Here is a 57,671-nt window from a genome sequence, read left to right as displayed (position 1 = left end):
CGCCAAGCTGATAGCAGCACAACTAGGTCTTACGGGGGTTTGGGACTGGGATTGGCGATCGTCCGTCACTTGGTGGAACTTCACGGCGGTAAGGTTACCGCCGTGAATAATCCGGGCGAGGGTGCGAAATTTACGGTCTCTCTGCCATTTGCTGAGCGGAACGGGCAAGGTGCTCTTGACGATCGGTCTATCGTCAATGAGGCGACAGAGGAGCTCCCAACTCTTGCTAATTTGCAGTTGCTGGTGGTGGATGATGATGATGACACGCGGGAGTTTTTAGTTACTTTACTGGAACAGGAAGGAGCTATGGTGCGATCGGCGACATCGGTGGCTGGGGCTCTAGCTGCACTGGAGAGTTATTGGCCGGATGTGCTGCTGAGCGACATTGGAATGCCGCAAGCAGACGGCTATGAGTTGATCGCGCGGGTGAGAGAAATGGAAGTGCTGCGGGGTGGAAAGATGCCTGCGATCGCCCTGACGGCCTACGCGAGCGAGTCCGAGCGCCTGCAAGCGCTGGAAGCTGGCTTCCAGATGCACTTATCTAAACCTGTTGAGATAACTCAGTTAATTGCAGGAGTTGCTAACCTCGCAGGAATCATCAGAAATCCCGCTCCAACTCACATCTTGCACGATGCTCAAGAACAGGCATCTTGCCTGTTCCACAAAGATTAGATTTTATTGTGGGGAGTAGGCGTTGAGCAGGAGAGCCGGCCCGTGAAGGCTTATTGACAATGGTGCTCTTCGGTGATTTCCAAGGGACTCGGCGGTTTCAACCGCTTTGTCGATCCCCCAATCCCGTGCCGATTACTGAGAAAAATATTAAGCTAGCTTAAAGGACAAGCGATCGACAGCTCGGACAAGACAGTCGTTTTGGCCCCAAAAGCCGGATATTTGCCGTTTATTGCTTCAACCTACCGTCAAATTACAAAATTACCTGACAGTCCATACATGAATATTTTTAGCAGTCTGCTTTCTGGGCCAACTAAACAACCCCAAGTCACAAAACAGCGTCGAGGCATTGAAATTAAGTCGGAACGCGAAATCGAAATAATGCGGCAGGCGTCGAAAATTGTCGCAACGGTACTCAAAGAAATTTCCCAAATTGTGAAACCGGGAATGACTACTGCTGATTTGGATGTTTATGCCGAAAGACGCATCCGCGAAATGGGTGCAACTCCCAGTTTTAAAGGCTATCACGGTTTCACGGGATCGATTTGCTCTAGCATTAATAACGAAGCTGTTCACGGCATCCCCAGCCGCAAAAAAGTAATTCGTGCCGGAGATGTTCTGAAAGTAGATACGGGGGCATATTACCAAGGTTTTCACGGCGATTCTTGCATTACGATCGCAGTGGTGGAGGTGACACCGGAATCTGCAAAATTAATTAGAGTTGCAGAAGAAGCTCTCTATAAAGGCATCGAACAAGTGAAAGCGGGAGCTTATTTGCTCGATCTGGCTGGTGCGATCGAAGATCATGTCAAAAGCAACGGTTTTAGCATCGTTGAGGAGTTTACCGGCCACGGTGTCGGGCGAAATTTGCACGAGGAACCGTCGGTTTTCAATTTCCGCACCCGGGAAATGCCGAACGTGAAATTGCGATCGGGTATGACATTGGCGATCGAACCGATTCTGAATGCGGGTTCTAAGTACACTCGGACGCTTTCTGACAAGTGGACTGCTGTAACGGTTGACAATGCTATGTCGGCTCAGTTTGAGCATACTGTGTTGGTGACGGAAACTGGCTATGAAATTTTGACCGATCGTTCAAAAGTTTAAGTCCAAGGGTTCAAGAATAATTTTGAGTTTTGAGTTTTGAGTTTTGAATTAAAGATTTAATCAGTTTTTAATGGTTCAATCAAAACACAACTCAAAACTCTTGAGTGGAACAACATTTTTTTAAGTTCCTTCGATAGATGGAGTGACAATAAGAGTTAAATTCAGCTAAATTTAAACATAGTGGTAAAGCGTAAGGGTAACAGATATGTCAGCACGATTATTATTGGTAGATGATGAACCGGGCTTGCGGGAAGCGGTACAAGCTTATTTGGAAGATAGCAATTTTGCGGTTGAGGTTGCCAGTAATGCTCGCGACGGGTGGGAACTCTTGCAGCAGACTAATCCCGATTTGGTGATTTCAGATATTATGATGCCGCAGGTGGACGGTTATCAATTTCTGAAGCAAGTGCGGGAAGATCCTCGCTACAAGGCTTTACCCGTGGTGTTTTTGACGGCTAAGGGCATGACGGGCGATCGCATTCAAGGCTATCAAGCAGGTTGCGATGCTTATCTTTCTAAGCCTTTCGATCCCGATGAGTTGGTGGCAATTGTCACAAATTTGCTGGCCCGCCGCGCGGCTGCTAAGGAACTCGGCGAAAATGCTGAAAGTCCCGATATTGCTGCTTTAGCAAGCCAAATGGCGAGAATTGAGTCTTTGCTGAGCGGGCGGAGTTCGATCGCCCAAAGTCCTTCGCCGATTAAAATTGATTTGACTCCCCGAGAACAAAGTGTTTTGGATTTGGTTGCTCAAGGTTTGATGAATAAAGAAATTGCCCGCCGCTTGGAAACTAGCGTGCGGAATGTGGAAAAATACGTCAGCCGTTTGTTTAGCAAGACGGGTACTAACAGCCGTACTGAGTTGGTTCGCTTCGCTCTCGAACACGGCTTGACTAAGTAGGAGCCCTCTCGACTTTGCTGGAGGCTCTTCCTCGCCGATCTGCGTTACCGGGTTCTTCCTGGTAACGAGAATTATGCAAAAAATTAAAAATGTTAAGATAAAAGTATTGACAGATATCCGGTGACTGTGGTATGGCACATCAGCTTTCTGGCAGCGCGGGAGTGCGAAAACTAATGCGCGATCGAACTTCTGGGCGCTTTGGGTCTGAGATGGACACTCGCAAAAGCTGGGGAATTACTTAACGGAAATACCTGACGGTTTAAGAGTTTTCACGTAGTAAAGAGAAAGGAAAACAGTTGGCCGGATACCCTCCGTCAAGCAAAGTTGCCGCTAAGTGTCACAGATAGGGTTATATTTTGTCAGGAAAGAAACCACTATCAATTAATGACTCTGCTCAAAAACGGATACAAGCCCGCAACAGGAGTCGCAAGCAGCCCAAAATTTTAGACCAAAGTTCAACTTCTCAGATTCATCTGTGGAGTAAATCTAAAATCTAAAATCTAAAATCTAAAATCGGCTGACAGCGCTCTAAAGTAGTTGCGTATGTTGAATTTATAGCAGCACCAAAGTTGAGTTTATATCAGGAGGATAGGATGAGGAAAATCAGGGCGCTACAAAGGATAAGTGCCATAGTAGCACTGCCGATCGTACTAATGGCAAATACAGCTCAAGCTTTTGCCGCCGATACCGATCAGAAAATAGAGCCAATTAAGAAAGTTTCGGATTTCGGCGATGAGCTTGATTTTGATATGCCCACACCAACAACAATCAGCATTGAAGAAAGCGAGGATTGGGATGAACCTGATTTTGCAGCTACTAATTTAGATATGGAGATTAGTAAATTTATGACAAACAATCTTCAAGCTGTAATTGATGAGCCACCGCCCGTAGTTTATCTCAGCGCGGCAAGGGGTCAGTCAACCAAGGAATGCCGGATTTCAGCAATCTGCGAATAACTGAATGAGATTTGTGCGATTTGTGCGATGGCTCTTTTTCTCGGTACAATTCTCGGTGTGCGACGGTAAAAATTTCAGTAAAATCCAGTAGATTTTGCTGGAAATATGCGAATAACAGAGTATGTATTTTTTCGGGTATGCTTTAATGCGATCGGCTAAAACAATCGGACAGTTTCAGGGCCCAAGCATGGGGGCGAGAAACCCGGTTTCTACGAATTTTGGGTTGAGTAACGAGAAATATACAAAGAAACCGGGTTTCTGAGGTCACTAACTAACTGTAGGTGCTTAGCGTAGGGAAAATATTGAGTCTCTGGTTGCTGCCACATTCAGCCCGAATTGCACCCTACAATAACTATCCGTTACAGCCGTTAAATCCGTTTCACAATCCGTTGCCAAACTTCTTCCTACAGCATCAATTCTGAGAAGAATTTTCCAATATTAATTATGATTAATTCGCACTGCCACCAAGACACCGCAGCACAGCAAAACAAAAGTTCGCTGCAAACTCTCTCCCGGACTTTGAGAATGTCTCAGGGGCAATTTTCTCTGATTTTGGTTCGATGTAATTACAGTGCGATGAGAGAAGAAACTGTACGGCAATTACGGGAAGATTCTGGTATCGAGATTCGAGAAATTGTCCTCCCGACATCTGTTAAAACTCTTTACACGACGATAGAAACCGAACTTACCGACAGCCAGCCACCAGCTTTAATGGTGTTTGGATTGGAATCGGTAAGCGCGATCGATCGACTGCTGACTTCTACCAACTACGTGAGGGAAGAATTTAGGAATAATTTTCCCTTCCCGGTGGTGCTGTGGGTGACAGACAAAATTTTAAAAAAACTGATTCGGTTAGTAACAGATATCGAGACTTGGACGACAACTGTTGAATTTGTGCTCGGCCCAGACGACTTGGTGGATTTCCTGGGCAAAAGTGCCGATCGCATTTTTTCCAACATTTTAGAAAACGGCAATTGGCGTTTAAGTAATTCTGCCATTATCGGAGCCAATTCTTTGACTGAATTAGAGTCGGCCAGCCAAGACTTGCAAAGTTGCAACATCAGGTTAGAACCAGCTATTGAAGCGAGTTTGCAATTTATTCGCGGTCGGCACGAATATGCTTGTCACCGCATCCCGACTGCTCTTGCATTGTATCAAAAAAGTCTCAACTTTTGGAAGTATCAAGTACCATTTATTGGAGCTAAAACAGAATTTAGCGATTTGTTATTTACCGTTCATCCTGCCCCGGTGTTAGAGGGAATTATGCTATTCCACATCGGTCTTTGCTACCGCTTTCAAGCAGAACAACACCGCAGCGATAACCGTCCTTACTGGACGGAAGCTAAGAATTATTTTCAGGAATGTATTGATGTTTTAGAACGCGCGGGGCGGTCGGATGCCGTTGGTATATTCATCAATCAACTCGGCGAAGTATTGCAGCATTTAGAAGATTGGGATGCACTCTGGAATTTAGCTATCAAAGCTCGGAGGTTACATCAAAACATGGAAAATTCAGCAGTGAATTTGGCTCAAGATTACGGCTTTTTGGCTAGAGGAGCCTTAGAGCAGAAGAACTGGCAAGGGGCGAAAGAATGGGCTTTAGTCGCTCTTGAGGTTCTCAACTCAAATTTAGAAGCGACGGGACAGGGAACGCCTGTAAAGTCGCAGCATCAAGGCTTGTATCTGTTAATTTTAGCAGAGGCCCAGAGCCAGTTGGGTGAGATCGAGGAGGCGATCGCGCATTTAGAGCTTGCTCGATCGGAAACCGAAGCTTGCTACAACCCGCAACTGTATTTGCGGGTTTTAGAAATGCTGCGATCGCTCTATTTTCAGCGAGGAGAATATCTCGAAGCATTTCAAATTAAGCAAGATTATCGAGCGGTAGAACACACGTATCGGTTCCGAGCTTTTATTGGAGCCGGAAAGTTGCAGCCGCACAGAGAAGCGGTTAATCCCGCCGCCGAAACTGTTGCCACCTCTGCTACTATTGCTGACGAAATTACTGCTTCGGGCCGAGAAGAAGACCTCAACCGCTTGATATATAGGATGAACAATACCCCTGACAAACTGACAGTAATTTACGGTCAGTCTGGAGTTGGCAAAAGTTCAATTGTCACCGGGGGATTAGTACCGGCTCTCAAACAAAAAAAAATAGAAATGCGGACTGTTTTGCCCGTAGTCCTGCAAGTTTACAACAACTGGCCGCGGGAATTGACCAGACAGTTATCTGCTGGTAAAGCTGAAATATTCGAGCGGGAAATTTCCGAAGCATTACCGGGAGCGGAGGAGGTAGATTTTCTAGTAGAAGCAGGCGCAGTCAAGGGAAATCTTATTTCGGGATTTAACGGCGGCTCTGCTGGGAAAAATGAGGATAAAATTGAGCAGTCACAGCCTGTAGAATTAATCTTAGAAAAACAGGCTATCGAATACGAAAAAATTATCAAGGAACTGCAAACAAATTCAGAACATCTAGTGACTGTTCTGATCTTTGACCAATTTGAAGAATTCTTTTTTGTGTGGAAAGAGCCAGCGGCAAGGCAGATATTTTTTGATTTTTTGCGGAAATGCTTGAAAATCAAATATTTAAAAGTCGTCCTGTCTTTGCGGGAAGATTACCTGCACTATTTGCTGGAATTTTCCCGACCGAAAAATCAAGCACAATTTATCAAAAATGATATTTTGGCGGACATTCTCAGCAAAGATATTCTGTTTTATTTGGGAAATTTTTCGCTGGGCGATGCGCGATCGGTAATTCGCACTTTAACTGAACGATCGCAGTTTTACTTAGAACCGGAGCTGATCGAAGAATTAGTCAAAGATTTAGCTGGAGAATTGGGAGAAGTCCGCCCGATCGAACTGCAACTTGTCGGCGCTCAACTGCAACAAGAGGACATTAGAACTTTAACTCACTATCAGGAACTAGGCAACAATCCGCGACAAAAATTAGTGGAAAGATTTCTCGAAGAAGTCATCAAAGATTGCGGCCCGGAAAATGAAGTAGCGGCGCGCCGAGTTTTGTATTTGCTAACAGATGAAGATGAGATACGTCCCCTAAAAACCCGCGCCGAATTAGCCTCGGATTTAGCGACATTTGCAGAGGCTGACAAATTAGATTTAGTCTTAGAACTGTTAGTAAAATCCGGTTTAGTTTTTCGGTGGACGGAACTACCGGCAGAGCTTTACCAGCTCGTTCACGACTATCTAGTTAGTTTCATCCGCCAGCAGCAGGAATTAGATAAAAAGGCAGAATTCGACGAACTGCGAAAGCAAAACCAAATTAACCGAGATGAAATTGACCAAATTCGCAAAGACAGAGAGCGAGATGCTTTGCTGTCGGAATCTAGAGACAAACAGCGTCAAGCTAGAGACAAACAGCACGAAGCAGAAGCTCAACTTTACCAAACTCGGAGATGGCAATTGCGGGCGGCAGTTCTAGGAGTGCTTGTACTCGGAGGTGTTTCGGGGCTGGCATTCGAGCAAGCAAAATTAGCAGAAATCGCGCGGCAAGAAGCAGAAAAAAGTCGGACTGATGCCCTAAATTCGGCGTCCGAAGCTTTGATTCTTTCTAATGAAAAAAATCAATTAGGAGTGTTGGGAAATAGTATCAAAATCGGCCGTGATTCTCAGAAAAGTACAGCGCTGCCTGTGGATACTAAAAATCAAATTGCTGAAAGACTCAGACAAGCAGTTTCCGGGGTGCAAGAACGCAACCGTTTCGAGCAGCACAGCAAGTTTGTTTTGGATGTGAGTGTCAGTCCAGACGGCAATTCAGTTGCTTCGGCAAGTGCTGACAAAACTGTTAAATTGTGGAGCAAAGAAGGTAAGTTATTAAAGACTTTCAATCACCCAGATAGCGTGACGAGTGTTAGTTTTAGCCCGGATGGGAAAACGATCGCAACTGGTTGTGCCGATCGTAAAATCCGAATTTGGCAAGTAGATAACGACAAAAGTGCGGTCGCAACTTTAGAAGACCACAAAGATATCGTCACCAGCGTTAGTTTCAGCCCCGATGGCAAAACCCTCGCTTCCGCGAGTCACGACAAGACTGTCAAAATCTGGAACATTACCAGCAAAAAATTGCTGCAAACTTTGAACGGACACAAAGATTGGGTACTCGGTGTCAAATTCAGTCCCGACGGCAAAACAATTGCCTCAGCAAGTGCTGACAAAACTGTCAAACTTTGGAACCGAGAAGGTAAAACTCAAAAATTTCAAATTAATCCCAAAACTTTAAACAAGCATTCTGACATCGTTTACAGCGTAAGTTTCAGTCCGAACAATCAAGAAATCGTCACCGCAAGTGCCGATACTACAGTCAAAATCTGGAACCGAAAAGGTGAGGAAATTAGAACTCTCAAAGGACACAACGATGAAGTTGTCAGTGCTAGTTTCAGTCGCGACGGCGAAAAAATTGTCACGGGTAGTGCAGATGATACGGTGAAAGTTTGGAACCGCAGCGGCACTTTGTTGAACACTTTTCGAGGACACCAAGATGATGTGAGGGCCGTAACTTTCAGCCGCGATGGGACTATTGCTTCGGCAAGCAAAGACAAAATGGTGAAAATTTGGAATCCTGACAGCACTCCTTTGAATAAGATTTTATCGGGACACGGTGACTGGGTTTATAAAGTCAGTTTTAGTGCGGATGGCAAAACAATTGCTTCTGCTAGCGGGGACAAAACGGTGAGACTTTGGCGCGCTGACGGCAGTTTATTCAAAACCTTGGCAGGTCACAAGGATTCTGTTACCTGGGTGAGCATTTCGCCTGATGATAAAACTGTTGCTTCGGCCAGCGATGACAAAACGGTGAAAGTCTGGAGTTTAGACGGGAAGCTGTTAGATACTCTGAACCACAGCGGCATTGTTAGAAGCGTCAGTTTTAGTCCAGACGGCAAGACTATTGCTGCCGCAAGTGCCGATCGCAAATTGTACCTCTGGCGCTGGAACGGTTCTAAAGCAACAATGCTTGCCAAACTCGATCGCAGCAACCCGGTAATTAGTGTTAGTTTCAGCCCAGACGGCAAAACTATCGCTGTGGCTACGGCTACTGACGATCAATCAACTGCGAACAAAAATGCTTTTGAAAGTGCGGGAGCAAATAAGGTTTACCTGTGGCAATTTAATGGTTCCGAGGCGAAAATTCTAAAAACTCTCGCTCACCCAGATAGTGTTAAAGATGTGAGTTTCAGTCCTGACGGTAAGACAATTGCTACTGCTTGTGCTGACAAAAAAGTTTACTTGTGGCGGTTTGATGGAAAAGGCGCAACAATAGCGGAAAAACTCGACCACAGCGATACTGTGGAAAGCGTGAGTTTCAGTCCTGACGGCAAGTTGATTGCGGCGGCGAGTGGGGGAAATACTGTTAAGCTGTGGAATTTTGACGGTCAGAAGGCGATTCTATCTAAGACTTTGGAATCGAGCGATCGGGTGTTGAGTGTTAGTTTTAGTTCTGACAGCAAAACTCTGGCTTTTGCTAGTAGGGATAGGAATGTAATTCTCTGGCCTTTGGAGAATTTGGAACTGAATAATATTATTGCTCGGAGTTGCGAATGGGTGAAAGATTATTTGCAGAATGACCCGAATGTCGCTGAGGGCGATCGAATGCTTTGTCTTGGGTTTGGGAAGCAGGCGTTAAATAAGGGGAAGCGGTGAAATTGACAGCGGTAAGTTGCGGGCTGCGCCCCCTACATAATTATATTTTACTAATTCTCATCAACATAATTTTATGGAAAAATTCTGTATATGTCTCGGCGGTGCGCTACTCGCTGACAAATTAAAGTTTTTGTCGGTGCATCAACTGTGAGTCCAATACGGTAGTCACCAACACGAATTTTATATTTATCTGGATAACCTTTCATTTTTTCCAGATATCCTAATGCAAAGGGATTGTCTGATTCTAAGAATTGAAAAACTATAGGTTCTATCCTACTTCTAATTTCAGCAGGTAAAGCAGCTAGTTCTTTGAGGAACCGATTTGTATATTCAACTTGCCACATTATTTTGTTTGATTGAGTTATAATACTTTAGTGCTTGTTCTTTTGATAATCTATCATCACCTTCAGTTTCTTCTATAAGTTTAGCCAGACCGTAGTTTTCCAAAATCTCCTCGATTTTCTCAAATTGTTCAAGGGGGATTTGAACAGCAATCGGCTGCTGATTTTCGTCGATTACATAACTTTTATGTAGTTCTAGCATTTTGTAGTATTTATATCTGAGTATATGAATTATTATAATAGATACATTTGTTTTGTCAATAGGCGATCGCGTCTGCCTGTCGAGTTGCTCAACCGATCGGTTAAACAAATCTATCTACTGGCTAATGGTGTTGGCAGTAAAATTGCGATAAAATTCGACTGACAAGCTTAACCTTTTTGGCAATTACCCACCGAATTAACCAGCAATCAAAACCCGAGGTAAACTCTATGGACGCCAACTCCCAAAATGTCCAACCAATCCCGCCATTCAACGAGACAAACGAGGAAACACCAGAGATAGGTGGCGGTTTGCCCGTAATTGAGTTTTGGGCAAAGCATACATTGTCCCCGGAAGGCCCGAAACTTTGGAAAACTTTGCTGCACAAAAGTGCTTGTTTGTCCTGTTCTTGGGGCACTGGCGGGCAGAAAGGAGGTTTTACCAATGAAGAGGGCGAAAAACTTCAGCGCTGCATGAAAAGCGTTGAAGCAATCTCCGCTGAAATCAAGCCGGCTATCTCAACTCAATTTTTTGAACAGCAGAGTATTGCACAACTTCAGCAATTAACTTCAATGGAAGCCGATAGGTTGGGAAGGCTGAGTTTTCCGATGATTTTGCGGGCGGGGAAGTCTCATTACGATCGCATTTCTTGGCAAGAAGTTTATCAGATTGCCGAAGCTGCGTTTCGCAAAACCCCCGAACGAGTGGCATCCTACAGTTCCGGCCGCTCTTCCAACGAAGCGGCTTTTCTGCTGCAATTGATGATGCGGGCGATCGGCTCTAACAACTTAGCAGATTGTTCGGATCTCTGCCACGCTCCCTCGACAACCGGGTTAAGCGAAATGTTCGCCACCCGCACCTCGGTAGTGAGTCTAGAAAACTTGAAGCAAGCAGATTGCGTCGTACTCGCGGGCAGCAATTCTTCCTACAACCATCCCCGCTTGATGAACGAATTGATTAAAATTCGCGACAAAGGCGGTAAAATAATTGTAATTAACCCGGTCATGGAAATCGGGTTAGTCAAGTTTGGTTCTCCCGCATTTCCCGTCAAGTCGCTCATCCCCGGTTCCGATATTTCCTCCCTATACTTGCAACCAATTCCCGGCAGCGATACGGCGCTATTTGTCGGCATTCAAAAGTCTGTAATCGAACAAGGATTGCTGGACGAAAAATACTTGCAAGCTTATACAGAAGGCTGGGAAGCAGCAGTCCAACACGCCCGCGAAACTTCTTGGGAAACTATTACTGAAACCTGCGGAGTTTCCCGCGCAGAAATTGAGGCAGCAGCCAAAAATCGGCACTTCAAAGCGGGTTGTATTCGGTTGGGCGATGGGAATTACCCAACACGATAACGGCGTAGATAATGTTTTTAGCATTGCCAACACTGCTTTGATGACGGGAAATGTCGGCAAAGAAGGGGCGGGATTAATGCCCGTGAGAGGACACTCAAACGTCCAAGGATTCGGCTCTATGGGCGTGACTGTGAAGCTGAAAAAAGAAATTCAACAAGCTTTAGAAAAGTTATTGAATCGTCCCCTCAGCCGCGTTAAGGGTTACGAAACTCGATCGCTCATTGAAGCAGCAGATGCAGGCAAAGTCGATACCCTGATTTGTCTGGGCGGCAACTTGTACGGGGCGAATCCAGATTCAACTGAGGCAAAACGCGCTTTAGGCAAGATTGAAACTATTATATACCTCGCAACCAAACCGAATTTAGGGCATTTTCACGGATTGGCAAAGCACAATACAATTGTGATTCCCGTCCTGAATCGCTTTGAAAACCCCCACAAAACAACCGTGGAATCTGGGAATAATTTTGTGCGTTTCAATGATGAGGGCGAAACTCATCTCAAAGATTCTGATTTAATTTCAGAAGTGCATTTTTTGACAGAATTGGCTAGCCGAATTCACGGTACTTATCCGGTAGATTGGCGTCAACTTCAAGATACCAGGTACGTTCGGCAATTGATTGCTCAAACGATTCCAGGTTATGAAAAAATCGGAACAATTGATGAGACACAAGAGGAATTTACCATCGGCGGGCGGATTTTTACAGAACCTAAATTCCCGACTGATTCCGGGAAAGCAAAGATGTTTGTCACGCCTTTGCCCGTGCTGAAACTACCGGAAATCAAAGATTTTGGTGCATCGGAATCGGTGCGGGGTTTAGTTGTGGCCTTGATGACGGGACGCAGCTATTCCCAGCACAATACTGTGGTTTACAAAATTGATGACAAGTACCGGGGAATGCCGCACCGCAACTGCATTTTGATGAATCGGGCGGATGCAGAAAGCGCTGGTATGCAAGAACATCAGCGGGTTACGGTGCAGGGAAATGCGGGGAAAATGGAAAATGTCGAGGTGATTTACGGGGCGGTTCGTGAGGGTGCTGCTTTGATGTTTTATCCGGAAGTTAATGTGATTTTTCACCCGGAAATTGAAAGGCGATCGGGCACGCCTGCTTACAAGCGCGTACCTGCTTTTGTTTATGCGGAAAGGTAAAAACAGAATACTATTGATTGCCTCATCGCAATTACGCGCACTGACTCAACGGCGGAAATTCCCATTTTCCCGAATATAAAGTAGATGGCAGCTTTAAACAATAAGCAGCAGGAATTACCTCGATCAGCCACCAATTAAACATATCTCGTCTGGCTTCAGTAAAACCAGAAATGGCATCACCGGTAATTGCATCATACAGAATGTCCAAGATGGCATTATAAGCTGTTTTGGTGTTGAGTGTTTGCAACAACCCGTAGAAAATATTATAAGCTTCGTTACTAGCTTGATATTTTCCAAGTTGGTTGATATTAGGAAACAAGGTATCTGCCCAAGTTTCGGGGATTTCACCACCATCCTTCAGCCAACAAGAGATAATTCCTTCAACGATATCAGCCTTGTGTTCTTCAGGAAAGTAATGTTTAATCGTCGGTTTAGCTGCTAATGCTATTCCATAGGCCATATAGACATACCGCTGATGGGATATTGCATCATTCGGCATTCCAAAGGCCGTCATTACTTCTACAAAAGCTTCTTCTACATCGCTGTTTCCGCCTCTTTCGTATAAATCGTCATATTTTCTGTCCCAAACCGTGCGAAGTGTTTGCTGTAATCGATCGGGAAGATCGGAGTTGCTAGGCAATTTAAAATCGGTGTAGTGGCCTATGTCAAACTTGAGCATTGACTTTCCCTCCTTATATTTTTCATTTAAGCGGAGACTAAGATAAAGCTTGTTTTAAGCTTCATATCACTTCCATTCTACCTTGCCCAGAGAAGCCAGTAAAGCCTTGCTTGGCTCTACTGGCTTTTTATCCTATAGCGGTTCTCAGAAAGATGAGGTACGTAGTTGGGCTTCAGCCCTCTTAGTGTAGTGGTTATGTAAGCTGTCAGTCATACCTCATCTTTTTGAGAAAGGCTATATATTTCTACGGATATGGCTCCTTGTAGAAGATAATCACTTCAATGTTCGGGAACAATCTACCAAAGTCTTCATCGCAAGTAGTGTTACATCCAGAACACATCTGCATCTCAGTGTAGAGGTAAAGCCTTCCTGTCGCATCCGAAGGTACACTATCTCCTTCCAAGTCTTCTGCAAGTGCATTGAAGAGCTTGTACTCGGCGTGTTCTTTGTTGTAATTATTATTGAGTGATGCTCTGTCAATCCTTGGGAAAAATAGCAACTGTGGTCCATTTTTTTCGCCGGGAATATTGATAGGCTTTTTCTTGCTAGTAGCTTCTTTTCTATAAACTCTACCCGTTGCGAGTTCTAGTTTGGCAACAGCAACATTACCAGAACTGGCTTTTTTAATATGAGTCGATCGAACATCTTGAGCCTTAGTCCGCAATTCCTCTACGATATCCGCATAGGACTCAGGTATATCTTGGGGATACTCGTAATGAAGTGTGTTTCTATAGGGGTTTCCTGTAGTTAAGTTGTTTGTCATGCGATTAATTTTAATTTTGCAAATAATTTTTTATATAACCTGAATAAGACATAAGCTTAAAGCCTCGTCTTACTCAGGTATTTTGATTCTACTGTACTATATAGAACTTGTCAAAATCTCAGTTGTTAGCCAATTGTTCAAATTCGCGATCGCTCTGGGATATCTCGAAATGCGATCGCTACAATTTCTATTAGACCTCTTGCAAAAATAACTAGGACGGGCAAGATGCCCATCCCACAAAATTTTTTTCTTGTGGAATGGGCCGGAGAGCCCGTTCCAGAATTTGATTAAAAGGATTTTTGCAAGAGGTCTATTAAGTATTCGGATTTTGCAAAGTTCTACCGCGCCAAGTCCATCCCCAACCAGTTTCGGTTTTAATCGCAGAGGCGATCGCAATCGCCGCCACTAACGCACCTCCCACACCTCCCAACCACCAGTATTTCGTCGGACATTCAGAAATCTCGGCACCCAAGCGGCGCAAATTGTAATGCTGCAAAATTACGATTACGGATAAACAGATCGTTAACAAGGTAATTGGTAATTGGTAATTGGTAATTATGTTTGCAAAGTCGCCATTTGCCAGCAAAATAGCTAATGCCAACCAGGGCATAGAATAAAGAAATAACATAATTGCAGCCATGTAAACCATCAACCCCCAACTGCGGTTAGCGCCGAGATACAGATTCTTTGTCCAGCCTTCCCACAATGTGTTCCAAGACCGATACATCCGCACGGATGCCAAATTTGACCCGGCATAAAGTCCGAGCTTTAAACCCGCACGTTTGATGCGTCTAGCTAATTCCACATCTTCCACAATTTCACCAGCAACTGCTTCGTGACCGCCGATTTTTTCGTAGGCCGATCGCCTAAATAGCATAAACGGGCCGCCGGCAAAAGCGCTGTCGGTTGTCGGATCGTTGACTGCGGTGAAGTCGTAGCAAACTGCTAGGTGACTGAACATTATCGGCTGCACCAACCACTCGGCAAAACACTCGCAAACGAGTGCTGGCATACAGGTGAACAAGTCTATTTTCTCGGTTTCTGCTGTGGCGATAGCGGTTTCGATCGCCCCGGGTTTGAGCCGCACGTCGGCATCGATAAATAATAAGAAGTCTCCGGTTGCTATTTGAACAGCTTGGGCGCAGGCCCAGTTTTTGCCCGCCCAATATTGGTTGGCAGGTCGCGGCTGACCTGCTAATATTTTTAGGCGGGGGTCGCCCGGCTGCTGTTGCAGGGTTTGAGCGATCGCCAGCGTGTCGTCTGTCGAGCGATCGTCTACAATCAAAACCTCTAGGTTGTCCTCCGTCAGCGGTGTACTCTCCAAAATGGCGATCGCGCAATCCCGAATATTCTCGGCTTCGTTGTATGCTGGTACGATTACCGAAACTTTTGGCATCCGAGAGGGCTCCGGCCGCGCGGAACTTCTGTCGGTTCGAGGCGCATTTTCGACCGATCGGCGCAAATTCTTAGTGTAAGCTCTACTTACTATGAGAGAAAAAATTAGCAGGGTTAACAATATCAAAGCGAACTGACCTCAAAATTTAGGTGCACAATTTGTCTCCTTAAATATTAAAAAATATTAAAACAAAAAGCTAGTCGATCGCCCGAAAAGTTATTTTGACCGCCTCAAGCGCTATAATTTGTGAGCATCTTTCGGCTCGATCGCAGCAAGGGGCAAGACCCCTCACCCGGTCAGCGACCGAAAAGCCGAGGATAGATATCAGTCAAGAGAGGAGATTGCAATGGGCGAATTTTTTACACTCGATGTGTTGGCGAACACGATAGCGGCACTCGGCGCTTTGGGTTTTTTCTTTTTGGGATATCAAGCTTTGCAGATGTTGAAAAGATAAAGTATGTCAGAACTGAGATGTTGCACCATTGTCAAGAACGGGCAAGATGCCCGTTCCACAAAGAATGAGTTTTCTTGTGGAACAGGCATCTTGCCTGTTCCTAAACAAGTAATTGAGAATGGTGCAATATCTCAGTCAGAAGTCAGAAGTCAGAAGTCAGAAGGGAAGAAGTCAGAAGGGAAGAAGTCCGATGGAAGTCGTCCGATGGAAGTCGTCCGATGGAAGTCGGAAGAAGGAAAGAAAGAAGAAGGAAAGAAACAACTATTCCGAATACCAAATGCCCTGTTTGGCAAATGCCCAGAAACACCTAATTTACCTGAAAAAGGCTATACAACTGACTCAACAGTGAAACTGTTTCTTGCGAAAATCAACCAAAAAAAGGCTGCGTTATTATCATGGTGAGCCAACTTTTAGATGGACGCTATCAAATCATTGAAGTCATAGAAACAGGAGAATTTGGGCAAACCTATCTGGCCAAAGATATTCGCCGTCCGGGAGAACCGCAGTGCTTTGTCAAGCACCTGCGTCCCGGTACCGCCGAACCAAAATTAATCAATACTACGCGCCGTCTTTTCCAAAAAGAAGCAGAAGTTCTAGAAAAGCTCGGTCAACACGACCAAATTCCTCAGCTATTCGCTTATTTTGAAGAAAACGAAGAATTTTTCTTAGTTGAATCCTTTGTTGCCGGTCACTCGCTATCAACCGAGATTGTACCGGGGAAACCCGTAACCGAAGAAAAAATGATTCCTTTGCTAAAGGAACTGTTAGAAATTTTAGTATTTGTACACGGACATGGAGTAATTCACCGAGATATTAAACCAGCGAATTTAATCCGCCGCTATTCAGACAACAAGTTAGTTTTGATCGACTTTGGCTCGGTGAAAGAAATTCACATCGCTCAAAGACAAGCGCCGGTAACTGTGCGGATTGGAACGCTGGAATATATGCCGATCGAACAATTTCAATACAACCCGCAACTCAACAGCGATATCTACGCTTTGGGAATGATTGGCATCCAAGCAATGACGGGTTTGCCGGCTTACGATTTGCCTAAACTGCGGGATTTGAAAAATTCTAATAAAGGCGAAATTGTTTGGCGTCATTTAGCCGCGTGTTCTCAAGCGCTGGCAGATGTTTTGGACAATATGGTGCGCTACGATTTTCGGGAAAGGTATCAGTCGGCGACGGAAGCTTTAGCCGATTTGAGGAAAATTGGCGATCGATCGCGGGCGCGGATTCCCAAGCTCACAATATATCGCGAAGAAGTCGATCGGCGCAGCAGCAGCCGCGGTGACATTACACTCGTCGGTCGTAGAATATTAGAAGAATTGCGCGTCAGTTTGGAATTGCTGCCAGAAGAAGCAGAGGCGATCGAAGATGAGGTATTGAACCCTTACCGCAAATACAGGGAAAAAGGCGAACGCTACGAAAAATCACTGCAAGAAGCAATGCAGCAAGAATATCCCTTTACTTTGGAAACTCGCGAGGAGTTAAAACGCTTGCAGCAAGTTTTAGGACTTACCGACGAAGATGCGGCGAGAATCGAAGAGTTAGTCGTTCCTAAATCTTTATTCTCCAAATTGTACAAGGCGATCTCCACAGTTTTGGAGGGACACCGCAACCCCAATGGGCCACCAGCCAGCAGCGCCGCTGAACTCGGTTTGCAGGCAAGTCCGGCGGTATCCCCGCAGCTAAATCTGAACGGAAAAACCGATTTGTCGTTAGCGCAGCCCGCCCCTACGGGGGCTACGCCAACGCAGAGGATCGCCAGCACAGCAGCGATTGTCCCCAAAGAAACTCGCAAATTCAATCCTTATCTCGCCGGAGCAACAATTGCGGCTATCCTAGCTGCGATCGGCGGAATTTACGGATATCTCAAGTGGCAAGACTGGCAGCAGCGAGTGCAGCAAGAATCCCAACAGCTCAATCAAATTGAAGCTCTTTATACAGCCAGCAATTATGAAGGCTGTATCAGCCAAATACCAACAATTGCCAACACTTCCACCAGCTATGGGTCAGCTCAAAACTTAGAGGAAAAGTGCCAAGCAGGTCTGCGGTGGAAAAACGCTAAAGTCAAAAATTTCGCTCAGCATTCAGATGCCGTTGGGTCTGTTGCTTTCAGTCCAGACGGCTTAATGTTAGCCAGCGGTTCAAAAGACAAAACCATCCAAATTTGGGATTTAGCTACAGGCAAATCGATCCGCACTTTTCCAGGAGATTCCTCCACCATTTGGTCGGTTGCTTTTGACTCAAACGGTACGAGACTTGCGACTGGAACCGGTTCTTGGAGAGTCATGCTGTGGGATTTGAAAACAGGGCAAGTAATTCCCAGTCTCGACCACACTGCTTCTGTTTGGTCTGTCGCTGTTAGCCCCGACGGACAACTGATTGCTAGCGGCAGCGGAGACAAAACCACGAAGATTTTGGATGCAAGAAATGGCAGTTTGATTTATAATTTGCCAGACCATACAGATTTTGTTTATTCTGTTGCTTTCACTCCCGATGGCAAAAGTTTGGTTAGCGCTTCTAAGGATAAAAAAATTACAATTGTTGATGTAGCAACTGGAAAGTTGCTCAAAACTCTTGAAGGACACGGCGACCCGGTGAGGTCGGTTGCTGTTAGCCCGGACGGCAAGACAATAGTTAGCGGTTCCTACGATGAAAGTATTAAAATCTGGAATCTCGAAACAGGAGATTTAATTCGCTCGCTCAAGGGACATTCTGACGATATTGTCTCGGTTGCTATCAGCCCGGATGGGAAATTTATTGCGAGCGGGAGCAAGGATAAAACTATTAAAATTTGGGATTTGGCTACCGGAGAATTGCTGAATACTTTGACGGGACATACCGATGAGGTTTATGTGGTCAGTTTTAGTCCTGACGGCAAAACTATTGCTAGCGGTTCTAAAGACAATACTATTAAGTTGTGGCTGAGGTAATTGGTTTCCTGTCATTTAAACCACTAACGAGGCCTGTAGGGTGCCACGGGTAGAACACTTACGCTTACAAGGGAAACGAGAAAGGAGCCGTGGCACCCTACAAGACTTTGGGAAAGTACCAATAAGGCGTTTCTAGTTCGTCATCATTTGGATAATTTTCAGTTGAATAGACCTCTTGTAAAAATAACTAGGACGGGCAAGATTCCCATCCCACAAAAATTTTTTTTCTTGTGGAATGGGCATCTTGCCCGTTCCAGAATTTGATTAAAAGGATTTTTGCAAGAGGTCTAATCTAAAATCGAATGATTATTGATATTGACCGCTGATTTCGTAAACGATCGCGCCCAAAGATGCCAAACTAGCTAGAATCAGCATCCCGGCCGGCATGAACTTGCGAGTTTTTACAAGCCGTAAAATAAAAACTACTACTAAAACAGCGGAGATGGCTGCTGCTAATGTTAAACCCCAAGTTTGTCCCATGAGTTGTGCGGTGCCGGCAAAAATTAGCAGCGAACCGCTAATCAGGCCAGAAATGAGCGAGGCTTGGCTTTTGGCCTTGATGTAACCCATGATGCCACCAACGAGTGTTAAAATGCCGTAGCCGATCGCCGCTGCTGTACCTAAATTCATTTTTAATCCTCAAATTTTCACTCTTTGCACCTAAATTTATACAGCGAGACCTGCAATTCCGGTCACAAATTGTTAGAAAATTTATTAAACCCAGTCAGAATATCTAACTGTTATACAATTGCCATTATGTCAGCCCTAACTTCTAGTGCGATCGCCCAAATCCGTTACCTCCAGCGCCTCGCAGCATCCCTGCTGCTGTATCAATCGGTTCTCAAAAGCCCCGCAGGTCAAGCTTTTCTCGATTTGCTGCAAGCTCTCCACCACAGCGAAGTCAGCGGTTTGGACTGTCAGGTAGCTTACGGGAACTGGTTCAAAGTTCAGGCTGCTAAAAATCAGAGCTGGAAAGATTCTCTGATTTGGGAAATTCTCAAAGACGAAAACCCTTTTTCTCGCCGAGCTCAGCAAACAGATTTTGCGAGTTTGCCCCCCGCTTTGGTGGAGGCCGCCCGACATGATTTACAAGTGCTGCAAAATATTTACGAATGCAGCAGCGATGAGTTGAGCAAGTGGGTGCGGGTAGCGGGTCAACTTGTCACTGTGCCTCCGATTTGGCATTCAGAAAGTGAAGCAGAACACGGGGATTTGCCGCTGCACGGGAAATTGGAAAAATGGTCTAGCGCTGCGGAATCTTTGGCAGTTTATTACCGACAGTTTGGCACGGGTTTGTTTGCCGAATATCGCGCTTTTGGGTGGCGGGGAGGGCAGTTGGCGAGTATTTCGCATCCCGATCGCATAAATTTGAAAGAGTTGGTTTGCTGCGATTGGCAGCGGGATGCTCTGGTGAAAAATACGGAGTTTTTGCTGGCAGGCTATCCGGCTTTGCACGTCTTGCTGTACGGGAGCCGCGGTTCGGGGAAGTCTTCTTTGGTGAAGTCGCTGTTAAATGAATTTAGCGATCGCAATCTGCGCTTGATTGAAGTATCTAAATCTGATTTGCAAGATTTGCCGCTAATTGTCGAACAGTTGCGGGGAGTTCCTCAAAAGTTTATTATTTTTGTGGATGACCTGTCTTTTGAGGAAGATGATGAGGCTTTTAAATCCTTGAAAGTGGTTTTAGAGGGAAATGTCACCGCCCGACCTCAAAATGTAGTTGTTTACGCCACATCCAACAGGCGGCATTTAATTCGAGAGTTTTTTGACGACAGGCCCCGCCCCCGCGACGGGGATGAAGTTCACGCTTGGGATACTGTGCAGGAAAAACTTTCATTTAGCGATCGGTTTGGCTTGACTTTAACTTTTGAACCGGCAGATCAAAACACTTATTTAAAAATTGTCAGACATCTGGCAGAACTTGCTGGAATCAAACTCGCTGCTGAGGATTTGGAGCACCGCGCTAAAGAATGGGCAACTCGCCGTAACGGGCGATCGGGCAGGACTGCGCGGCAGTTTGTTGATTTCCTGAAAGCAGATTTAGCCCTGTTTGACAAGTAGATCGGCTGCGATGGAGGGCGGGTTTTAGCTGAGATGTTACATCCTTCTCAATAAGTTTTTTATGAACAGGCAAGATGCCTGTTCCACAAGAAAATTCACTCTTTGTGGAACAGGCCGGAAAGCCTGTTGCTTACAATGGTGCAAGATGCCTGTTTGAGCCGAGATATGGGAAGGCAATTCAGGATAGGAATCAACCCGCCCTTACAGCAACCAAGGGCGAAATAAAAATTCTTAATTTTTTCATAATTTTATTGATAACAAATAACTAACAAGATTTGATATAATTGTCGAAATTTCCAAAGAAACCTCCCGAGCCAGAACCCATCCTGACTCCATGAATCCACTACTAAATAATGAGGAAAATATCATGGGTTTATTTGATAAAGTATCGCGTACTCGCCAACAAACCGACGTAGTGTTAGGGCCTGCCGAAGCATTTGCGGCGATCGCGCTAATTGCCGTAGCAGCCGACGGTTACATCAATGACAGCGAAAGTAAAGCGATTAGCATGACGCTATCTCGGATGCAACTGTTCCGCAGCTATCCCGATGACGTGATGAGAAAAATGCTCGATCGCCTGCTGATGATTCTGCAACGGCAAGGAGTTGAGGTACTGTTTAATGCGGCTTTGGCAACGCTTCCCGACGAACTTAAAGAAACAGTTTTTGCTGTGACAACTGATATCGCTTTAGCAGATGGCGAGGTTTCAGAAGAAGAAGAACAACTGTTGAACGATCTTTACGCTGCATTGGAGATTTCCGAAGAAGTTGCCCTCAAGATTATAGACGTGATGTTGATTAAAAACAAAGGTTAAAAAATTAGCGCGAGGGAAAGAGTTATGAGTTTTGAATTAAATCAAAACAATATTTTGAATTCAAAACTCATAACAGTCCTAGAGGCTTTCCCACACTCAGACAAAAAAACCGATTTCTGCGTCCAAGACTGTCAAAACTCAAAACGGCTTTAAATGCCTTTTACTTACACCCGCACTGTTCGCTTTCAAGATACCGATGCTGCCGGAGTCGTTTACTTTGCTAACGTTTTGGCGATGTGCCACGAAGCTTACGAGGCATCTCTAGCAGCATCGGGAATCAATCTCAAAGCCTTTTTCAGCAATCCCGAGGTTGCCTTTCCCATAATTCATGCTAGTGTAGATTTTTATCGCCCCATGTTTGCGGGCGATCGGCTGATGATTCAATTAACACCCAAACAAGTTACTGGCGATGAATTTGAAATTGCCTATCAAGTATTTTTGGCGGCGGGGGAACTTGCAGGAAAAAGCGCTGCTAAAGCTCTGACTAAGCACGTCTCCATCAATGCAGTTAGCCGAAATAGAAAACAGCTATCTGAAGACTTGATGCAGTGGATGAGGAAATTTGAGATTGAGATTTCAGATTAGTTTTATCTTTAAATAATAGCAGGGAATGACCGTCAAATTTCTGTGTTGTTGATAATTATTTCTGAGTTTTTGATATTATGTCAAATCGCAATTATGCCATTGTCGGCACGGGAGCTTTAGGCGGATTTTACGGTGCTAGACTGCAACAAGCAGGTTTAGAAGTCAATTTTTTGCTGCGCAGCGATTACGATCGCGTCAAAAAACACGGTTTGATTGTCGAGTCTCCCGAAGGCGACTTCACCCTCCCCCACGTCCGCGCCTACCGCGACGCGCACAAAATGCCTCAGTGCGACGTAGTAATTGTAGCGCTGAAAACAACTCAAAATCACTTGTTGCCCAAAATTTTGCCTCATTTATTAAAGGATAACGGCGCGGTTTTAGTATTGCAAAATGGATTGAATACAGAACCGGAAGTAGCTAAAATTGTCGGTGCAGAACGAGTGGTTGGCGGCCTGTGTTTTCTCTGTTCTTATAAAGTTGGGCCCGGTCACATCTGCCACCTAGATTACGGCAATATCACGCTAGGAGAATATGCCCAAGACTACAAAGCAATGGGTATTACTAATAGAATGCACCAAATTACTGGGGATTTTAAACTTGCTCATATCCCTATTAAAATGAGCGAAGATTTGCTGTTATCAAGGTGGAAAAAGCTGGTTTGGAATATTCCTTATAACGGGCTGTCTGTAGTGTTGGATGCGAGAACTGACCAACTGATGGCTAATCCCGATACTCTGATTTTAGTTGAGGAAATCATGGGGGAAGTGATAGCGGGAGCCAAAAGTTGCGATCGCATTATTCCCGATGACTTTATCCCACAGATGCTCGAATACACTCAGAAAATGAAGCCTTACCGCACGAGCATGAAAATCGATTACGATGAATCGCGTCCGCTAGAAGTTGAGGCAATTTTTGGTAATCCGATAAGGGTGGCTGAACAAGCAGGTATTAAGCTGCCCCAAATAGAGGTACTTTACCGAATGTTGAAGTTTGTGGATGTTCAAAAACAAGAAGCAGAGAGGAGGAGAAGGCTGTTAGGTTTGTCGTAATTGGGAATTGGGCGGGGCCGGGTTTGTGAGATTTCTCACTGGTGTTGTAGATATTAGACCTCTTGCAAAAATAATTAGGACGGGCAAGATGCCCATCCCACAAGAAAAAATAACTCTTGTGGGATGGGCCGGAGAGCCCGTCAAATCCGCTCAATACTATCGATTCACCGGGGATGACACGATCGCAATTTTTTGCAATTGTTCTCGATTGACTTTGCCTTGAGAATTGCGCGGCAATTGTTCCGCAAAAATCCAATGTTTAGGACGCTTAAACTTGCTCAACTTATCTTCTATTGCCGCTTGCAGATTTTTGACAGTAACTTCGGAATTAGCGGGAACGTAGATAGCCGTAACGACTTGACCCCAATTTTTGTCTGGCAAGCCAATTACAGCAATATCCGCAACTAAATTAGTCGATCGCACAACGGCTTCAACTTCCGCCGGAAATACATTTTCTCCGCCTGTGATAATTTTGTCGCTGCTGCGTCCGACGATATTTAAGCAGTTATTTTTATCAAAAAATCCCACATCGTCTAATTGGAAATATTCGCGATCGCCAAATTGTTCAGGATAATAACCCAACGCCAAAGATTTAGCATTTACCGCAATATTTCCTATTTGATTATCGCACAAAATCTCGCCTTTGGCACTGCGAATAGTTATTTTAGCATGGGGTAAAGTTTGACCGGAACTGTTATTGCCCGCGAGAAAATCTTCGGGTTTTAGTGTAGCAATTTGCGAGGCAGTTTCTGTCATGCCGTAACTGGGCGCTAATTTGATTTGATCGTTTCTAGCTGTTTCTAAAAGTTCCGGCCAAGCGGGAGCACCACCCAAAAGTACGGCACGAAACCGTCCCAGCCAATTAGCTGTATCTGGGTTTTGCAGCAGCCGTTGCAGTTGAGTTGGAACTAAGGAAATGAAAAATTCTTCGGGTTCGATATCGCATTTTTTACCATTTTCTAATTCTTTAAATGGCTGAATTGCCAGTTGTCCGCCGCTATTAAACGATCGCATAAATTGCATTAAACCGCTGACGTGGTATAAGGGTAAAACGCAGAACGAGTTAATTTTGTCAACTTGAAAATATTGTTGAAAACCTTGTACTGATGCCGTTAGTGTTTCCCAAGTGTGGATGGCAAAACGAATTTTTCCTGAAGAACCGCCGGTGGGAATCATTATCGTATCAAAACCGTTTTTAGCCGGCGAATGGAATTCGGGCGAATGGAATTCGCGGCTATACAAACGAAGTCCGCCTTCGCGGACTGGGATATGGGGATTGTTGGGAAGCGGGTATTGTCCTAAAAATATGTCGGGTTGGACTAAATCAAAGACTTGTTCCCATTCCGATTTTACCCAGTTGGGATTGCAGAGAAAAATGGGGCATTTGGCGGCGCGGGCGGCGGTGAAACTGGCAAGAAATTGCACGGGTTCTGGTTCTGCGATGCAAATCTTTGGGGGTGTTTTCTGTGCTTGATTTTGGGTGATTTCTTGAAATAGCCGATCGACAATTCGGGCAAATTCGCGACTGTCACAACCGATAAGCCAATTATCAGGCAAGCCAGACGCGATATCCAGAATATTTGTTGTTAAATTTGCTGTCATAGATGCTTTTACCAAGTTTCTTGATTATCGTCGAACCAGTCATTAGTACCGAACCCTAATGCTCTAGAATTAGGAGACAATTCTCTTGCTAAATTCAATGCTGCTTGTCTGCCTATTTGAGTTTCAAATACGGATGAGAAAACAGCGTCTATATTGTGAGTTTGACAAAATTTCCGCAGTTGGGATGGAGAACCGCAGATCGCAGGTTTAATGACGAAAATGCCCCGCCAGCCTTGGCTGTAGCACTCTTGGATGCGATCGAGGTTGGCGGCAGATTCATCAAGGGCGATCGGAGTTTTGTAAACAGCACTCAATGCTAGCATTTCCTCAAATTGTGTGACAGATAACGGCTGTTCTAAAAATTCAATCTTTACGGAAAAGTCAGGAATTTCTAAAACATTGTCGCAAGCTTCCAGCCATGTTTTAGCCTGCGAGTAACTGAGTCCCCCGTTGGCGTCTAACCGCAAAAATGCTTTTTCGCGATCGCACAAATTGTCTATTGCTTTTACTAACTGCTGAAAAATCTTTAATTCTTGTTCAATTGCAGCAACACCAATTTTCCATTTAAACGTTCGATATCCCTCTAGCCAAAGCACTTGCAAAGCCGACAAAGCCGCTTCTCCTGCTGGCAACAAACCGCTGAACCGACTCAGCGTTTTCTCGCCTTCGCAAGGGTAAATTAAATTTCCGATTTGCTCCCCCCCTTGGCAAGGGGGGGCTGGGGGGGGTGAATTTGTCTCATTTGATAGTGCCGACTCAAAGCCAAATTGACAAGCGGGTAATTCAGCGGAAATAGCGAAAATCATCTCTTCTGAAAGATTAGCCGGCAGCGAGTTACAAAAATCTAAAGCTTGCTCAAAACTTTCGGAACCAAACCAACTCAAAGGAGCAATTTCTCCCCAACCAATTCGATTATTTTCGCCCACAAGTCGCAGGATAATTCCTTCGCGAATATCCCAGATTCCGTGACTTGTTCGCAATGGACGCTTAAATTTTCGCTGATAAGTGCGAAACTCGAATTGATAAAGCATTAGTTTTTTAGTTAATCATAAAATTGTCTCACAAGTGCGACAAACGTATCAATATTTTCAAAATGAATATTGTGACCAGTTGTTGGTACAATTTCCAGACTAGCGGCAGGACACAATTTGGCAATTTCGGTATTTATAGTTGTAAATTTATCATCATATTCTCCAGCTAGCAAGAGGATGGGGATTTGATTTTGTGGGAGTTTTTCCCAGAGAGAGGGCTGGTTGCCGGTTCCCATGTTGCGGAGCGATTTGGCTAATTCTAAAAGATTGTTTGCTAAGCGGGTTTCTATGAGTTTGTCGAAATTAGGAGAATTTTTTAAAGATTTGAATAAAGGGCGATCGTACCAGTTTAATAAAAAATCTTTAATGTTGCTATTTTCCAGCTTTTGTGCTAACTGTAAATCGGCTTCCCGGCGGTGCGATCGCTCTTTTTCTGTCTTCAATCCCGGAGAAGCTGACTCTAACACTACTTTCTCGAATCTTTCAGGAAAATGTAATGTAATGTAAAGTGCCAATCGCCCGCCCATTGAATAGCCCAACAACAAACATTTGTCTATTTGTAGATCGTCTAATAACTGTATCAATGCTTGGGCGGTATTTGGCATATTGTAGCAACTTTCGTCGCCGCTGACTTGGGTTTTTCCGTGACCGGGAAGGTCAACTGCTAAGCAGCAATAACTGTTAGAAAGTAAGGGAATGACCCTGCTAAAGTCTTGACTCTTGCCAGTGAATCCGTGCAAAAATAAAATTAAGGGCTGATTTCTGTTACCAGTTAAGGAATAGTAAAATTGATAATTTTTAAATATCTCCATATACAATTATTACTATAATTGCCGTATTTACTGAAATCTAATTTCCGCATCGCCAACAGAGATAACTGCCTGAAAACGAGTGAGAAAGTCCATACCGAGAAGACCATCTATACGAACATTTGGCGGTATATCGTGGGCAAATACGTCAAAATTTTCTATTAGTTGACCCACGCAATTAAACCAAGATACATTAATTACAGGAACATAGATTCTTCCTTGACCTGTAAAGATTTCTTGCCTGCGGAGAGGATTGCGCGTATCGTAACCCAAATCCTCTAATGTTTTAACTGGCAATATTGTGTAGCTGGCTCCCGTATCCACCAATAAACGCACCCGATACTCAGTAGCCTCACCATTATTTCCACCAATGGTTGCTTGTACCGCGAGCAAATTTAGTCCGTGACGCAACAAGCGATAAGCTTTTTGATAATCTGGCATTTTTGTTACAACATAGCTGCTAAGTCTTCAGGGATAGGGCCAGTGTATTCTATTGCCACCGCTTTTCCCTTCCTTGACAAAGCATTATTGTAAAGCAAATCGCGCTCCGGTGAGTGTGCTAAAACTTCACCTCTAATTACATTCAAATCCTCATCCAGTTCAGTGTAAGCAATTAGCACCCACTCGCTAGGATATAAGTGGATGATTTCTTCTAGGCTGAGGATTTTGTCAATTTCTACTTGCGTACTCATGCTTTGATTCTCCTTTTTTACGATTCAATGTGAGGTACGGATTGCTAAATTAAACAAGATTTTGAGAAGTTACTCAACTCTGCCAACTCCCTCAACTTAGCAAACCATACCTCCATTTTACCGGAATTCCCGATCGCCCGATCTACAAAACAAACCCCAACGCCAGCAGCAATCCGCTCGAAAAATGCAGCGTGACTGCGATAAACTTAGAGTTGCTGACCTTTCCCGGTTGGTCGTGATAGTCTGTGACATGGCGGCAAAGGTCGATCGCAAATGGCAAACTCCCAAAAATCAACAGCGTCCAAATTGGGAACATTCCCAAAGCCACAAATAGCACAGTCAAAGCATAAACGCTGCCGCACAACCACTGCAACAACTGAGCACCTTTTTTCGTACCGAGTCGAACAATTGGCGATTTTTTCCCCGCCGCTAAATCGTCCTCAACTTGATGAAAGTGAGAACAAAATAAGATGATACTCGTAGTAATTCCCACGATTGCCGAAGCCGCAAAATTAGTGGCAGACCAAGTTTGAGTCTGACTGTAATAAGCAGCAGCGAAGGCTAGCGGCCCAAAGGTGAAAAAGCAGATGATTTCCCCTAAACCCTGATAGCCAAGACGAAAAGGCGGCCCCTGATAAGTGTAGCCAAGGGCGCAACACAAAACTACCAGCAAAATTACTGTTGGGTCTTTTTGCCACCAGCTTATGGCGCAGATTCCCGACACTCCAATTGCTAAAAACAGATTTGCCAGCCAGAAAATTAAAGCTTTATTTCCGGTTAAGTTAACTAGAGAATGCGCTTTGTTTTTATCGATGCCTGTTTCCGAGTCAAAGACATCATTGCTGAGATTCAGCCATGCTATAATCAAAATGGCTGAAATTAAAAATGTCGAAAAAATGGACGAATTAATCGTTTGAGTTTCGGCAAAAGCAATTGCAGTTCCTACTGAAATAGGAATCACCGCAACGCTGTACATGGGCGGCTTGATTGCCGCCAGCCACAATTTACTATTTGGACGTTCAATTAACTTTGTTGTCATCACACAAACTTGATTCAATTGATAGCAGCTTAGTAATTTTACAATTTTATTGGTGAAGAAATTCTACTCTGTATCGGGTTGAGTGCGCGGGGGGCATCCGTTGAGACGCTTTGCGGGCGATCGCGCGCCCGGTAATGCCCGCCTGCAAACCTCTGCGGGGTCGATCGCATGAGAGTCGAGATTTAGCCGCTCAATCTTAAAGTTTTATGTCTAAATGTTTCGATCGATCGCGCAATCGTCTGTTTTCGGCCCGCCGCTGAGCCCAAACTTTCCGGGAAACTCGAAAGGTCATGTTTTGCGATCGCCCTCCCGTGCTTAGATCGAAATAGGGGTTCTAGCGGGACAAAACCGCACTCTTTCTGACAAATCTGCTATTCTCGCTTTCATGACAGTAATACCGCACCGCGCTAATCTTTTACAAGACCGCAATCAACTGCATCAGTTTCTGTTAGATTGCCAGCAGTCTTTAACCGAAAAAGATCAAACAAAGATAGTTAGTATTTCTCAGGAGATTGCCCCCGTCGATCCGCTAGTTGTACTTCAAGAGATTTCCGAACCTTGCCAGCGGCACTTTTACTTTGAAAAAAGAGACCCGATTTCCGGCAACAGTTTTGCGATCGCCGCCCTAGATTCGGCAATCCATCTAACAGTAGCCGGAAGCGATCGATTTACCCTCGCTCAAAATTTTATTCAATCTTGTCTGGCCCGAACAATTACCATCGGTACAGAACGCTTGCCCTTCAGCGGGCCGCACTTTTTTTGTAGCTTTGCTTTTTTCGATGAGAATGTCGCCACCCATTCTTACTTTCCCCCTGGCACTGTATTTTTACCAAAATGGCAGATTACTCGCCTGAAAGATAGCTGCACAATTGTGGCAAATGCCATCATCAACCGAGATATAAATGTTAAGCTTATTACTGACAATATTTTGAAAAATCTTGATAAGATTGCGTCTTCCACCTACAAAAAAATAACTTCGATCGGCAACAGTTCGATATTTTTAAAACAAATCCCTGTGAATGATGCTGCTCAATTTAAAACATCGGTCAACTCGGCCTTAGAATTGATCCACTCTCAATATTTCAGTAAGATTGTTTTGTCCCAAGCAATAAATGTCATTTCCCAAACCCCTTTTAGTTTAATAGACTCCTTAAATAACTTGCGCCTTACTTATCCCGGTTGCTACGTATTTTCTACCAGTAACGGCCAAGGTCAAAATTTTATCGGCGCCAGTCCAGAACGCTTAATCAGCATTCACAAAAATGAGTTAGTAACAGATGCTTTAGCCGGTTCGGCACCGAGGGGGAAAAATGAAGCGGAAGATGCGAATTTAGGCAAAGGTTTACTCAACAGCGAAAAGGATATTCGAGAACATCGAGTTGTAATTGATTTTATAGTCGATCGCCTGTCGAGTCTCGGTATCAATCCCGACTTTTCCCCGGTTCCCAGGCTGCTGCAACTGTCAAACATTCAGCACTTGTGGACACCCATAAGGGCTAGAATTCCCCGTGATATTCATTTATTAAAGATTTTAGCTCAACTGCATCCAACGCCAGCGGTGGCGGGGGTACCGAGAGATATTGCCCTACAGCAAATACGCGGCTGCGAAAGCTGCGATCGCTCTCTGTATGCAGCACCCCTCGGCTGGATCGATAGCAGCGGCAACGGCGAATTTGCCGTGGGAATTCGATCGGCTTTAATCGATGGCGATCGGGCTATACTTTATGCTGGTGCTGGTATTGTCGCGGGTTCGGAACCAGAGAAAGAACTAGCAGAAATTCAGCTCAAATTGCAGGCACTTTTAAATGCTTTAGTTTAATTCAGCTAATAGACCTCTTGCAAAAATAATTAGGACGGGCAAGATGCCCGTCCCACAAGAGTTATTTTTTCTTGTGGGATGGGCCGGAGAGCCCGTCCCATCAATTGATGAAAGGATTTTTGCAAGAGGTCTAATTTTAATCCGAACCCAGAAACCGGGTTTTTTACGAAAAGACGCATTCTAGCCTGAATATTCCGTAAAAACCCGGTTTCTTTGGTTGGAATGCGTAAGTCATGTTAATAGACCTCTTGCAAAAATAACTAGGACGGGCAAGATGCCCATCCCACAAATTTTTTTTTCTTGTGGAATGGGCATCTTGCCCGTTCCAGAATTTGATTAAAAGGATTTTTGCAAGAGGTCTAATGTTTAATTTTCACTTCCTCAAAATGTTCTACTATGGGAAAAGGATCGTAAAAATGGTGAAGCATTCTTTTCCACTCTTGATATTCAGCAGAATTCCTAAATCTAATTGTATGAGCTTCTAAATTTTCCCATCTCACCAATAATAGATATTTTCCTTGAACTTCTGTGCAGCGATGAAGTTCGTGAGATAAATATCCATCTATAGACGATATCAGACTGGAGGCTTCTCTAAAAGCTATCTCAAAATCCCCCTCACAGCCAGATTTGACATTCAGCACAACCGCCTCAAGAATCATAAAAATGTATCCTGACAATTATTTGGGTATAATATCGTAGCACAATACAGAGTTGAGCTACTGAGATTTAGCAATGCCAATAGATTTTCGCAACACAAATACCGTCTGGGCTTCCGTATTAGCAGAGACATTGCAACGACTGGGATTAACTACTGCCGTGATTTGTCCCGGTTCGCGATCGGCGCCGCTAACAATAGCTTTTGCTCAAAACAAAAAAATAGAAACTATTCCCATACTCGACGAACGTTCAGCCAGCTTTTTTGCATTAGGAACCGCCAAAAAATCCTATTTGCCAACCGCACTAATTTGCACATCGGGAACCGCCGCAGCCAACTTTTATCCGGCGATAATAGAAGCCAGAGAAAGTCGAATTCCCCTGCTAATATTCACCGCCGATCGACCTCCCGAACTGCGGGACTGTCACGCCGGACAAGCGATCGACCAAGTTAAAATATACGGCAATTATCCCAACTGGCAAGCCGAATTAGCGATACCTTCTGCGTCCAGAGGAATGCTAGACTATCTGCGGCAGACGATCGTGTATGCTTGGGAGCGATCGCAATTTCCAACACCAGGCCCCGTCCACCTCAACATCCCCTTTCGCGACCCGCTTGTACCCGTTCCAGACATAGCCGTAGAAGCTTTAGAAACAGAATTTAATCCCGAAGATTTCTTTGCAGGATTAGAAGCAATTTTCGCAGAAGAAAGCTCTACCCGCCCCAGCCTCCCCTTGTTAAGGGGGGCAGAAGAAAGTACCATGCAACAATGGCAAAAGTGCAGCAAAGGGATAATTATTGCAGGCGTTTCCCAGCCTCAATTTGCCGAAAAATACTGTAGTGCGATCGCCCAAATTTCCCAATTATTAAACTGGCCAGTTTTAGCAGAAGGACTATCCCCAGTCAGAAACTACGCCCAACTAAACCCCCATCTAATTTCCACCTACGATTTAATCCTGCGAAACCGCGAACTAGCAGATAAATTAACCCCAGAAATCGCCATTCAAATCGGAGACTTACCCACAAGCAAAGAACTGCGAAACTGGCTAGACAAAACCCAACCCAAACGCTACATAATCGACCCCAGCCACCACAACTTCGATCCCCTACACGGCAAAACAATTCACCTACGAACCTCCGTAGAACATCTCGCAACTAATCTCGCAACTATATTAACTCTTGTCCCCCCCCTTATTAAGGGGGGGTTAGGGGGGGATCTAGCCCCTGCTACCACTAATATCTCCCCTCAAATCCCCCCCCTAAACAAGGGCGAGTCAACTCAAATCCCCCCCCTTAGCAAGGGGGGGTTAGGGGGGGTTCCAACCTCTCCATCACACGAATACCTCCAACTTTGGCGCAACACCGAAATCCAAGTCAGAGAAACAATAGACCAAAAAATATCAGAAATTAACAACATAATCGAACCCAAAGTTTCCTGGGTGCTTTCCCAAATTTTGCCGCCAGCAACACCGATATTTATTGCCAACAGTATGCCCGTCCGAGATGTAGAGTTTTTCTGGAAGCCAAACAACTTAGAAATCAAACCGTTTTTCAATCGCGGAGCTAACGGTATAGACGGCACATTATCAACAGCTTTGGGAGTTGCTCACCGCAATCAAAGCAGCATCATGCTAACAGGCGATTTAACACTTTTGCACGATACAAACGGTTTTTTAATTAAAAATAAATTTGTCGGTCATTTGACAATCATATTAATTAATAACGACGGCGGCGGGATTTTTGAAATGTTGCCAGTTGCCAAATTTGACCCGCCCTTTGAAGAGTTTTTTGCCACGCCGCAGCATATCAATTTTGCTCAGTTGTGTGCAACTTACGGCGCGGAACACGAGGTAATTGACGATTGGCAACAGTTCAAACAAAAATTAAGTTTTTTGCCAAATAGCGGGATTCGCGTCTTAGAATTGCAAACAGACAGGCGATCGGATGCTAAATGGCGGCAAGACAATCTAAGGATCGCGAATTAAATAACTTACAATTTTAATTGTTATTGTGGGATGGGCGTCCCGCCCGTCCAAAAAGGGCAGGCAAGATGCCCACCCCACAAGCAGAAAATTCACTCTTTGTGGAACAGGCCGGAAAGCCTGTTCTTGGGAATGCAGCAATATCTCAGTTTAAACTGCTGGTTGAGCTAGCAGCGGATCTAACTGTCCATCTGCATCGAGTTTGTGAATGTCATCGCAGCCGCCTACGTGTTGGTTGTTAATGAAAATTTGGGGTACGCTGCGGCGTCCGTTAGCGCGATCGGCCATTGCTTTTCTAGCTGCTTCGTCGCCATCAATTTTGTATTCCGTGAAATTTACGCCTTTCCACCACAGCAAAGTTTTGGCGCGGATGCAGTAGGGACAGGTTTGCCAAGTATAGATTTCCACATTGGCTTTGATGCGATCGGGCTTGCGACCCAAGATGGGATTGAGAAAATCAAGCATTTTCGGTACTGGGGTAAAAATTAAACTGGTTGGGGGATTAAATCATTTTAGCGAAACGCCATCAGTCCCGCGTCCTACCAAAGGTTAGGCTGCTATGGAATTGCCCGCGGCTACCTGTGGCGCTGTGATTCGCGTCACACATTCACTCAACTAGGATCACTTACGTACACCCCAAATAATCACCTTCGGAACCTCCTTAATATCACTGATCTTTTCGGGAAACCAAGGGATTATGAATATATCGAATTCAACCGCACTGCCATGAACGCTTTACAACTCCTCCCCGGCGCTATCTCTGAAATCATCGCTTCTGTAAGCGACACAGGCGTTTTAACTTTAGCCGATCGCTACGGTTTGATGGCCGCCACCTTGGACGAGTCCCTCAATGACGAAGATAGAGGCTGTGTCAACCGCCTGCTGCGGGCAGTGCTCAGAGGCCGGGTGAAAATGGTGAACGAACTTTCAGCAGCAATGTAATCGGGATTTGAAGTTTTGTTCTGAAGGCAAGGTGAGTCAGCGGTAGATAAAGATAGTGGAAACTCAGGCAGGAGTTGAAACAGCGGTAATTTGAATTCGATTTAAAAGTTTTCTCCTCTAACTCAACAACGGTTTTTTTGTCAAAGCAGCCTGTAAAGGCTGCTTTTTTTTTGGACGGCTAATCTGTTATTTCCGTAGGGAAACGGCATTGCCGTGTCCTTGATCTCGTGTTCTAATCGCGGATTTCCAGGTTGTACTGGCGGCAGAGGGCGATCAGTTTTTGTTGGAATCGATCGCGCACGCTGTCTGGAGAGACAATGACGCAATCTTCCCAATAGGGGGCAAGTTCGCGGAAAAACCAGAAAGTATTGAAAATCTCACGGGTGACTCGTCTCATTGGCGGATCTCCTTCTAAGTCGCTGACTTCCACATCGCCTTGCTTTCGTCTGTAGTTAAAGGCAAGCCTGCCCAATAAGTGAAACTCTACGGAAATCCTGTCTAGATCCGGCAGCCAAGGTTGATCGACCGAAATCACCGCAGCATCTTCAATGCGATCGAGGAGTAGCGTCCAGTTGTGTTCGAGTCCCAATACATCCTGGTTGCCCTCCGATTCTTCACAGCGACACACTAAATATTGCCGCTTTTCAATAGGGATCATTTTCGCGTGTAAGACTGTGTAATTCCAAAGTCGATCGGCTGCATCTCGATAGGAAAGGCGAAATGGTTGGTTTCTGTGGATAAAATTATCGATTTTTTGCCGCCAAGCAGGTAATGGGTTGCTCAAAAACCGATCGATTTCAGCCCGGAAAGGGAGAGTTAGTTCGCTGCGAGAACTCAACAATTGAGCAAGGGCCAGCGCTTCATCAATTTTGCCCAAGTCAAGCAATTGCTGTCGGGCGATGTCTAGGGCTTGGATGTGAGTTTGTGGCCAGTCGTGGTTGGGGGCGATCGTCAGTTGGCGGCGGGCGATCGCTTCTATCAGTTTGGATATGTTCGGGCGATCGCCCCACGTCTTCCCGAATTCTTGCGCCAAGGCTTCCAACTCAGTTTTATCTCGTTCAGAAACCGACAGGGTGATCGATTGACCTTTGCGACTCATAAATGTACGGACACTTTATCTTGATACAGGGTTGATTATCTCTATTGTCGGTGTCAATATGGGGAATATCCACTTTCTACGGACACACTTTCAGCATATGTCCGACTACCAGATTACCCTCAAATCCGTTTACTCCTGTCCCGCTGCGGAGATTCCCCAGGGAGTCAAATTACCGGAAGGTTGGACACTTTCTTGGCATCAACTCGAAACTTTAAAAGCAATTCGCGATCCGAATATTGATGTAATTATCAATACCGCGATGACTGGCGACGGTAAAAGTTTAGCCGCTTATCTAGAAACACTTCTCCAAGGAATACTCCAAGGGTATTACAATGTCATTGGACTGTACCCAACAAATGAACTAGCTCGCGACCAAGAAATCCAAATTAAGCAATACCTTGAGCTATTTAAACTCGTTGATGAATTGCGAGTTTCGAGACTGAGTGGCCCGGAGTTAGAAATTTACGCCGAAAGTGAAAACATCAAAAAATGGGAAGCGATCGCCACTCGCACTCAGCAATCTGAAATAATTCTTACTAATCCTGACATTTTTCACTACTTGCACCGCCACGCTTATTTAACTCCCAAAGATAGTCCGAATAAGCTGTGGAGTCCGATCGATACTAGATTCGAGTTATTCATTATTGATGAATTTCACGTTTGCACGGCTCCGCAAACTGCCAGCATAATCAACACGATGCTGTTGATTAAGCACACCAACCGCCGCAAAAAGTATCTATTTCTGTCAGCAACACCAGATGAACAATTAATTCAGCTTTTACAGAAAGCTGGTTTTCAACCGAAGATCATCGATCCGCTGACAGAGAACAAATATCTGTTTCCAAATACAGCCAGCCAAAATCTTGAATTACAAGCAGAGGGATGGCGACAAGTATCGCGAGCAATTTCTTTAACTTTCATTTCTCTGGAACCTACCTATCAAGCTACGGAAACTTGGCTTTGGGAAAATCGCAATTTAATCGCTGATTATTTTCAGCAGCATCCGGGTAGTAAAGGAGCGATTATTCTCAATTCAATTGCAGCCGTCAAGCGTCTCACTCCCAAATTTAAGGAATTATTGTATACTCTCAGAGTTGAGGAAAACACGAGCTTGACAGGGAAAGGGGATAAAGAGCGATCGCTCGAAGCTGACTTAGTTTTGGGAACTAGCACCATTGATGTCGGCGTTGACTTCAAAATTAATTTCTTAATGTTTGAATCTGCCGATGCAGGCAGTTTTATTCAGCGCCTGGGAAGGCTGGGACGGCATGACGGTTACGAAAAAAATGGCAAAATGATAGCATTTAATAAGTTTACAGCTTATGCTCTGTCACCCAATTTTTTAGTAGCAAGATTGTTTGAAGAAAAAGATGCACCACTAGAAGTAGGCGGAATTTACGATCGTCCTAACTTTCACGCTCAAATCCGCGACAACTACCGCAAAATCAATGATTTCCGAGGCTATTACAAACGGTGGGCAGGTGTGCAGTCTGTTTTGCTCAGCAGCAGCCAAGGATTAGCTCACCCAACAATCAAACAAGAATTTGCAGAAAGTCATCAAGCATTTAAGAAAGATTGCGAACAAGTTTTTGACACCAGTTTGGGAAGGGTGAGAGGTTGCGTCAAGAAATGGGCAATAGAATGGCAGGAGTTATCGAAACAAAAAACTGGAAATCCCATTGCCGAAGATGCTTGCAGCTTTCGAGGTTCTAGTTCTCTTCAGTGCGGTTTGTACGACCTCACCGAGCGAAGAAACGAAGCAGACCGATTTAAGACCTACGATTTGCCGGGAATTTTGAGCAATTTGGAAATTGAACCTATGACAGAATCGGTTTATATGCGACTGCTGCAAGAGACAGCGGAACGCACAGGTCAACCCATCCCTAAAGGACGATTTGAACGCTGTTTAGCATTTATGAAATTGCAAGCTTATCGAGAGGAACGAATGAATTGGAAATTTATCTATCCCGGAGATTTGGGGGAAGTTGCAGATGCTTGGAAAGTGCAAGTTCTGTTGGGTATTCAAGTTTTGCAGCCGGGAAATCGCTGGGTTAATGAACTTAACAAGCGGCTGAAATTGCGGGGTTTGGTGAGTTACGTCATCCGCTATCCGGTGCAGGAAGCTAAAAAACGGTTGCAATTACCCATGCACTTTCAGATTTACCCAATTGACGAGTCTGGCCGGCACGAACCCGGAGCACCTTACTCGGTAGCATTCGGCCAGTCGGCCCTGCTTTTGGATACTCTCGCCTATCGGCTTAAGAGTAAGGGAGGTGAGGTGTGGATTTGTTGAAAGCTCAAGCCCTGATAGGGATTTGGGTTAGTGAGACGGAGAGGAAGCTTACGCCAGTAAGTGCAGACGTATTCGTTTCAATCCCTGATAGGGATTTAGACCAAGTATCTTTTTGGTCTTACCCCGCTCAAACCATAAGGGTAACACGCGGTAGAGGACAAGTTTAGTAAATACTGACATATTTGACTGTTGTATAAGTCTGAACTTTAAATTTTTAAGCGATCCCTTGATTTGGCAGATGGACAGGTGTTAGCGTCAGATAAATATAGTTAGGAGGCTCACATGAGTAAAAAACAGCGAATTTTGCAACTTCTGTTAGACGGAAAACCTCACTCCAAAGAAGAGTTGATACCCATAACTCACAGGTTCAGTGCGGCTGTCGAGTCGCTCCGCAAGGATGACGGGTACGACATTGAAACTGTTCGCGTTGCTCACAATGTTTACGTCTACCAGATGGCGTTAGCCAAGAGTGCCTAGTTTTATTGAGACTCTTTACTTCTGAAAGAGTCTCTGCATTCACAAGGGAAGCTCATCGGTAGCTTGCGGCGTTAAGTACAGACATAGGTAGTCTCAACCCCCAAAAAATGGCTGGTTAAGTCACTTGTCAACAAAACTGCAAACTCTGAAGAACTTTTATTCTGCGGGAGCTTCCCTTTTTCTTTCTATAATCTAATTTTTCACAACTGCTATGAACACTCAATCTCTATTTGATATGAAGATCCTTGATTCACGACTTCAAGAAAAAATCCCTTACCTCAAAATGTTAGTTTTGTTTGGCTCTAGAGCCACAGGACAAACTCATGCTAAAAGTGACTGGGATTTTGCCACACTCTATGATGAAGACAAACGGAAAGCTTGCATTGGAGAGCGTGCTTTTGCGTGGTTTGAGGTTCCTCAAAAACTCGGCGAATTTTTTGATATCAATAGTGATGAAATTGATGTTGTTGAGTTAAATAGATGCTCCTCAATTATTGCTCATTTTGTCGCTCGTGATGGGAAAATTTTGTATGAAAGCGAACCGGGAGAATTTGAAAAATTCAAACAAAAGGCTTTGATGAGCGATTCAGAACTGAAGCAAACAGAGTGGGAGCTTCGCAATAAAATTGAGTTGTTTTTGAAAAAATGGGATTTAGTATGAGTATTGAGCCTACAGTTGTTTTAAGCAGATTGGAGTTTATTGGTAATTATCTTCTGGAATTAAGGCGCTTTCGAGGAATGAGTTTAGAAAATTACTTGAGTAGTTTTGACCATAAAACAATTTCGGAGCGAATTATGGAATTAATTGCTCAAGCTGCGATCGATATCAACGAGCATATCCTAACTCGCGACAAAAATATTCAGCCTCTCTCCAATAAAGACTCTTTTGTCAAGGCTGGACGATATGGAATTATCACCCCTGAACTTGCGACCGATTTAGCACTGTCAGCAGGACTCCGTAATATTTTAGCTCACAGATATTTGGAGATAAATTATGTAGAGCTATTCAATGGTATTCAAGCAGCATTAAATCAATATCCGATCTATATCCAACAAATCACTGAATACCTTAATTCTAGGAGGAAGTAGAAAATGGCCAAGAAGAATAAACCAACCGAGTCAGAATTTATACAACTATCACTTTTTGACGCACCACAGAATTTGAATGTTGAACAGTTTGATGATTTGGAAGAGGATGATTTGGAAGAAGAAGACGATGATGATGATTTGGGTTTGGGTTTTGAAAGTAGCGATCGCGATATTGAGCCGCCCCAACAGGAGTTAATTACCGTTAAGCTTTTGCGATCGGCAATCTTGGCTCAAAATCCCGATGACCCCATCATGGCTGATTTTGCCGAGTATGTTCTGCCAAATCTGCTGCGGGTGGCGATCGGCGTGACTGCCAAAGGCGGCAAATGGATCGAAGCAAAAGAACAGGAACTCGCAGCAAAAGGCAAAGTGATGAACAGGAGAAATGCCGCCGATCAATCCCTAAATACTCATTTACTTAACGGACTTTTCCCGGCTAATTTAATCGAACAGCGCCTAGAAAAATTGAATACAACCGTTAAGCGCGTGATTCGCGAACCAGAAAGACGGTTACTCGTTGCTGCTTTCATTCTTCACGACTTTGAGAAATTTGATTATTGCAGATTTCCTCAAATGTCGCAGAAATACACAGATTTTCAGAAAAACCAGGATCAGAAAATCCGTGAATTGTCAATCCCGGAACATCGAGAAATTATTGAAGTAATCATTCGCGAACTCAATCTCGATCGATTAATTAATTCCAACGATCCAGAAGCCTATCGCGAGTATCTTGATGATTTACTCTGCATCGCTTACAACGCTCAAACGCGATGGGATACAAACTGGAATTTTTCTGAACGCAGCGGACTTCAGCCTAAACTTAAAGGAGATAAACTGGTCGAATTGGCTAAACTAGCTTGTCTAGCGGACCGTTTAGCATCCATTGTCAAACATCCTCAAGATGCTCTCCAACCCGGTTTAAATAATCTGCTCGGTCAAGTCAGTGACAGACAACTGAAACTCTCATATCACAGTATTGCTGAAAATCGCGGCGTCCTCACCAATATTGTCAATAATGCCGTGATGAATGCACATACTGACATCAATTCACAGGATATTCATTATTATGAGCCATTGCTGTATTTACCAACAGGTATCATTTATTTGACACACCGCAATGCACCTTCTGTGACAGTTGATAGTATACCCGATCGAGTCGTTAATCAAATCAAATCTCTCTGTGCAAAAGAACTCAAAAACAGACAAACAGGCTTTAGTCGAGATGGTAAAGGCATGAAGTATGCCGATTACTACAATTTATTTTTTGACATTCCAAACTTGATGAAAGTTGCCTTAAGTGCAACCATGAGGATTCTAAAAGATGGGAAAAAGCCTGTTTCAAAAGACCGCAGCGATAATCTAGTAAAATTTCAAAAACAGGAAATCTTATCGGCTGATTATGACTTTCGATTTTCAGAGGATATTCGGATCGATCAACTTGCTGAATTTGGGGATGCAGTGAGTCGTAAAATCTGGGGAGATTGCGTTGCAAAAATGGAATCTGAACGCAAAAAGCGTGAAGCCGAACGTAAGAAAGATCGAGAATTACCCAAACTACCAGCAATTGATTTAACTCCTGAAAATTTAATTCATCAAGTTGCAGAGTTCTGGAATCTCTCAGAACACCTACCAACTATCCGAGAAATTCAGCGGATTAATGAAAGCATCAAGGAACACAAACTCAAAGGCAGTACGGGCGGTGTTCCTTACGAATGGTACTATTTAGCTGCCAAGTATATAGAACATCACCCTAGTATTGAGGATGTGCGTCCAATTGGCGAGGAGTTAATTGCACATATTACAACTTTAATTCAGCCAATCTTGTCTGAATACAATATTCCCGATGGTTGGGAAGATTTGCGACTGTGGGTGACACGAGTTGTGATGTTACAAACAGCAGAACCAGAGCCAATATCAGGTCAAATTTTCTTATATGAGTTAGATCGTTATCAAGCTGCAAAAAAATCGGGACGGGGAAAACAGTTAGTTTGTTCGATTTCTCACTCGGCTTATACTGTTACCGAACAAATGGAATCAGCCGTTTTATTCACGCCGCAAGTTTATACTAATAAGCAAATGCTTGGAGGATCTAATGCTAAACGCAATATTTCCAGTATTGCTGGGATAGAAATGATGCTACGGCAGATTTTAATGAGCCAAACTCAGGAAATTGGATCGCGATTTGAGGATGCTAAATACCGCTATCTCTACTTTTATCCCACTTATTACTGCACTCCTGAAACGAACGCATTTTTGCATCAGGCTTACGATAATATTTCTCAAACTCGCTTTGATACGGGAGTTCGCAATCACTTTATTAGCAAAGAACTTAATGCTAATTTTGAACTCGATCGTTATCAAAACGTTGATGTCTTTCATCTGGATCAACAAGCGGAAGCTAGAAAAAATAAAACTTTCAAACTTTCCTATCCTGACAAACAACCGCTAACATTCTATTTTATGGCTTTGCCACCAGAAAAAAAAGGGAAAGATAAAAAAATAACTGATACAGAATCTTGGATTATGCCAGCTTGGTTAGCTTTTGCATTCCCAATGATTCTGGATGTCAAAACGGTGGTTTCGGAGTCGCCAATTCCACCATTTAATGACGGTGCAGACTTTGAAGAAAGCGTCTTTCTAGATAGTGCGCCGCCAGCTTTTCGGGTTTTGACGAAGCGCGATCGCTTTCGTCTTGACTATATTTTAGAAGGATGGGAGGAAAACGGTAAAAAATACCCTGCACCTTTAAATGCCTTGACTGCTGCTTATGCAATTCATTTAGATGTGAATGCTAAGCAGGGAAAATCTGGCTATGATGCCAACTGGGGTAAACTGAGTGAGCTCGCAAAGGATTTTGAAACTAGCCCGCTTTATGTTTTTGCTTACTTAAATAATTGGGCTCGTAAGCAAAAAGTAGATGCACCGAGTTTGAGTAAAATCAAGCTTTATGCTCACTCGTTTTACCCTTGTTTTGACCCCTACGTTACTTATAAACCTGAATCTGAGGAATTAATTGTGGAACCAGAATCGCCATCACCCTTGAATCATCCGAAAAAACTTACAGAACTTTATCGCAAGTTCTACCGAGCTAAATCAAGTAAAGGAAAACCGACGAAATCGAATGCAATTCTCAAGCCAATTGATGAAGCAGCGGATGTGATTCTCAAAGCATATACGGAGGGAGGATTTAATTTAGTCGAAACTGTAGCTGCTAAAATTTTTAAACTGATGGAGCGAGTGCATAACTCGACCGCTGATGGACGTTGGGTGATTGCTAAACGGGATGAGGAACACGACGCAATTATGGACTTTGCAAATTACTTTGTTATTGAAGTATTTGAAAAGTCTTTTGCAGGCGATCGTGCTCGTTTAGCTGGTCGTCAACTCAACCTCATTCGAGATACTTGCGAGTTCCTTTATCGCCTTGAAAGCGATAAGGAAAATCGTGCAAGGAAAAAGCTAGCAAGTGAGAATGATTTTGAATATAATGATGCTGAAAATGATGACTAACTAACTAACTAGCTAGCTTTGCAAATCACCAGACTTAATGTACAAAACCTAACTGGAGACAAACAATGACTTTTCTGAAAAATGTTGACCAAACCAAATGCTTCCAAAATGAAATTCCCTACAAACCAATGGGAAAATATATCCATTTCTTGACTATTCGTGTCACCGAATCCTATCCCTTATTTCAAACAGACCAAGAACTTAATAAGGCGAGAGTGAGGGCAGGAATAAAACGCGAGAATCGTGGTCCGATCAGCCGTCTGACGATGTTCAAGCGCAAACAATCTACACCTGAACGCCTAGTTGGTCGGGAATTGCTTCGCAATTATGGATTTATGACCGCGCAAGAATGCGAGTACAACGTCCGATTCGCAATGGATAACCCCGATTGCATTATCTATGGCTTTGCTATTGGTGATTCTGGATCGGAAAAATCTAAGGTGGTGGTTGATACTGCATACTCAATCACACCCTTTGATGATTCTCATGAAACCTTTACGCTGAATGCTCCCTACGAAAATGGTACAATGGCAGCGAAAGGAGAGATGAAAGAATTACCAAAAGGTAAAGATAAGGGCAAGCCAGATGGAGAACTCGGTACAACTACGGCCAGAATAAATCAACAAGATCACATCCGGCCACAGGTTTTCTTTCCTAGCATTATCACCCTCAAAGATGCAACTGAGGCAGGGTTTCTATATGTCTTCAATAACATCCTGCGTACCAGTCGTTACGGTGCACAAACCACTCGTACAGGCACGATGCGTAATGAATTAATTGGTGTTGTTTTTGCCGATGGCGAAATCACCAGTAACCTCCGTTGGACTCAGGCTATCTACGACCTGTTTCCTAATGAAGTTCTGCAATCTCTTGACCCGTTAGATGAAGATGATGTGATGGATCACGCTAAGACTGCAATTCAATCTCTGTTGGATGACGAACCGATTGTAAAAATTCCTTTCATCGATGAAGAATTTGATGCTCTTCTCAAAGAAGTTAAGGCTCTGACGAGTAATGAGACAACGGTTAAAGCAATTTTAAAGAAAGCCGACGACGAGGCTAAAGCTTACGCTAAGAAGCATATCAAGGGTAAGGCAGGAGCTACAGCAGCAGCGGAGTAACAAAAATGGCTTTTATTTACCGCTGTCAAATCGAGTTGCACGATAGCCTTTATTTTGCAACTCGCGAGATAGGGAGACTTTACGAAACCGAGCCAGTAATTCACAATTACGCGCTTTGTTACGCCCTCGGCTTGGTGGATAGCGAAATCTATTCCACCACCGTTGCAGAAGATGATTCATATCGCTATTTTTGTCCAGAACAAATCCCTAAATACGAGCAGCATTTAACGGCGCTCAACCAACAGGGAATTTATGTCACTCCGGCGCGATCGATCTCCCACTCCTCCACTCTCAACACCTGGAAATATGCCAACAACAACTATCACGTTGAGATGGAAAAAACCCAGAAAAATATCCCCAGTTTTGGCAGAACCAAAGAAATTGCTCCTGAAAGCAAATTCGAGTTTTTCCTAATCTCAGAGAAGTCTCTGAAACTAGCGAAATGGATTCGTCTGGGAAAGTGGATGACCAAAGCAGCAGTCGAAATCGTAGAACAGAAGGAAGTGAAGCGATCGCCCTCAGAAACAGACTTCATCTTTCCCTATCTTCTCAACCCTTTAGACGTGATGTTTTCCCATCAAGTGATTAGCTACGATGTGGTTAATATGCCTCCGGTTAGCCTCATCCAAAATGTCAAAATGCTAGGGCGATATTACGAGTTTGACCAACTCAAAATTCCGGCGTGTATGGAATACCGCTTTCGGGCCGATTAATAGGAGGCAGATCCTCTAGAAATGCGTTCCCAGGTAGAACCTGGGAACGAGCAATTTAGATAAGGAACCAATTTTAACCATTAACCAAATATGCCGCACAGCCTCGTCCTCAACATCCTTCCCCTGGCCCCAATTCCCCCCGGATACCTCACCGGAAGACACCTGCACGCCCTCTTCCTCACCCTCGTGAGCTCAGTTGACAAACAACTCGGCGATCGCCTCCACGATGCCACGGCCCAAAAATCCTTCACCCTCAGCCCTTTGCAAACTAAAAAATGCCCTTTCAAAAAACACCATTTCCTGCAATGGGAACACACCGAACCGATTCCCGAACACACCCTCTGTTGGTGGCGGATTACTCTGCTTGATGACACTCTATTCGGCAAATTAACTAATCTTTGGCTGAATCTCAATCCCTCGAAGCCGTGGCATCTCGGGCCCGCCGATTTGATGATTACTAAGATTCTCGGAACGCCCCAAATAGATCAGCCTTGGGCTCATGCCTGCGAATACTCTCAATTGTACGATCGCGCTTCCGAAACTAATCGCTTAATTGCCTTCAGTTTTGCGACTCCTACTACCTTTCGACAGGGGAAATTTGATTCAGTGATTCCTACTAGAGACTGCGTTTTTAACAGTCTCCTCAGTCGGTGGAATAAGTACAGCCCGATCGCACTTCCCGATCTTTCTTTCGATGCACTTTTTTCGACTTTTGTCAATATCAGAAGTGAAAGATTGACTAACTATCAAAGCGATTTTGTCGGCATGGTTGGGGAGGTTAGTTATCGGATTTTGGGAGATGTGGAGCCTTTAGTGATTAAGCAAATTAATGCTTTGGCTGATTTTGCGGTTTACTGCGGGGTGGGGAGGAAAACTCCGATGGGGATGGGAATGACTCGGCGGATTGTTGTTAATAAGAGTTAAACGGATTTCCTGGGCGGGCAAGATGCCGGAATTCCAGGGGGGGCAAGATGCCGGAATTCTAGGGCGGGCAAGATGCCCACCCCACAATAACACTAAACTCTTGTGGAACAGGCATCTTGCCTGTTGCTAATTCCAATGACCAATCTCTTACAAACAATCAAAATTATGAACGATTCTGATTACATTTCGATCGCATCTCTCAACCAGTATTCCTACTGCGCTCACCGCTGTTGGCGAATGTCTTGCGCTGGAGAATTCACCGACAATCAGTATACCATTGAAGGGACAAGTTTGCACGATCGCGTTCACACGATGGGCGAAATTAACCGCGATGAAACTTGGCAGGTTCGGGCGATTTGGCTGAAATCCGAGCGCTACAAACTGATTGGTAAATCGGATTTGATTGAATCGGCTGACGGTGAGATTTATCCGGTGGAATACAAGCGCGGCCGCAAGGGCGAATGGGATAATGATGAGTTGCAGGTTTGCGCCCAAGCGCTTTGTTTGGAGGAGATGACGGGGAAAACTATTGCGACTGGATATGTGTATTACGCGCAGTCGCATCAGCGGCAATTAGTGGATATTTCTGAGGGGTTGAGACAGGAGGCGATCGCCACTATCACCGCTATCCAATTTTTGCTGCAAACAGGCACAATGCCTCGACCTAATTATAGCAAACGCTGTCAAGGTTGCAGCCTTTATCAGCAATGTTTGCCCCAAGCTGCTGAGAAAGTCCTGCGCTATCAAGAAGCTAATTAATCCAAACTACAAATTTAGGAGTCGATCGTGGGAACACTTTATATCAATCAAGATGATGTGTTTATTGGGAAAACAGATGAACGGCTGAATGTCAAGGCAAAGAATCAAATATTACAGGATGTGCCTTTGATTCATTTAGATGGAGTGGTGATTTTGGGACGGGCGACTATTTCTCCGGCCGCGATCGCAGAATTGCTACAAAGGAAAATTCCTCTGACTTTTATCACCGATACCGGTCACTATTTGGGTAAGCTGGAACCGGAATTAAGTAAAAATATTTTCGTTCGCAATGCTCAGTGGAAAGCGGCGGGGGAAACTCCCCAAGCTATTCATGTTGTCCGGGGTTTTATTCGGGGGAAATTGAAGAACTATCGCACCAGTTTATCTCAAACTCAGCGGGAACATTCGGAACTCAATTTAGCCTCGGCAATTATGCAGATTTCAAATGCGATCGCCAAACTTGACAAAACTGACAATATTGACTCTTTGCGCGGGCACGAAGGTGCTGGGAGTGCTGCGTATTTCGGAGTTTTCAACCAATTAATTCGCGCGGAAGGCTTTGTTTTTAAACCGCGACACCGCCCAGCTACCGATCCGGTGAATTCTTTGATGAATTTTGCTTACACGCTGCTGCGTCACGATGTGCAAAGCGCGATTAATATTGTGGGATTTGACCCTTATTTAGGATACCTTCATATGCAGCGCTACGGCCGCGTGGGTTTAGCGTTTGATTTGATGGAAGAGTTCCGCCCTTTGGTAGCTGACAGTATCATTTTGAACGCGATTAATCGCCGGATTCTGACGCCGAATGATTTTACTGTGGAACCTCTGAGTAATGTGGTGCGACTGTCGGAAACGGGACGGAAAGAGTTTCTGAAGCTGTATGAAAAGAAAAAGCAGTCTGAGTTTAAGCATCCTGTTTTGAAACGCAAGTGCACTTATCAAGAGGCTTTTGAAATTCAAGGGCGGCTGTTGGCGAAATATTTGATGGGCGAAATTGACAAATATCCACCTTTAGTTTTGTACTAGATATGCACATTCTGATTTCTTACGATATTTCCGAAGACAAGCGCCGGACAAAGATTCACAAAATGCTGAAGTCTTACGGGCAGTGGATGCAGTACAGTGTGTTTGAGTGTGCTGATTTGAGTGAGACTCAGTATGCTAAGTTGCGATCGCGCCTGAACAAAGTCATCAAACCCAACGAAGACAGTATTTTGTTTTTCCCGCTGTGCGCGTGCTGTCAGGGTAAGATTGAACGCATTGGTGGGGTCGTTCCTGCCGATCGTACAATATTTTTTGCTTAGTTTCCGTGAATGGGTAGGTGTTAAAATCGGGGTATCAAATTTTTCGGCTCAAACTCATGTGCAGCAAGAGTTTGATGCCCCTCCTCTGAAAAAACGATTCACGGAAAGTCTGAAAGCTTTACAGGATAAGGTTTGGGGGTGAATATGGAAAATTGGGTATTGACAAGTCAAAGGCTGGGATGGTACTTTTGTTTTAGATTCACGGAACTGCACCTTGAAAACCAAATACAGCAAGGCTTCTGGAACGGGCGGCCGAAAAAAACCTAAAACCCTATCAGGGATTGAAACTTCCCTCAATCAAAGGCAGACACCATTTCTCAGGCCGAAAAAAACCTAAAACCCTATCAGGGATTGAAACCACAAGGCATCGGGGTGTAAGATGTCATCATGGTCAAGGGCCGAAAAAAACCTAAAACCCTATCAGGGATTGAAACTCAGCACATAGCATCCCCAAAGCTCTAATCAGAGTGCCGAAAAAAACCTAAAACCCTATCAGGGATTGAAACGCGGAAGTGTTTTTGTACATCCAACAAGCACCGATCGTGCCGAAAAAAACCTAAAACCCTATCAGGGATTGAAACTTCAAGGGTTGTTCCGCCAAACTCGTTAGATATTTTTATCAGCCGAAAAAAACCTAAAACCCTATCAGGGATTGAAACGCGGATCTCATTCCCGATCGCCCGCACTTTTTAGCCGAAAAAAACCTAAAACCCTATCAGGGATTGAAACGAAGAAATACTCGCAGGCTGGGACATAGATAAAAAGTACAGCCGAAAAAAACCTAAAACCCTATCAGGGATTGAAACATAGCAGTCTCATCTGTAAGTGATAGCAGTCTCATCTGGCCGAAAAAAACCTAAAACCCTATCAGGGATTGAAACAGATAGTGTTTTCTTTACAGCCGAAACGCCCTACGCCGAAAAAAACCTAAAACCCTATCAGGGATTGAAACCTGGGCACGAAAAAAGGCGGCTCCACACCAGAAAGCCGAAAAAAACCTAAAACCCTATCAGGGATTGAAACCAAAAAGCTCAAAATAATGCTCCTGAATTTAATCACGCCGAAAAAAACCTAAAACCCTATCAGGGATTGAAACGATTTTTTCATCCGCACTTGCTGGAGTCGCGGTTCGGGAGCCGAAAAAAACCTAAAACCCTATCAGGGATTGAAACGCTGAAATCCTCAAATTGCTTTTTTGCTGATGCAGCCGAAAAAAACCTAAAACCCTATCAGGGATTGAAACATGACCAAGTGTCTGGAATGATGTCGAGCAAATATGGACGCCGAAAAAAACCTAAAACCCTATCAGGGATTGAAACTCTGACGGGACTTATCATAGCGGCGAGCAAGGAGCCAGCCGAAAAAAACCTAAAACCCTATCAGGGATTGAAACCCATCTCGATCCTCGTGCCGAAGGATACTGTGTAGCCGAAAAAAACCTAAAACCCTATCAGGGATTGAAACCGACGAGGAATGCCACCGGGAGGTGCGAACAGTGCCGAAAAAAACCTAAAACCCTATCAGGGATTGAAACACTGAAGGCAAAACCGGTTATCGGCAGTGCTGGCCGCGCCGAAAAAAACCTAAAACCCTATCAGGGATTGAAACTCGTTTCCGTCTGGGCCCTGTCCTGCCGGGTTGGCTCGCCGAAAAAAACCTAAAACCCTATCAGGGATTGAAACAATACTCGGGTAACCGGAGCTTTTTGAAAAGAAGCCGAAAAAAACCTAAAACCCTATCAGGGATTGAAACGCTGCCTGCTTCTTAGCCGACAAATCCAAGTCTTGAGATTTGCCGAAAAAAACCTAAAACCCTATCAGGGATTGAAACCACAGGTATAAACCGAGCGATTGGGAACATTTTTTGGGCCGAAAAAAACCTAAAACCCTATCAGGGATTGAAACCGGGGGATGGTGGTGGTTCGGGGGATGGTGGGCGCCGAAAAAAACCTAAAACCCTATCAGGGATTGAAACTTAACGGGTTCCGGCGGTGTTTCTTTGGCTATTTGCCGAAAAAAACCTAAAACCCTATCAGGGATTGAAACGTTCCAGTTCGCACAACGATACTTTCTAGCGCTCCGGCCGAAAAAAACCTAAAACCCTATCAGGGATTGAAATATCACACCGATGGATTCTGATAGTCCAAATTTCAGCCGAAAAAAACCTAAAACCCTATCAGGGATTGAAACGGGCAACTGGCGGCGTGGGGATTGGTAAGTTTTGTTAAGCCGAAAAAAACCTAAAACCCTATCAGGGATTGAAACTCATCAGGAAAAAACTGCAAGTTTTACAGTCAGTCCTGCCGAAAAAAACCTAAAACCCTATCAGGGATTGAAACTTGGAACCTTTTTTAGCACTGGTAGATTTGCTATTCTGCCGAAAAAAACCTAAAACCCTATCAGGGATTGAAACAGAAAATACTGACAGCTTGCCATCTGCTATTTGTTTGGCCGAAAAAAACCTAAAACCCTATCAGGGATTGAAACGGAGGTGCGGGCGGGAGCGCCTTCACGCTGGGGGCCGAAAAAAACCTAAAACCCTATCAGGGATTGAAACATGTAAGTGAAATAATACACCTACTTTTAGTAAAGCCGAAAAAAACCTAAAACCCTATCAGGGATTGAAACAATCTTATTATTTAGGTCAGCACTAGCATTAGAGCCGAAAAAAACCTAAAACCCTATCAGGGATTGAAACCTCCTAAAATAAAGCTAGGGACGACGATTTTATCGCCGAAAAAAACCTAAAACCCTATCAGGGATTGAAACGTAAACTTCGTGTCTATCGACTCAATTTTCAAGGTTCTGTTTAAGCCGAAAAAAACCTAAAACCCTATCAGGGATTGAAACACGGTAAAGAGCATCAACCTCCTGAGATAGGAAGCCGAAAAAAACCTAAAACCCTATCAGGGATTGAAACTGATTTCTTATCTCAGCTACTCGCTCGCTTTTATCCTCTGCCGAAAAAAACCTAAAACCCTATCAGGGATTGAAACTTATCATATTAAGTTCTCTATTATATAAATCATGCCGAAAAAAACCTAAAACCCTATCAGGGATTGAAACATAAGCCTACTACTGAGGTGCAATGCCTTAGTTAGTCATGCCGAAAAAAACCTAAAACCCTATCAGGGATTGAAACTGGATTTTTTACGCACCAAATGCTAAACCTTCTGCCGAAAAAAACCTAAAACCCTATCAGGGATTGAAACCTTGACCATACTTGTAGAGTATTTAGAGAGAATACTGCCGGGCCGAAAAAAACCTAAAACCCTATCAGGGATTGAAACTACTATTTCAGGAATTGAACATTCGGATACTTTTGCCGAAAAAAACCTAAAACCCTATCAGGGATTGAAACTTATTATTTTAGAGTTATTATGTATTTGACTTCTGCCGAAAAAAACCTAAAACCCTATCAGGGATTGAAACTCCCAGCGGGGAGGCGGCCGCTCGCTTCTTCGTGCCGAAAAAAACCTAAAACCCTATCAGGGATTGAAACTTTATTTGCAATACCGGTTCCGAATAGAGGGTCAGCCGAAAAAAACCTAAAACCCTATCAGGGATTGAAACGGAAAAGCTCGGCTGTCGGTGGGAGACCGGTTGGCCGAAAAAAACCTAAAACCCTATCAGGGATTGAAACACAAATGCCGCTTGGTCGGTTTGCCCGATCGCCGCCGAAAAAAACCTAAAACCCTATCAGGGATTGAAACGAAAGAAATCGGGCATCAGCTCAACCGACTGCCAGCCGAAAAAAACCTAAAACCCTATCAGGGATTGAAACGAGCGGCTGAATCTTTGCCCGCCAACCGCGTCGGGATTGATAGCCGAAAAAAACCTAAAACCCTATCAGGGATTGAAACGCGAAATAAAGCTCCGTGCAGCGCCCTGATCGCATAGAGCCGAAAAAAACCTAAAACCCTATCAGGGATTGAAACAATCATGGATACCACATTCGCTCGTCCAGCGACGCCGAAAAAAACCTAAAACCCTATCAGGGATTGAAACTTACCGACTGTCTTACAAAGATGGCCAGCGCGTAAGCCGAAAAAAACCTAAAACCCTATCAGGGATTGAAACGGATACTAATTCAGGTGGCTGATGTGATAAAACTCCGCCGAAAAAAACCTAAAACCCTATCAGGGATTGAAACATTAAAGTCAAAACTTCGACTGTTTTTGCCATAGCCGAAAAAAACCTAAAACCCTATCAGGGATTGAAACACTTGGATTAGCTCATTAAGAGTGTCAGCTATTGAGCCGAAAAAAACCTAAAACCCTATCAGGGATTGAAACGTGTCGCTCTCTCTGTTCTTCATGTACCTAATATCGGCCGAAAAAAACCTAAAACCCTATCAGGGATTGAAACCAATATGAGAACCACCTACTCCACAAACTTTTTTATGCCGAAAAAAACCTAAAACCCTATCAGGGATTGAAACACTAAATATATGCGTGACCCTACTTGGGTAGAACCGCCGAAAAAAACCTAAAACCCTATCAGGGATTGAAACCTTACTATATAGCGACTAAACCGCTTTTGCATCTCGCCGAAAAAAACCTAAAACCCTATCAGGGATTGAAACTAAAATCTCCCTCTCAAACATATTTCGGACTTGTTCAGCCGAAAAAAACCTAAAACCCTATCAGGGATTGAAACCAACATTATACCCGTAATCCTTACAAGCTAACGCTACGGGGTCATCAGGCCGAAAAAAACCTAAAACCCTATCAGGGATTGAAACGGGCGATCGGCCGTGAATCAAAGTAAACTCTGCCGCCGCCGAAAAAAACCTAAAACCCTATCAGGGATTGAAACGCGAAGCATTAAATTAACGGCAGCGTCTACATCGCCGAAAAAAACCTAAAACCCTATCAGGGATTGAAACCCAGATACTACTATTGTCACCATAGTATTGATTGCAACGCCGAAAAAAACCTAAAACCCTATCAGGGATTGAAACCTAAAGGATAAATTTCTAAGCTGTTAAACCCGGACCGAAAAAAACCTAAAACCCTATCAGGGATTGAAACATTTTGGGCGATCGGCAAAACCGACACTTTGCAAGCCGAAAAAAACCTAAAACCCTATCAGGGATTGAAACGAAGTGCTGGCGGCCCAATCCTTGCTCGCAGTAGGATTTAAAGCCGAAAAAAACCTAAAACCCTATCAGGGATTGAAACTCAAAAAAAGGAGAGCGAGGCGAACTCGGGATTCAGCCGAAAAAAACCTAAAACCCTATCAGGGATTGAAACAGCTTAGTCACCCTGTCGGGCATCGGTTTGGATTTGAACAGCCGAAAAAAACCTAAAACCCTATCAGGGATTGAAACTTCTCGCTTTGCGCTGATGGCTGCGACAGGGTAGCCGAAAAAAACCTAAAACCCTATCAGGGATTGAAACCTTAATTTACCCTGGCGATCGACAATCTCGTAAGAGAACCGAAAAAAACCTAAAACCCTATCAGGGATTGAAACTTAGAAGAGTTAGTGGGCGAATCTGCCCGCATTGAACCGAAAAAAACCTAAAACCCTATCAGGGATTGAAACTTTCCTCCAACTCCGGCAAGACCTACGAAATAATAGCACCGAAAAAAACCTAAAACCCTATCAGGGATTGAAACTCAAAGTCTTGGCTAAACAAATCCGCCAATTATGCACCGAAAAAAACCTAAAACCCTATCAGGGATTGAAACGTGCCTACGATTGCCTGTTGAAGTGTAGGCAACATTGGCCGCAAAATACCTAAAACCCTATCAGGGATTGAAACAAATAAAAGATCAGTTAATTGAGAAAGTCATCACTCGCACTACATAATTCCGATGCCACCGGATTTGATATGACTAGGTTATGCCGATCGCCAAAAGGAATAAAACTCATGGAAAAAGAATTCACCGTCGGTCAAAAAGTCCGAGTTGTGGCAATGCCACCTTACGTCAAAACTGCCGAACCCATGCCCATGCTGCGGCCTGCCAATGTAATTGCGATCGGCGCTGAAGGTGTTGTGATCGATCGGCGTCCCGGCAATTATTGGGGCATTCGCTTTGAAAAAGGTGCTTTTCTGTTAGACAGTCAGTACCTTGAAGCTGCTATCAGTTGACAGTTGACAGTTGACAGTTGGCAGTTGTCATTGGGAATTGGGAATTGGGCTATTCTCCCTCTTCCCTCTTCCCTCTTCCCTCTTCCTTCTTCCTTCTGTCAACGGTTTAAGAAGCCAGCTTTGCTTCAAAAGCCAAAGAATTAACAGGCAATTCCCCCAAAAAATCCTCTAAATTAGGAGAGCTGAAATTACAAGGTTGAGGTTTTCCCAAATAATAACCTTGAGCGTAATCTACCCCAAGTTCCTTGAGTTTATCGATAACTGTTTGACTTTCCACATACTCAGCAACAGTTTTAATTCCCATAACGTGAGCAATTTTGGTAATAGCTTCCACCATTGCGATATCAATAGGATTGTCGGCAAGATTCTTAATAAAATTGCCGTCAATTTTGATATAGTCAACCGGCAAGCTTTTCAGGTAAGCAAAGGAAGACATCCCGCTGCCGAAGTCGTCCAAGGCAAACTGGCAGCCGAGTTCCTTGAGTTGCCAAATCAAGCTTGCTGCCTTGCTGAGATTAGCGATCGCCACGGTTTCGGTAATTTCAAAACAAATTATTTCCGGGGGTATTTGATGGATGGAAAACTGCTCCTGAATAAACTCGATAAACTTTTCTTCGTTGATGCTGTCTCCAGAAAGGTTGATTGCATAAAGGCTGGGATATTTGCCAAATGAGGATTGCGAATTAGACAAAACAGAGCAAGCAGGCAAGGTCACTATTTTATCGCTATCTGCACCGGGGTTTTGGACTAATAAATTTGCGGTGAAAAATTTAGATAAATTGCTAAATAAAGTGCGAATTACCCAGCGGTCGATCGCGTGCATCAAGTTGTAGCGTTCGGCTGCCGGAATAAACGCCATCGGCGACACCAACTGACCCGTTGCAAGCTGTAGCCGCAGCAGGATTTCGCAGTGGGTTCCCGTAGTGGGAGAGTTGAGCAAATGTACGATCGGCTGAGAGTACAAGCAAAAGCGATTCTCTTCTAAAGCTTGATTAATTTGCACTACCCACTGGGTTTCGCCGTGCTGTTTGATTAATTCCCGATCGCCCGCTTGATAAACCTGCACCCGGTTGCGGCCTTTATTTTTAGCAGCGTAGCAAGCAATATCAGCCGCGCTCAAAACCGCAGATGTCGATGCTGTTTTGGGATTAATTGCCACCAAACCGATACTGACGCCGATCGAAAAAGTTTTGTCCTGCCACCCAAACCGGAATCCCTGAATGCTTTGCAGCAGCGATTCTGCAACATCCAATCCCCGTTCGGGGGAACACTGGTACAGGAGTACGGCAAACTCATCGCCGCCCAGACGCGCCAAAATATCAGTTTTGCCGATATTCCTTTTAAATAGCAGGCTGACTTGCCGCAGCAGTTCGTCACCTGCAACGTGACCGGAAGTGTCGTTAACTATTTTGAAACGATCGAGATCCAGGTAAAGCATAACGTGTTGTTGACCGTAACCTTGAGCGCTGTGCAGGGCGTGTTCTAGCTGGTATTCAAATTCGCAGCGGTTGACTAATTGCGTCAGGGCGTCGTGAGTTGCTTGCCAGGTTAATTGCCGCGCTTGAGTTCGCACTTTGGTGACATCTCGGAACACAACGACGGCCCCGACAATTTCGCCGTTGCTGGCGTGGATGGGCGCGACGCAGTGGTCGATCGCAAATTCGCGATTGTTGCGGGCAATCAGCAAGCTGTTGTACCCTTGGTCAACAATCCGACCTTCGTACAAAGCGATTTGGGCGATATTTTCGATCGGCATCCTGCTGGTTTCGTCAACTATTCTGAGTACGCTGGCGAGGGGCAAACCTTGAGCTTCCGAGGTTGACCAACCCGTGAGTTTTTCGGCAACTGGATTGAGGGTAGAAATGCAGCCGCCGGCATCAGTAGCGATTACTGCGTCGCCGATCGATTGTAGAGTAACCTGAGCGAGTTCTTTTTCCTCAAAAAATGCTTGTTCCATGCGCTTGCGATCGCTAATATCCCGCTGCACGGACACCCAGTGAGTGACGTTCCCTAACTCGTCAGCAACCGGTACGCTGTTGAGTTCCACCCAATAAGTTGAACCGTCTTTGCGGTAGTTGATCAATTCCAAGCGCAGCGGTTCTCGGCGAGAAAAAGCGCGGCGAATTTTGGCAACTTGAGTGCCGTCGCTGTCGGGCCCGCGCAGACAACTAGGTGTTTGCCCGATAATTTCTTCGGGCCGATAACCAGTCATTTGGGTAAAAGCTTCGTTGACGTAGATGATGGCGGGATCGGAGATATTGCTGTGTCCCGCATCCATAATTACGATCGCGTCGTTAGCGTTGACTGCGACAGATTCTAACAGTTGCAGCCGCACCTCGGCCTGCACGCGGGTAGCGATTTCGCTTTCCAGTCGGGCGTTAGTCAAGCTGAGGGATGCGATGGCTTTTTGCAATTCGCTAGTCCTTTCTGCGACTGAATCGTGCAGGACATCAATTGCCCCGGACATTTCCATCGGGTCAAGTACGCGCAGCAAGCTGCTTTGAGTAACTATTCCCAGCAGTTCTCCCCTAACCCCCGTTACTACCAACCTGCGGACTAAACGCTGCTGCATTTCCTGATGAGCTACCCACAGCGAGTCTTCTAGCTTGAGACTAAATAAGGGGGTACTCATCACAGTTTGGGCGATCGTTTGCGACAAATCTATATCTAAAGCTTGAAATTCCACAATATCCCGTTCTGTGACTATACCTACGGGAATAGGAAACGGCAAATTAATCGATAATTCTGTTGATTCTGTAATTACCACGCAGCTAACGCGGTGCTGCGCCATCAACTCAGCTAAACTCATCACCGACGCGGTGACAGGCGCTTGAATGACTTGTGCAGTCATTACTTCTTTCACGCTGCGCATTTTTAAGATATTTGCAGGTAGCAGCATCGCTTGGCGAATGCTTTCCGGCGTAATTACTCCTAGGAGTTGACCGCCATTATTTAATATTGGCAGGTGGTGAATTCTTTGGTGGCCCAGCAGAATTAGGGCACTAAAAATGTCTTGCTCTTCACCTTTGGTGAGAGTTGTCGCAGGCTGCTTCATGACTTCTGCGATTTTGACATTTTTTAAGTTTTTGCCCGACGCAATCAAATCGACGAGATCCCTCTCGGTGAAGATTCCTTGCAATTGAGAATTTTGAGCAGATGGCGAGGATGATTTTTCCACGACAAAGACGCAGATACCTGTCGCATCTCTGAAGGCACTTGAGGTGGGGGGATTGGCGAGTTCTGTTAGTTGCTGGTAGATATCGGTTGGTGGAATGTCTGCGTTTAGAGAGCAACTTGGGCGCCGTTGACCCATCAGGGTAATTACTTCGGATAGTGGGGTATCTGGCGCAACTGTCAAGGGGGATCGGTCAATTACTTGATCTATAGTCGGCAGATACTTGGAGGACTCGTTTTTGAACATATTTAATTTAGTTTGGCGAGGGGTACGCCTCTGGGACATTCCTAAAATGCGCTGCTTTCCAAGCAGTAGGTGGATTTTTACAGCGCTGCTGAGACCTAATTAAAATTTTTGTTAAAAATGCACCTTAATCTAGGGCTGGGGATCGGGCCGTTGACGGATCTCCCTCTACCTATAGAGTTATAATTGTATCTTTATTTTAAGTGTAAATTTTCTGTCCCGTGACAGTTTTATTAAAAATAATGTATTTGTCTGGAATTTTTGGCAATAAAATTAACTTATAAATATCATCCACCGCAGCGCTAATGAGATCCATCTTCCGAAGTACACATCTGTTGGCTGTCCTAGCTAACGTATAAAAGTTTACTACCAAAAGACACTGTATTAAGTTTTGCAACATTAAGTTTTGCGACCTTTTCGAGACTATTTGTGCGTTGTAGAGGGCAATCGATATCACAGACCTGCTGTGAATTCGATCGCAATTTCCGAAAACAACCGTGCTAAAATTGTAGATATAAACAGAAGAACTTAAACACCGAATCTGCTGAGGAAAAGGGATTATGAAACGCCATCTACTAGCCGCTACTCTTTTAATTACTCCCCTACTATTGGCCGGGCCCGCTCGCGCCCAAAATCCGGATCAAGTCAAACAGTTACTGTCAACCGGGCAATGTTTTAAGTGCGACTTGTCGGGAGCAAATTTGGCGGAAGCTCATTTAATTGGTGCAGATTTGAGAGAAGCGAATTTGCAAGGGGCAAATCTCTCTCGCGCCAACCTCGAAGGTGCTGACTTGACGGGCGCTAACTTGACGGGTGCTAACTTAACCGCAGTTTTCCTGACTAATGCCAGTTTAAATGGCGCAGACCTCGATCGGGCAAATCTGACCGCAGCAATTATTAACACCGCAGACGTATCCGGCGCATCAATGGAAGATATGACCATCACTGATGCCAAAATCTACAATACACAAATCGGCGTCGGCGGCAGCTACGATCAGTAAACTTGTTAGAAGAATGGAAAACGCCAATTTTCAGTTTAAAACCCGGTTTTTCCCCAGAAACCGGGTTTTTAATTGATTCGCCGTATTTGGACCCAGGTGCTAAATTAAAATTAGTATTGCTTTAATACTTATAAAAAAAAGTTCGGCAAGCGGAAAACTCATCGGCTTTAGCCATGAGATGTAAGCGGCACGGGCGGTTTTAACCGCCGTGAATCTTTCTTAATTCTT

Annotated in this window: 46 protein-coding genes and 1 CRISPR repeat array (1 of these 47 running past the window's edge); of the genes, 30 read left to right on the top strand and 16 right to left on the bottom strand. The window is 44.4% G+C overall.

Going from position 1 to position 57,671, the window contains the following annotated elements:
- The 5 genes from QUB70_RS10310 to QUB70_RS10290 all read left to right on the top strand — a co-directional run.
- Positions 1-672 carry the end of a hybrid sensor histidine kinase/response regulator gene (locus QUB70_RS10310; protein ID WP_332980090.1) on the top strand. Its footprint begins 1,398 nt before the window's first position, so only the last 672 of its 2,070 coding nucleotides appear in the window; the start codon falls outside the window, past its left edge; the stop codon is at positions 670-672.
- Between the two features lie 276 nt (positions 673-948).
- Positions 949-1,776 carry a type I methionyl aminopeptidase gene (map, locus tag QUB70_RS10305; protein WP_332980095.1) on the top strand — a complete coding sequence of 276 codons (828 nt, stop codon included), beginning with the start codon at positions 949-951 and terminating at the stop codon, positions 1,774-1,776.
- Between the two features lie 205 nt (positions 1,777-1,981).
- A complete protein-coding gene (locus QUB70_RS10300) occupies positions 1,982-2,674 on the top strand; it encodes a response regulator transcription factor (RefSeq protein WP_332980088.1) in 693 nt (230 codons plus the stop codon).
- A gap of 593 nt (positions 2,675-3,267) precedes the next feature.
- A complete protein-coding gene (locus QUB70_RS10295) occupies positions 3,268-3,630 on the top strand; it encodes a hypothetical protein (protein WP_332980086.1) in 363 nt (120 codons plus the stop codon).
- A 444-nt stretch (positions 3,631-4,074) separates the two neighbouring features.
- Positions 4,075-9,282, top strand: coding sequence for an nSTAND1 domain-containing NTPase (locus QUB70_RS10290; RefSeq protein ID WP_332980084.1), 5,208 nt, complete (start codon positions 4,075-4,077; stop codon positions 9,280-9,282).
- Between the two features lie 71 nt (positions 9,283-9,353).
- Here the strand turns inward: QUB70_RS10290 and QUB70_RS10285 are convergent, their stop codons facing one another.
- Both QUB70_RS10285 and QUB70_RS10280 read right to left on the bottom strand, forming a co-directional pair.
- Complete coding sequence (locus QUB70_RS10285; RefSeq protein WP_332980082.1) at positions 9,354-9,626, bottom strand: type II toxin-antitoxin system RelE family toxin; 273 nt, start codon at positions 9,624-9,626, stop codon at positions 9,354-9,356.
- On the bottom strand, positions 9,613-9,825 hold the full coding sequence (locus QUB70_RS10280) for a hypothetical protein (RefSeq protein ID WP_332980081.1): 213 nt from the start codon (positions 9,823-9,825) through the stop codon (positions 9,613-9,615). The genes QUB70_RS10285 and QUB70_RS10280 overlap by 14 nt, the downstream gene beginning before the upstream one ends.
- A gap of 227 nt (positions 9,826-10,052) precedes the next feature.
- On the opposite strand from QUB70_RS10280, the gene QUB70_RS10275 reads away from it, so the two are divergent.
- Together QUB70_RS10275 and QUB70_RS10270 are read left to right on the top strand one after the other, a co-directional pair.
- Entirely contained in the window at positions 10,053-11,174 is a 1,122-nt protein-coding gene (locus QUB70_RS10275) for a molybdopterin-dependent oxidoreductase (RefSeq protein ID WP_332980080.1), read from the top strand.
- Positions 11,152-12,324: a molybdopterin dinucleotide binding domain-containing protein gene (locus tag QUB70_RS10270; protein ID WP_332980078.1), complete on the top strand. Its 1,173-nt coding sequence runs from the start codon at positions 11,152-11,154 to the stop codon at positions 12,322-12,324. Before QUB70_RS10275 ends, QUB70_RS10270 begins: the two co-directional genes overlap by 23 nt.
- A 31-nt stretch (positions 12,325-12,355) precedes the next feature.
- On the opposite strand, the gene QUB70_RS10265 is transcribed toward QUB70_RS10270, so the two are convergent.
- The 3 genes from QUB70_RS10265 to QUB70_RS10255 all read right to left on the bottom strand — a co-directional run bounded on the left by QUB70_RS10265 (position 12,356) and on the right by QUB70_RS10255 (position 15,162).
- Entirely contained in the window at positions 12,356-13,003 is a 648-nt protein-coding gene (locus QUB70_RS10265; RefSeq protein ID WP_332980077.1) for a hypothetical protein, read from the bottom strand.
- Positions 13,004-13,247: 244 nt separating this feature from the next.
- Complete coding sequence (locus QUB70_RS10260; protein ID WP_332980074.1) at positions 13,248-13,766, bottom strand: deaminase domain-containing protein; 519 nt, start codon at positions 13,764-13,766, stop codon at positions 13,248-13,250.
- A 313-nt stretch (positions 13,767-14,079) separates the two neighbouring features.
- Positions 14,080-15,162, bottom strand: coding sequence for a glycosyltransferase (locus QUB70_RS10255; RefSeq protein ID WP_332980073.1), 1,083 nt, complete (start codon positions 15,160-15,162; stop codon positions 14,080-14,082).
- 457 nt (positions 15,163-15,619) lie between these two features.
- On the opposite strand from QUB70_RS10255, the gene QUB70_RS10250 reads away from it, so the two are divergent.
- Together QUB70_RS10250 and QUB70_RS10245 are read left to right on the top strand one after the other, a co-directional pair.
- The gene (locus QUB70_RS10250) at positions 15,620-16,018 is read left to right on the top strand and encodes a hypothetical protein (protein WP_332980072.1); all 399 of its coding nucleotides are present in this window, start codon (positions 15,620-15,622) and stop codon (positions 16,016-16,018) included.
- Complete coding sequence (locus QUB70_RS10245; protein WP_332980071.1) at positions 16,012-18,555, top strand: protein kinase domain-containing protein; 2,544 nt, start codon at positions 16,012-16,014, stop codon at positions 18,553-18,555. The genes QUB70_RS10250 and QUB70_RS10245 overlap by 7 nt, the downstream gene beginning before the upstream one ends.
- A 306-nt stretch (positions 18,556-18,861) precedes the next feature.
- On the opposite strand, the gene QUB70_RS10240 is transcribed toward QUB70_RS10245, so the two are convergent.
- Positions 18,862-19,185 (bottom strand): TMEM14 family protein, encoded by a 324-nt coding sequence (locus tag QUB70_RS10240; RefSeq protein ID WP_332980070.1) that lies wholly within the window; start codon positions 19,183-19,185, stop codon positions 18,862-18,864.
- 126 nt (positions 19,186-19,311) lie between these two features.
- Between QUB70_RS10240 and QUB70_RS10235 the strand changes: the two genes are divergently transcribed.
- The 5 genes from QUB70_RS10235 (at position 19,312) to QUB70_RS10215 (ending at position 23,064) form a co-directional block, all read left to right on the top strand.
- Positions 19,312-20,616 carry an ATP-binding protein gene (locus QUB70_RS10235; RefSeq protein WP_332980068.1) on the top strand — a complete coding sequence of 435 codons (1,305 nt, stop codon included), beginning with the start codon at positions 19,312-19,314 and terminating at the stop codon, positions 20,614-20,616.
- 74 nt (positions 20,617-20,690) lie between these two features.
- Entirely contained in the window at positions 20,691-20,885 is a 195-nt protein-coding gene (locus QUB70_RS10230) for a hypothetical protein (RefSeq protein WP_332980067.1), read from the top strand.
- A gap of 98 nt (positions 20,886-20,983) precedes the next feature.
- Positions 20,984-21,430 carry a tellurite resistance TerB family protein gene (locus tag QUB70_RS10225; RefSeq protein WP_332980094.1) on the top strand — a complete coding sequence of 149 codons (447 nt, stop codon included), beginning with the start codon at positions 20,984-20,986 and terminating at the stop codon, positions 21,428-21,430.
- 153 nt (positions 21,431-21,583) lie between these two features.
- Entirely contained in the window at positions 21,584-22,015 is a 432-nt protein-coding gene (locus QUB70_RS10220) for an acyl-CoA thioesterase (protein WP_332980065.1), read from the top strand.
- A 77-nt stretch (positions 22,016-22,092) separates the two neighbouring features.
- On the top strand, positions 22,093-23,064 hold the full coding sequence (locus QUB70_RS10215; RefSeq protein ID WP_332980063.1) for a putative 2-dehydropantoate 2-reductase: 972 nt from the start codon (positions 22,093-22,095) through the stop codon (positions 23,062-23,064).
- Positions 23,065-23,220: 156 nt separating this feature from the next.
- Here QUB70_RS10215 and QUB70_RS10210 read toward each other — a convergent pair whose 3' ends face one another.
- The 6 genes from QUB70_RS10210 to menA form a co-directional block, all read right to left on the bottom strand.
- Positions 23,221-24,666, bottom strand: a complete 1,446-nt coding sequence (locus tag QUB70_RS10210) for a 2-succinylbenzoate--CoA ligase (protein WP_332980061.1) — start codon at positions 24,664-24,666, stop codon at positions 23,221-23,223.
- Between the two features lie 8 nt (positions 24,667-24,674).
- On the bottom strand, positions 24,675-25,697 hold the full coding sequence (locus QUB70_RS10205; RefSeq protein WP_332980060.1) for an o-succinylbenzoate synthase: 1,023 nt from the start codon (positions 25,695-25,697) through the stop codon (positions 24,675-24,677).
- Between the two features lie 11 nt (positions 25,698-25,708).
- Positions 25,709-26,509 (bottom strand): 2-succinyl-6-hydroxy-2,4-cyclohexadiene-1-carboxylate synthase, encoded by an 801-nt coding sequence (gene menH / locus QUB70_RS10200; protein WP_332980058.1) that lies wholly within the window; start codon positions 26,507-26,509, stop codon positions 25,709-25,711.
- 27 nt (positions 26,510-26,536) lie between these two features.
- Positions 26,537-26,947 (bottom strand): retropepsin-like aspartic protease family protein, encoded by a 411-nt coding sequence (locus QUB70_RS10195; protein ID WP_332980057.1) that lies wholly within the window; start codon positions 26,945-26,947, stop codon positions 26,537-26,539.
- A 5-nt stretch (positions 26,948-26,952) separates the two neighbouring features.
- Positions 26,953-27,198, bottom strand: a complete 246-nt coding sequence (locus tag QUB70_RS10190; RefSeq protein ID WP_332980056.1) for a hypothetical protein — start codon at positions 27,196-27,198, stop codon at positions 26,953-26,955.
- 142 nt (positions 27,199-27,340) lie between these two features.
- Complete coding sequence (menA, locus tag QUB70_RS10185) at positions 27,341-28,237, bottom strand: 2-carboxy-1,4-naphthoquinone phytyltransferase (RefSeq protein WP_332980054.1); 897 nt, start codon at positions 28,235-28,237, stop codon at positions 27,341-27,343.
- A gap of 385 nt (positions 28,238-28,622) precedes the next feature.
- Between menA and QUB70_RS10180 the strand changes: the two genes are divergently transcribed.
- Positions 28,623-30,056: an isochorismate synthase gene (locus QUB70_RS10180; protein WP_332980053.1), complete on the top strand. Its 1,434-nt coding sequence runs from the start codon at positions 28,623-28,625 to the stop codon at positions 30,054-30,056.
- A 359-nt stretch (positions 30,057-30,415) separates the two neighbouring features.
- Here QUB70_RS10180 and QUB70_RS10175 read toward each other — a convergent pair whose 3' ends face one another.
- Positions 30,416-30,715, bottom strand: a complete 300-nt coding sequence (locus QUB70_RS10175; protein WP_332980051.1) for an antibiotic biosynthesis monooxygenase family protein — start codon at positions 30,713-30,715, stop codon at positions 30,416-30,418.
- Positions 30,716-30,788: 73 nt separating this feature from the next.
- Here QUB70_RS10175 and menD point away from each other — a divergent pair, with 73 nt between their 5' ends.
- Positions 30,789-32,696, top strand: a complete 1,908-nt coding sequence (gene menD / locus QUB70_RS10170; protein ID WP_332980049.1) for a 2-succinyl-5-enolpyruvyl-6-hydroxy-3-cyclohexene-1-carboxylic-acid synthase — start codon at positions 30,789-30,791, stop codon at positions 32,694-32,696.
- A gap of 147 nt (positions 32,697-32,843) precedes the next feature.
- Here the strand turns inward: menD and grxC are convergent, their stop codons facing one another.
- On the bottom strand, positions 32,844-33,158 hold the full coding sequence (grxC, locus tag QUB70_RS10165) for a glutaredoxin 3 (RefSeq protein WP_332980048.1): 315 nt from the start codon (positions 33,156-33,158) through the stop codon (positions 32,844-32,846).
- 261 nt (positions 33,159-33,419) lie between these two features.
- Here grxC and QUB70_RS10160 point away from each other — a divergent pair, with 261 nt between their 5' ends.
- A complete protein-coding gene (locus tag QUB70_RS10160) occupies positions 33,420-33,635 on the top strand; it encodes a hypothetical protein (RefSeq protein ID WP_332980047.1) in 216 nt (71 codons plus the stop codon).
- A 232-nt stretch (positions 33,636-33,867) separates the two neighbouring features.
- On the opposite strand, the gene QUB70_RS10155 is transcribed toward QUB70_RS10160, so the two are convergent.
- The gene (locus QUB70_RS10155) at positions 33,868-34,734 is read right to left on the bottom strand and encodes a WYL domain-containing protein (protein WP_332980046.1); all 867 of its coding nucleotides are present in this window, start codon (positions 34,732-34,734) and stop codon (positions 33,868-33,870) included.
- Between the two features lie 97 nt (positions 34,735-34,831).
- Between QUB70_RS10155 and cas3 the strand changes: the two genes are divergently transcribed.
- The 12 genes from cas3 (at position 34,832) to sipA (ending at position 53,024) form a co-directional block, all read left to right on the top strand.
- On the top strand, positions 34,832-37,027 hold the full coding sequence (gene cas3 / locus QUB70_RS10150) for a type I-D CRISPR-associated helicase Cas3' (protein ID WP_332980044.1): 2,196 nt from the start codon (positions 34,832-34,834) through the stop codon (positions 37,025-37,027).
- A 282-nt stretch (positions 37,028-37,309) separates the two neighbouring features.
- The gene (locus QUB70_RS10145; protein ID WP_332980042.1) at positions 37,310-37,504 is read left to right on the top strand and encodes a hypothetical protein; all 195 of its coding nucleotides are present in this window, start codon (positions 37,310-37,312) and stop codon (positions 37,502-37,504) included.
- Between the two features lie 211 nt (positions 37,505-37,715).
- Positions 37,716-38,165, top strand: a complete 450-nt coding sequence (mntA, locus tag QUB70_RS10140) for a type VII toxin-antitoxin system MntA family adenylyltransferase antitoxin (protein ID WP_332980041.1) — start codon at positions 37,716-37,718, stop codon at positions 38,163-38,165.
- Positions 38,162-38,593, top strand: coding sequence for a type VII toxin-antitoxin system HepT family RNase toxin (hepT, locus tag QUB70_RS10135; protein ID WP_332980040.1), 432 nt, complete (start codon positions 38,162-38,164; stop codon positions 38,591-38,593). The genes mntA and hepT overlap by 4 nt, the downstream gene beginning before the upstream one ends.
- Positions 38,594-38,596: 3 nt before the next feature.
- Positions 38,597-42,103, top strand: a complete 3,507-nt coding sequence (cas10d, locus tag QUB70_RS10130; protein WP_332980039.1) for a type I-D CRISPR-associated protein Cas10d/Csc3 — start codon at positions 38,597-38,599, stop codon at positions 42,101-42,103.
- 65 nt (positions 42,104-42,168) lie between these two features.
- Positions 42,169-43,224: a type I-D CRISPR-associated protein Cas7/Csc2 gene (gene cas7d, locus QUB70_RS10125; RefSeq protein ID WP_332980038.1), complete on the top strand. Its 1,056-nt coding sequence runs from the start codon at positions 42,169-42,171 to the stop codon at positions 43,222-43,224.
- Between the two features lie 5 nt (positions 43,225-43,229).
- Positions 43,230-43,937: a type I-D CRISPR-associated protein Cas5/Csc1 gene (gene cas5d, locus QUB70_RS10120; protein ID WP_332980036.1), complete on the top strand. Its 708-nt coding sequence runs from the start codon at positions 43,230-43,232 to the stop codon at positions 43,935-43,937.
- 90 nt (positions 43,938-44,027) lie between these two features.
- A complete protein-coding gene (cas6, locus tag QUB70_RS10115) occupies positions 44,028-44,861 on the top strand; it encodes a CRISPR-associated endoribonuclease Cas6 (RefSeq protein ID WP_332980034.1) in 834 nt (277 codons plus the stop codon).
- A 165-nt stretch (positions 44,862-45,026) separates the two neighbouring features.
- Positions 45,027-45,620: a CRISPR-associated protein Cas4 gene (gene cas4, locus QUB70_RS10110; protein WP_332980032.1), complete on the top strand. Its 594-nt coding sequence runs from the start codon at positions 45,027-45,029 to the stop codon at positions 45,618-45,620.
- Positions 45,621-45,647: 27 nt separating this feature from the next.
- Positions 45,648-46,649 (top strand): type I-D CRISPR-associated endonuclease Cas1d, encoded by a 1,002-nt coding sequence (gene cas1d, locus QUB70_RS10105; protein ID WP_332980031.1) that lies wholly within the window; start codon positions 45,648-45,650, stop codon positions 46,647-46,649.
- 2 nt (positions 46,650-46,651) lie between these two features.
- Positions 46,652-46,927 (top strand): CRISPR-associated endonuclease Cas2, encoded by a 276-nt coding sequence (gene cas2, locus QUB70_RS10100; RefSeq protein ID WP_172188456.1) that lies wholly within the window; start codon positions 46,652-46,654, stop codon positions 46,925-46,927.
- Positions 46,928-47,178: 251 nt separating this feature from the next.
- A CRISPR array of direct repeats spans positions 47,179-52,694; the repeat unit is 37 nt; unit sequence GCCGAAAAAAACCTAAAACCCTATCAGGGATTGAAAC.
- 108 nt (positions 52,695-52,802) lie between these two features.
- Positions 52,803-53,024 (top strand): regulatory protein SipA, encoded by a 222-nt coding sequence (gene sipA / locus QUB70_RS10095; protein WP_332980093.1) that lies wholly within the window; start codon positions 52,803-52,805, stop codon positions 53,022-53,024.
- 106 nt (positions 53,025-53,130) lie between these two features.
- Here the strand turns inward: sipA and QUB70_RS10090 are convergent, their stop codons facing one another.
- Positions 53,131-56,445, bottom strand: coding sequence for an EAL domain-containing protein (locus QUB70_RS10090; protein ID WP_442927756.1), 3,315 nt, complete (start codon positions 56,443-56,445; stop codon positions 53,131-53,133).
- 557 nt (positions 56,446-57,002) lie between these two features.
- On the opposite strand from QUB70_RS10090, the gene QUB70_RS10085 reads away from it, so the two are divergent.
- The gene (locus tag QUB70_RS10085; protein ID WP_332980029.1) at positions 57,003-57,443 is read left to right on the top strand and encodes a pentapeptide repeat-containing protein; all 441 of its coding nucleotides are present in this window, start codon (positions 57,003-57,005) and stop codon (positions 57,441-57,443) included.
- The last annotated feature ends 228 nt before the right edge of the window (positions 57,444-57,671 follow it).

It is taken from the genome of Microcoleus sp. A003_D6, assembly GCF_036702825.1.
In the GTDB taxonomy this organism is placed as follows: Bacteria; Cyanobacteriota; Cyanobacteriia; order Cyanobacteriales; family Microcoleaceae; genus Microcoleus.
Note: the sequence above shows the minus strand (reverse complement) of the source record. Positions and strands in the feature narration are given on the sequence as shown.

Excerpts from the sequence above, each read along its gene's own strand:
- QUB70_RS10270 (WP_332980078.1), top strand. The coding sequence starts at position 11,152 with ATGGGAATTACCCAACACGATAACGGCGTAGATAATGTTTTTAGCATT.
- QUB70_RS10175 (WP_332980051.1), bottom strand. The coding sequence starts at position 30,715 with ATGATTCTTGAGGCGGTTGTGCTGAATGTCAAATCTGGCTGTGAGGGG.
- QUB70_RS10180 (WP_332980053.1), top strand. The coding sequence starts at position 28,623 with ATGACAGTAATACCGCACCGCGCTAATCTTTTACAAGACCGCAATCAA.
- sipA (WP_332980093.1), top strand. The coding sequence starts at position 52,803 with ATGGAAAAAGAATTCACCGTCGGTCAAAAAGTCCGAGTTGTGGCAATG.
- QUB70_RS10220 (WP_332980065.1), top strand. The coding sequence starts at position 21,584 with ATGCCTTTTACTTACACCCGCACTGTTCGCTTTCAAGATACCGATGCT.
- QUB70_RS10300 (WP_332980088.1), top strand. The coding sequence starts at position 1,982 with ATGTCAGCACGATTATTATTGGTAGATGATGAACCGGGCTTGCGGGAA.
- QUB70_RS10230 (WP_332980067.1), top strand. The coding sequence starts at position 20,691 with ATGCCTGTTCCACAAGAAAATTCACTCTTTGTGGAACAGGCCGGAAAG.
- cas4 (WP_332980032.1), top strand. The coding sequence starts at position 45,027 with ATGAACGATTCTGATTACATTTCGATCGCATCTCTCAACCAGTATTCC.
- QUB70_RS10295 (WP_332980086.1), top strand. The coding sequence starts at position 3,268 with ATGAGGAAAATCAGGGCGCTACAAAGGATAAGTGCCATAGTAGCACTG.
- QUB70_RS10190 (WP_332980056.1), bottom strand. The coding sequence starts at position 27,198 with ATGAGTACGCAAGTAGAAATTGACAAAATCCTCAGCCTAGAAGAAATC.
- QUB70_RS10280 (WP_332980081.1), bottom strand. The coding sequence starts at position 9,825 with ATGCTAGAACTACATAAAAGTTATGTAATCGACGAAAATCAGCAGCCG.
- QUB70_RS10255 (WP_332980073.1), bottom strand. The coding sequence starts at position 15,162 with ATGCCAAAAGTTTCGGTAATCGTACCAGCATACAACGAAGCCGAGAAT.
- cas6 (WP_332980034.1), top strand. The coding sequence starts at position 44,028 with ATGCCGCACAGCCTCGTCCTCAACATCCTTCCCCTGGCCCCAATTCCC.
- QUB70_RS10160 (WP_332980047.1), top strand. The coding sequence starts at position 33,420 with ATGAACGCTTTACAACTCCTCCCCGGCGCTATCTCTGAAATCATCGCT.
- menH (WP_332980058.1), bottom strand. The coding sequence starts at position 26,509 with ATGGAGATATTTAAAAATTATCAATTTTACTATTCCTTAACTGGTAAC.
- menD (WP_332980049.1), top strand. The coding sequence starts at position 30,789 with ATGCCAATAGATTTTCGCAACACAAATACCGTCTGGGCTTCCGTATTA.
- QUB70_RS10235 (WP_332980068.1), top strand. The coding sequence starts at position 19,312 with ATGTCAGCCCTAACTTCTAGTGCGATCGCCCAAATCCGTTACCTCCAG.
- menA (WP_332980054.1), bottom strand. The coding sequence starts at position 28,237 with ATGACAACAAAGTTAATTGAACGTCCAAATAGTAAATTGTGGCTGGCG.
- mntA (WP_332980041.1), top strand. The coding sequence starts at position 37,716 with ATGAACACTCAATCTCTATTTGATATGAAGATCCTTGATTCACGACTT.
- QUB70_RS10260 (WP_332980074.1), bottom strand. The coding sequence starts at position 13,766 with ATGACAAACAACTTAACTACAGGAAACCCCTATAGAAACACACTTCAT.
- cas7d (WP_332980038.1), top strand. The coding sequence starts at position 42,169 with ATGACTTTTCTGAAAAATGTTGACCAAACCAAATGCTTCCAAAATGAA.
- QUB70_RS10290 (WP_332980084.1), top strand. The coding sequence starts at position 4,075 with ATGATTAATTCGCACTGCCACCAAGACACCGCAGCACAGCAAAACAAA.
- grxC (WP_332980048.1), bottom strand. The coding sequence starts at position 33,158 with ATGCTTGATTTTCTCAATCCCATCTTGGGTCGCAAGCCCGATCGCATC.
- QUB70_RS10245 (WP_332980071.1), top strand. The coding sequence starts at position 16,012 with ATGGTGAGCCAACTTTTAGATGGACGCTATCAAATCATTGAAGTCATA.
- hepT (WP_332980040.1), top strand. The coding sequence starts at position 38,162 with ATGAGTATTGAGCCTACAGTTGTTTTAAGCAGATTGGAGTTTATTGGT.
- QUB70_RS10250 (WP_332980072.1), top strand. The coding sequence starts at position 15,620 with ATGTCAGAACTGAGATGTTGCACCATTGTCAAGAACGGGCAAGATGCC.
- QUB70_RS10195 (WP_332980057.1), bottom strand. The coding sequence starts at position 26,947 with ATGCCAGATTATCAAAAAGCTTATCGCTTGTTGCGTCACGGACTAAAT.
- QUB70_RS10215 (WP_332980063.1), top strand. The coding sequence starts at position 22,093 with ATGTCAAATCGCAATTATGCCATTGTCGGCACGGGAGCTTTAGGCGGA.
- map (WP_332980095.1), top strand. The coding sequence starts at position 949 with ATGAATATTTTTAGCAGTCTGCTTTCTGGGCCAACTAAACAACCCCAA.
- QUB70_RS10275 (WP_332980080.1), top strand. The coding sequence starts at position 10,053 with ATGGACGCCAACTCCCAAAATGTCCAACCAATCCCGCCATTCAACGAG.
- cas3 (WP_332980044.1), top strand. The coding sequence starts at position 34,832 with ATGTCCGACTACCAGATTACCCTCAAATCCGTTTACTCCTGTCCCGCT.
- QUB70_RS10155 (WP_332980046.1), bottom strand. The coding sequence starts at position 34,734 with ATGAGTCGCAAAGGTCAATCGATCACCCTGTCGGTTTCTGAACGAGAT.
- QUB70_RS10210 (WP_332980061.1), bottom strand. The coding sequence starts at position 24,666 with ATGACAGCAAATTTAACAACAAATATTCTGGATATCGCGTCTGGCTTG.
- QUB70_RS10265 (WP_332980077.1), bottom strand. The coding sequence starts at position 13,003 with ATGCTCAAGTTTGACATAGGCCACTACACCGATTTTAAATTGCCTAGC.
- QUB70_RS10240 (WP_332980070.1), bottom strand. The coding sequence starts at position 19,185 with ATGAATTTAGGTACAGCAGCGGCGATCGGCTACGGCATTTTAACACTC.
- cas2 (WP_172188456.1), top strand. The coding sequence starts at position 46,652 with ATGCACATTCTGATTTCTTACGATATTTCCGAAGACAAGCGCCGGACA.
- QUB70_RS10145 (WP_332980042.1), top strand. The coding sequence starts at position 37,310 with ATGAGTAAAAAACAGCGAATTTTGCAACTTCTGTTAGACGGAAAACCT.
- QUB70_RS10285 (WP_332980082.1), bottom strand. The coding sequence starts at position 9,626 with ATGTGGCAAGTTGAATATACAAATCGGTTCCTCAAAGAACTAGCTGCT.
- QUB70_RS10090 (WP_442927756.1), bottom strand. The coding sequence starts at position 56,445 with ATGTTCAAAAACGAGTCCTCCAAGTATCTGCCGACTATAGATCAAGTA.
- QUB70_RS10205 (WP_332980060.1), bottom strand. The coding sequence starts at position 25,697 with ATGCTTTATCAATTCGAGTTTCGCACTTATCAGCGAAAATTTAAGCGT.
- QUB70_RS10225 (WP_332980094.1), top strand. The coding sequence starts at position 20,984 with ATGGGTTTATTTGATAAAGTATCGCGTACTCGCCAACAAACCGACGTA.
- cas5d (WP_332980036.1), top strand. The coding sequence starts at position 43,230 with ATGGCTTTTATTTACCGCTGTCAAATCGAGTTGCACGATAGCCTTTAT.
- QUB70_RS10085 (WP_332980029.1), top strand. The coding sequence starts at position 57,003 with ATGAAACGCCATCTACTAGCCGCTACTCTTTTAATTACTCCCCTACTA.
- cas10d (WP_332980039.1), top strand. The coding sequence starts at position 38,597 with ATGGCCAAGAAGAATAAACCAACCGAGTCAGAATTTATACAACTATCA.